Annotated in this window: 64 protein-coding genes (1 of these 64 only partly in view); 2 read left to right on the forward strand and 62 right to left on the reverse strand. The window is 43.2% G+C overall.

All coding sequences use genetic code 11. From position 1 onward, the window contains the following. From asnS to ACZ07B_RS02235, 15 genes are all read right to left on the reverse strand, one after another. A protein-coding gene (gene asnS, locus ACZ07B_RS02165; RefSeq protein ID WP_004398777.1) for an asparagine--tRNA ligase crosses the window boundary here: on the reverse strand, positions 1-203 show its 5' end (the start). 1,090 nt of this gene lie to the left of the window's left edge; only the first 203 of its 1,293 coding nucleotides appear in the window; the start codon lies at positions 201-203; its stop codon lies off the left edge, out of view. Positions 204-346: 143 nt separating this feature from the next. Then, positions 347-1,528, reverse strand: coding sequence for an aspartate transaminase AspB (gene aspB / locus ACZ07B_RS02170; protein WP_003230667.1), 1,182 nt, complete (start codon positions 1,526-1,528; stop codon positions 347-349). Positions 1,529-1,550: 22 nt separating this feature from the next. Continuing rightward, positions 1,551-2,036 carry a cell wall elongation/penicillin-binding protein regulator TseB gene (gene tseB, locus ACZ07B_RS02175; protein WP_014477164.1) on the reverse strand — a complete coding sequence of 162 codons (486 nt, stop codon included), beginning with the start codon at positions 2,034-2,036 and terminating at the stop codon, positions 1,551-1,553. Positions 2,037-2,044: 8 nt separating this feature from the next. Further along, a complete protein-coding gene (locus tag ACZ07B_RS02180) occupies positions 2,045-2,215 on the reverse strand; it encodes a YpmA family protein (RefSeq protein ID WP_003225588.1) in 171 nt (56 codons plus the stop codon). A gap of 142 nt (positions 2,216-2,357) precedes the next feature. Continuing rightward, entirely contained in the window at positions 2,358-5,153 is a 2,796-nt protein-coding gene (dinG, locus tag ACZ07B_RS02185) for an ATP-dependent DNA helicase DinG (protein WP_464876853.1), read from the reverse strand. Positions 5,154-5,278: 125 nt separating this feature from the next. Further along, on the reverse strand, positions 5,279-5,662 hold the full coding sequence (gene panD / locus ACZ07B_RS02190) for an aspartate 1-decarboxylase (RefSeq protein ID WP_464876854.1): 384 nt from the start codon (positions 5,660-5,662) through the stop codon (positions 5,279-5,281). Position 5,663: 1 nt separating this feature from the next. After that, on the reverse strand, positions 5,664-6,524 hold the full coding sequence (gene panC / locus ACZ07B_RS02195) for a pantoate--beta-alanine ligase (RefSeq protein ID WP_024571841.1): 861 nt from the start codon (positions 6,522-6,524) through the stop codon (positions 5,664-5,666). 1 nt (position 6,525) lies between these two features. Continuing rightward, positions 6,526-7,359: a 3-methyl-2-oxobutanoate hydroxymethyltransferase gene (gene panB / locus ACZ07B_RS02200; protein WP_003230652.1), complete on the reverse strand. Its 834-nt coding sequence runs from the start codon at positions 7,357-7,359 to the stop codon at positions 6,526-6,528. Between the two features lie 245 nt (positions 7,360-7,604). Then, complete coding sequence (locus ACZ07B_RS02205; RefSeq protein WP_464876855.1) at positions 7,605-8,582, reverse strand: biotin--[acetyl-CoA-carboxylase] ligase; 978 nt, start codon at positions 8,580-8,582, stop codon at positions 7,605-7,607. Then, a complete protein-coding gene (locus ACZ07B_RS02210) occupies positions 8,567-9,760 on the reverse strand; it encodes a CCA tRNA nucleotidyltransferase (RefSeq protein WP_464876856.1) in 1,194 nt (397 codons plus the stop codon). The genes ACZ07B_RS02205 and ACZ07B_RS02210 overlap by 16 nt, the downstream gene beginning before the upstream one ends. A gap of 4 nt (positions 9,761-9,764) precedes the next feature. Continuing rightward, a complete protein-coding gene (bshA, locus tag ACZ07B_RS02215; protein WP_042976368.1) occupies positions 9,765-10,898 on the reverse strand; it encodes an N-acetyl-alpha-D-glucosaminyl L-malate synthase BshA in 1,134 nt (377 codons plus the stop codon). Next, positions 10,895-11,605, reverse strand: coding sequence for a bacillithiol biosynthesis deacetylase BshB1 (gene bshB1, locus ACZ07B_RS02220; protein WP_024573474.1), 711 nt, complete (start codon positions 11,603-11,605; stop codon positions 10,895-10,897). Before bshB1 ends, bshA begins: the two co-directional genes overlap by 4 nt. Then, positions 11,598-12,011 carry a methylglyoxal synthase gene (gene mgsA, locus ACZ07B_RS02225; RefSeq protein WP_014477171.1) on the reverse strand — a complete coding sequence of 138 codons (414 nt, stop codon included), beginning with the start codon at positions 12,009-12,011 and terminating at the stop codon, positions 11,598-11,600. The genes bshB1 and mgsA overlap by 8 nt, the downstream gene beginning before the upstream one ends. 15 nt (positions 12,012-12,026) lie before the next feature. Then, entirely contained in the window at positions 12,027-12,830 is an 804-nt protein-coding gene (dapB, locus tag ACZ07B_RS02230; protein WP_024573475.1) for a 4-hydroxy-tetrahydrodipicolinate reductase, read from the reverse strand. Positions 12,831-12,841: 11 nt separating this feature from the next. Then, complete coding sequence (locus ACZ07B_RS02235) at positions 12,842-13,177, reverse strand: nucleotide pyrophosphohydrolase (RefSeq protein ID WP_004398044.1); 336 nt, start codon at positions 13,175-13,177, stop codon at positions 12,842-12,844. Positions 13,178-13,316: 139 nt separating this feature from the next. Here ACZ07B_RS02235 and ACZ07B_RS02240 point away from each other — a divergent pair, with 139 nt between their 5' ends. Next, positions 13,317-14,189, forward strand: coding sequence for a YitT family protein (locus tag ACZ07B_RS02240; RefSeq protein WP_003230635.1), 873 nt, complete (start codon positions 13,317-13,319; stop codon positions 14,187-14,189). A 41-nt stretch (positions 14,190-14,230) separates the two neighbouring features. On the opposite strand, the gene ypjB is transcribed toward ACZ07B_RS02240, so the two are convergent. The 36 genes from ypjB to ACZ07B_RS02420 all read right to left on the reverse strand — a co-directional run bounded on the left by ypjB (position 14,231) and on the right by ACZ07B_RS02420 (position 46,040). After that, positions 14,231-15,025 (reverse strand): sporulation protein YpjB, encoded by a 795-nt coding sequence (ypjB, locus tag ACZ07B_RS02245; RefSeq protein WP_124048164.1) that lies wholly within the window; start codon positions 15,023-15,025, stop codon positions 14,231-14,233. A gap of 68 nt (positions 15,026-15,093) precedes the next feature. Beyond that, positions 15,094-15,687 carry a lipoprotein heptaprenylglyceryl N-acetyltransferase LhaT gene (gene lhaT / locus ACZ07B_RS02250; protein ID WP_166668906.1) on the reverse strand — a complete coding sequence of 198 codons (594 nt, stop codon included), beginning with the start codon at positions 15,685-15,687 and terminating at the stop codon, positions 15,094-15,096. Positions 15,688-15,797: 110 nt separating this feature from the next. After that, positions 15,798-16,565 (reverse strand): menaquinol-cytochrome c reductase cytochrome b/c subunit, encoded by a 768-nt coding sequence (locus ACZ07B_RS02255; protein ID WP_134157208.1) that lies wholly within the window; start codon positions 16,563-16,565, stop codon positions 15,798-15,800. Between the two features lie 34 nt (positions 16,566-16,599). Further along, complete coding sequence (qcrB, locus tag ACZ07B_RS02260) at positions 16,600-17,274, reverse strand: menaquinol-cytochrome c reductase cytochrome b subunit (RefSeq protein ID WP_003225560.1); 675 nt, start codon at positions 17,272-17,274, stop codon at positions 16,600-16,602. 1 nt (position 17,275) lies between these two features. After that, entirely contained in the window at positions 17,276-17,779 is a 504-nt protein-coding gene (locus ACZ07B_RS02265) for a ubiquinol-cytochrome c reductase iron-sulfur subunit (protein ID WP_003230627.1), read from the reverse strand. A gap of 142 nt (positions 17,780-17,921) precedes the next feature. After that, on the reverse strand, positions 17,922-18,368 hold the full coding sequence (locus ACZ07B_RS02270; RefSeq protein WP_041337728.1) for a YpiF family protein: 447 nt from the start codon (positions 18,366-18,368) through the stop codon (positions 17,922-17,924). Between the two features lie 54 nt (positions 18,369-18,422). After that, complete coding sequence (locus ACZ07B_RS02275) at positions 18,423-18,962, reverse strand: ReoY family proteolytic degradation factor (RefSeq protein WP_015251820.1); 540 nt, start codon at positions 18,960-18,962, stop codon at positions 18,423-18,425. A gap of 71 nt (positions 18,963-19,033) precedes the next feature. Next, positions 19,034-20,305, reverse strand: coding sequence for a tetratricopeptide repeat protein (locus ACZ07B_RS02280; RefSeq protein WP_464876857.1), 1,272 nt, complete (start codon positions 20,303-20,305; stop codon positions 19,034-19,036). A 334-nt stretch (positions 20,306-20,639) separates the two neighbouring features. Next, the gene (gene aroA / locus ACZ07B_RS02285) at positions 20,640-21,926 is read right to left on the reverse strand and encodes a 3-phosphoshikimate 1-carboxyvinyltransferase (RefSeq protein WP_015251819.1); all 1,287 of its coding nucleotides are present in this window, start codon (positions 21,924-21,926) and stop codon (positions 20,640-20,642) included. Between the two features lie 10 nt (positions 21,927-21,936). Continuing rightward, a complete protein-coding gene (locus ACZ07B_RS02290) occupies positions 21,937-23,052 on the reverse strand; it encodes a prephenate dehydrogenase (RefSeq protein WP_014480118.1) in 1,116 nt (371 codons plus the stop codon). Positions 23,053-23,100: 48 nt separating this feature from the next. Beyond that, the gene (gene hisC, locus ACZ07B_RS02295; RefSeq protein ID WP_464876858.1) at positions 23,101-24,183 is read right to left on the reverse strand and encodes a histidinol-phosphate transaminase; all 1,083 of its coding nucleotides are present in this window, start codon (positions 24,181-24,183) and stop codon (positions 23,101-23,103) included. Positions 24,184-24,193: 10 nt separating this feature from the next. After that, on the reverse strand, positions 24,194-24,997 hold the full coding sequence (gene trpA / locus ACZ07B_RS02300; protein WP_129092500.1) for a tryptophan synthase subunit alpha: 804 nt from the start codon (positions 24,995-24,997) through the stop codon (positions 24,194-24,196). Beyond that, positions 24,990-26,192, reverse strand: coding sequence for a tryptophan synthase subunit beta (trpB, locus tag ACZ07B_RS02305; protein ID WP_024573432.1), 1,203 nt, complete (start codon positions 26,190-26,192; stop codon positions 24,990-24,992). The genes trpA and trpB overlap by 8 nt, the downstream gene beginning before the upstream one ends. After that, a complete protein-coding gene (locus ACZ07B_RS02310) occupies positions 26,173-26,820 on the reverse strand; it encodes a phosphoribosylanthranilate isomerase (RefSeq protein WP_024573431.1) in 648 nt (215 codons plus the stop codon). Before ACZ07B_RS02310 ends, trpB begins: the two co-directional genes overlap by 20 nt. 4 nt (positions 26,821-26,824) lie before the next feature. After that, on the reverse strand, positions 26,825-27,577 hold the full coding sequence (gene trpC / locus ACZ07B_RS02315; protein ID WP_464876859.1) for an indole-3-glycerol phosphate synthase TrpC: 753 nt from the start codon (positions 27,575-27,577) through the stop codon (positions 26,825-26,827). After that, positions 27,570-28,586, reverse strand: coding sequence for an anthranilate phosphoribosyltransferase (gene trpD, locus ACZ07B_RS02320; RefSeq protein ID WP_014480124.1), 1,017 nt, complete (start codon positions 28,584-28,586; stop codon positions 27,570-27,572). Before trpD ends, trpC begins: the two co-directional genes overlap by 8 nt. Continuing rightward, complete coding sequence (gene trpE / locus ACZ07B_RS02325; protein WP_464876860.1) at positions 28,558-30,105, reverse strand: anthranilate synthase component I; 1,548 nt, start codon at positions 30,103-30,105, stop codon at positions 28,558-28,560. Before trpE ends, trpD begins: the two co-directional genes overlap by 29 nt. Positions 30,106-30,321: 216 nt before the next feature. After that, entirely contained in the window at positions 30,322-30,705 is a 384-nt protein-coding gene (aroH, locus tag ACZ07B_RS02330) for a chorismate mutase (protein WP_004398675.1), read from the reverse strand. Then, the gene (gene aroB / locus ACZ07B_RS02335) at positions 30,702-31,790 is read right to left on the reverse strand and encodes a 3-dehydroquinate synthase (RefSeq protein ID WP_086344017.1); all 1,089 of its coding nucleotides are present in this window, start codon (positions 31,788-31,790) and stop codon (positions 30,702-30,704) included. The genes aroH and aroB overlap by 4 nt, the downstream gene beginning before the upstream one ends. Continuing rightward, on the reverse strand, positions 31,790-32,962 hold the full coding sequence (aroC, locus tag ACZ07B_RS02340) for a chorismate synthase (RefSeq protein WP_004398727.1): 1,173 nt from the start codon (positions 32,960-32,962) through the stop codon (positions 31,790-31,792). Before aroC ends, aroB begins: the two co-directional genes overlap by 1 nt. A 74-nt stretch (positions 32,963-33,036) precedes the next feature. Further along, on the reverse strand, positions 33,037-33,807 hold the full coding sequence (gene cheR, locus ACZ07B_RS02345) for a protein-glutamate O-methyltransferase CheR (RefSeq protein WP_464876861.1): 771 nt from the start codon (positions 33,805-33,807) through the stop codon (positions 33,037-33,039). Between the two features lie 236 nt (positions 33,808-34,043). Further along, positions 34,044-34,493, reverse strand: a complete 450-nt coding sequence (ndk, locus tag ACZ07B_RS02350; RefSeq protein ID WP_010886554.1) for a nucleoside-diphosphate kinase — start codon at positions 34,491-34,493, stop codon at positions 34,044-34,046. Between the two features lie 115 nt (positions 34,494-34,608). Continuing rightward, entirely contained in the window at positions 34,609-35,571 is a 963-nt protein-coding gene (gene hepT / locus ACZ07B_RS02355; protein ID WP_003246013.1) for a heptaprenyl diphosphate synthase component II, read from the reverse strand. A gap of 25 nt (positions 35,572-35,596) precedes the next feature. Then, entirely contained in the window at positions 35,597-36,298 is a 702-nt protein-coding gene (gene menG, locus ACZ07B_RS02360; protein ID WP_003230580.1) for a demethylmenaquinone methyltransferase, read from the reverse strand. 6 nt (positions 36,299-36,304) lie between these two features. Beyond that, positions 36,305-37,060 carry a heptaprenyl diphosphate synthase component 1 gene (hepS, locus tag ACZ07B_RS02365; RefSeq protein WP_134157224.1) on the reverse strand — a complete coding sequence of 252 codons (756 nt, stop codon included), beginning with the start codon at positions 37,058-37,060 and terminating at the stop codon, positions 36,305-36,307. 163 nt (positions 37,061-37,223) lie between these two features. Continuing rightward, positions 37,224-37,451: a trp RNA-binding attenuation protein MtrB gene (mtrB, locus tag ACZ07B_RS02370; protein ID WP_003230576.1), complete on the reverse strand. Its 228-nt coding sequence runs from the start codon at positions 37,449-37,451 to the stop codon at positions 37,224-37,226. Positions 37,452-37,472: 21 nt separating this feature from the next. Beyond that, entirely contained in the window at positions 37,473-38,045 is a 573-nt protein-coding gene (folE, locus tag ACZ07B_RS02375; protein ID WP_003225516.1) for a GTP cyclohydrolase I FolE, read from the reverse strand. A 187-nt stretch (positions 38,046-38,232) separates the two neighbouring features. Beyond that, positions 38,233-38,511: a non-specific DNA-binding protein Hbs gene (gene hbs, locus ACZ07B_RS02380; RefSeq protein WP_003153447.1), complete on the reverse strand. Its 279-nt coding sequence runs from the start codon at positions 38,509-38,511 to the stop codon at positions 38,233-38,235. 372 nt (positions 38,512-38,883) lie between these two features. After that, positions 38,884-40,362 carry a stage IV sporulation protein A gene (gene spoIVA, locus ACZ07B_RS02385; RefSeq protein ID WP_003230572.1) on the reverse strand — a complete coding sequence of 493 codons (1,479 nt, stop codon included), beginning with the start codon at positions 40,360-40,362 and terminating at the stop codon, positions 38,884-38,886. Between the two features lie 180 nt (positions 40,363-40,542). Further along, positions 40,543-41,277, reverse strand: coding sequence for a hypothetical protein (locus ACZ07B_RS02390; protein ID WP_464876862.1), 735 nt, complete (start codon positions 41,275-41,277; stop codon positions 40,543-40,545). Between the two features lie 21 nt (positions 41,278-41,298). Then, on the reverse strand, positions 41,299-41,502 hold the full coding sequence (locus ACZ07B_RS02395; RefSeq protein WP_024572571.1) for a DUF2768 domain-containing protein: 204 nt from the start codon (positions 41,500-41,502) through the stop codon (positions 41,299-41,301). A gap of 338 nt (positions 41,503-41,840) precedes the next feature. Continuing rightward, on the reverse strand, positions 41,841-42,878 hold the full coding sequence (locus ACZ07B_RS02400; protein ID WP_144483039.1) for an NAD(P)H-dependent glycerol-3-phosphate dehydrogenase: 1,038 nt from the start codon (positions 42,876-42,878) through the stop codon (positions 41,841-41,843). A gap of 17 nt (positions 42,879-42,895) precedes the next feature. Beyond that, on the reverse strand, positions 42,896-44,206 hold the full coding sequence (gene der / locus ACZ07B_RS02405) for a ribosome biogenesis GTPase Der (RefSeq protein ID WP_464876863.1): 1,311 nt from the start codon (positions 44,204-44,206) through the stop codon (positions 42,896-42,898). Positions 44,207-44,359: 153 nt separating this feature from the next. Continuing rightward, a complete protein-coding gene (locus ACZ07B_RS02410; protein ID WP_003230563.1) occupies positions 44,360-44,554 on the reverse strand; it encodes a capping complex subunit for YIEGIA in 195 nt (64 codons plus the stop codon). Further along, a complete protein-coding gene (locus tag ACZ07B_RS02415) occupies positions 44,551-45,444 on the reverse strand; it encodes a YIEGIA family protein (RefSeq protein WP_029946258.1) in 894 nt (297 codons plus the stop codon). The genes ACZ07B_RS02410 and ACZ07B_RS02415 overlap by 4 nt, the downstream gene beginning before the upstream one ends. Beyond that, positions 45,441-46,040: a YphA family membrane protein gene (locus ACZ07B_RS02420; RefSeq protein WP_106073519.1), complete on the reverse strand. Its 600-nt coding sequence runs from the start codon at positions 46,038-46,040 to the stop codon at positions 45,441-45,443. Before ACZ07B_RS02420 ends, ACZ07B_RS02415 begins: the two co-directional genes overlap by 4 nt. A 77-nt stretch (positions 46,041-46,117) precedes the next feature. Here ACZ07B_RS02420 and ACZ07B_RS02425 point away from each other — a divergent pair, with 77 nt between their 5' ends. After that, positions 46,118-46,249 (forward strand): YpzI family protein, encoded by a 132-nt coding sequence (locus ACZ07B_RS02425; protein WP_003225499.1) that lies wholly within the window; start codon positions 46,118-46,120, stop codon positions 46,247-46,249. Positions 46,250-46,291: 42 nt separating this feature from the next. On the opposite strand, the gene fni is transcribed toward ACZ07B_RS02425, so the two are convergent. From fni to ACZ07B_RS02480, 11 genes are all read right to left on the reverse strand, one after another. Beyond that, complete coding sequence (fni, locus tag ACZ07B_RS02430; RefSeq protein WP_464876864.1) at positions 46,292-47,341, reverse strand: type 2 isopentenyl-diphosphate Delta-isomerase; 1,050 nt, start codon at positions 47,339-47,341, stop codon at positions 46,292-46,294. Between the two features lie 12 nt (positions 47,342-47,353). Continuing rightward, positions 47,354-48,502: a 30S ribosomal protein S1 gene (gene rpsA / locus ACZ07B_RS02435; protein WP_014477197.1), complete on the reverse strand. Its 1,149-nt coding sequence runs from the start codon at positions 48,500-48,502 to the stop codon at positions 47,354-47,356. Between the two features lie 232 nt (positions 48,503-48,734). Next, a complete protein-coding gene (gene cmk, locus ACZ07B_RS02440) occupies positions 48,735-49,409 on the reverse strand; it encodes a (d)CMP kinase (protein WP_024572170.1) in 675 nt (224 codons plus the stop codon). Positions 49,410-49,487: 78 nt separating this feature from the next. Then, complete coding sequence (locus tag ACZ07B_RS02445) at positions 49,488-49,664, reverse strand: YpfB family protein (protein ID WP_464876865.1); 177 nt, start codon at positions 49,662-49,664, stop codon at positions 49,488-49,490. Positions 49,665-49,708: 44 nt separating this feature from the next. Continuing rightward, a complete protein-coding gene (gene dgrA / locus ACZ07B_RS02450; RefSeq protein WP_029317976.1) occupies positions 49,709-50,362 on the reverse strand; it encodes a cyclic di-GMP receptor DgrA in 654 nt (217 codons plus the stop codon). 92 nt (positions 50,363-50,454) lie between these two features. Beyond that, positions 50,455-51,807, reverse strand: coding sequence for a germination protein YpeB (gene ypeB / locus ACZ07B_RS02455; RefSeq protein ID WP_003230547.1), 1,353 nt, complete (start codon positions 51,805-51,807; stop codon positions 50,455-50,457). A 34-nt stretch (positions 51,808-51,841) separates the two neighbouring features. Then, positions 51,842-52,759 carry a spore cortex-lytic enzyme gene (gene sleB, locus ACZ07B_RS02460; protein ID WP_015714181.1) on the reverse strand — a complete coding sequence of 306 codons (918 nt, stop codon included), beginning with the start codon at positions 52,757-52,759 and terminating at the stop codon, positions 51,842-51,844. A gap of 138 nt (positions 52,760-52,897) precedes the next feature. After that, the gene (gene prsW, locus ACZ07B_RS02465) at positions 52,898-53,554 is read right to left on the reverse strand and encodes a glutamic-type intramembrane protease PrsW (protein WP_014480144.1); all 657 of its coding nucleotides are present in this window, start codon (positions 53,552-53,554) and stop codon (positions 52,898-52,900) included. 119 nt (positions 53,555-53,673) lie between these two features. After that, on the reverse strand, positions 53,674-54,648 hold the full coding sequence (locus ACZ07B_RS02470; RefSeq protein ID WP_326383009.1) for a YpdA family putative bacillithiol disulfide reductase: 975 nt from the start codon (positions 54,646-54,648) through the stop codon (positions 53,674-53,676). 107 nt (positions 54,649-54,755) lie between these two features. Next, positions 54,756-56,030, reverse strand: coding sequence for an NAD-specific glutamate dehydrogenase (gene gudB / locus ACZ07B_RS02475; RefSeq protein ID WP_003230536.1), 1,275 nt, complete (start codon positions 56,028-56,030; stop codon positions 54,756-54,758). A gap of 155 nt (positions 56,031-56,185) precedes the next feature. Then, positions 56,186-56,770, reverse strand: a complete 585-nt coding sequence (locus ACZ07B_RS02480) for a genetic competence negative regulator (protein ID WP_003230533.1) — start codon at positions 56,768-56,770, stop codon at positions 56,186-56,188. Positions 56,771-56,870: the final 100 nt, after the last annotated feature.

A 56,870-nucleotide genomic window follows, 5' to 3' on the forward strand; every position in this document is an offset into this window, starting at 1 on the left:
GACGTTTCCTGCGTCACTGATTTAGCTGTTTGGAAAATGCTTTCTTCCACTTCCGCTTTTACTACGACACCCTGAATAAAACCGGTACCGTCCCGAAGCTGTAAAAACGCAATTTTCCCGCTTGAACGCTTATTAGCGACCCAAGCTCCGATCGTTACTTCCTCACCTACGTGCTTGTACACTTGGTTGATTGTTGTTTTCAACATATTTCCCTCCAAAACAAGAAAGACATTCGGAAGCTCATTGCCCCGCGAACTCTTTTATCATCACTTTATTATACCCGCTCTTAACTAACCGGGTCAATGCAGATAAAAAGCGGCTTTTCTGTCAGCCGCTTTTTGATCTGTTAGCTATGTTTTTCTACAAAACGCTTGATTCTTTCAATGGCTTTTTCAAGAAGATCTAACGATGTTGCATAAGAAAGACGGACATTCTCAGGAGAGCCAAATCCGGATCCTGGAACAATCGCAACTTTTTCCTCCTCGAGAAGTGCTTTAACAAATTCATCTACATCTTTGAAACCGCAAGATTGAGCTGCCTCTTTTGCATTCGGGAACAAGTAAAAAGCACCTTCCGGCTTCACACAGCTGAACCCTGGGATTTCTATAAGCTTTGCATAGATCGTATTTAATCTATGTTCAAATGCTTCTCTCATTTCTTCCAATGGCTCAGAAGGCCCGTTATAAGCAGCAATCGCTCCGTACTGTGCGATTGATGTCGGGTTTGACGTACTGTGGCTTGCAAGGTTCGTCATCGCTTTAATAATGTCTTCAGAGCCTGCCGCATAACCGATTCTCCAGCCTGTCATGCTGTGGGACTTCGATACGCCGTTTATAATGACCGTTTGTTCTTTCAGTCTGTCTGACAGCTGTGCAATGGAAACATGTTTCTTTCCGCCGTATGTAAGTTTTTCATAAATTTCATCTGACACAATCAAGATATCATGTTCAAGGCACACTTCACCGAGTGCAGATAGTTCTTCTTCCGTATACATGACACCAGTCGGGTTGCTTGGAGAGTTAATAACGATTGCTTTTGTTTTTTCCGTAATTGCATTTTTCAGCTGCTCAGGCGAAATTTTGAAGTGATTTTCCTCAAGCCCTTCTACATAAACAGGCTTTCCGCCAGCGAGTTTCACCTGCTCCGGATAGCTTACCCAGTAAGGCGTTGGAATAATAACTTCATCTTCTTCATCCAAAATCACTTGGAAAAGGGTATACAGAGCATGTTTGGCACCAGTGCAGACAATAATTTGAGACGGTTTGTATTCAATATTCTGGTCGCGTTTAAATTTCTCTGCAATGCTGTTTTTCAGTTCAGCCAAACCACCGGAAGGCGTGTATTTCGTATGGCCCTCGTTCATCGAACGCACAGCGGCATCAATAATATGCTGCGGTGTATTGAAGTCAGGTTCGCCTGCTCCTAAGCCGATGACATCATGGCCTGCGGCTTTCAGTTCTTTCGCTTTCGCTGTGATTGCCAGAGTGGTTGATGGTGTTAATGCGGATACTCTTTTTGCCAGTTTCAACTTGAACTCCCCCTAATTCGTCTTAAGGCGTGATATTTTTGAGAATCTTTCCAGTTGTAAAGTCCACATAACTTAAACTGTATTGCCCTTCTTTGTCTAAGTACGTCACTTCCCAAAGCAGGACGTTTCCTTCTCTTGCCAGATGAACCTCTTTTTGCTTTGAAACCAGCCCTTCATCCTTTATGATTTTCGCCGCTTTGTCTTCAGAGATTCCCTCTTTCGCTTCTTTTGAGAGAATTTTTGCTTTTTTATCAGCAGGAACCCAGACATATAATGCAGTGCCTTTTTTATCCGTTCCCTTTACAACATAATATTTTTCTTTTCCGACAAATGTTTCGACTTGATCAACATTGGCGAGATCGGTTTCTTTTTTAGCTTCAGCAGCTGCTGCTTCGTGCCCCTCTTCCTTTTGTGCCATGGCTGATTTATAAATGCTTGCCGAGACAAGAAGTACTGCTAAAAAAATAATACCAAAAATGACGGTAAATATTAATGCTTTTTTTCTCATCTTCTCACCTACGTACGATAAATGGTAAAAACGGCTTGGTTTTTGTTTTCTTCATCCAGCGCAAGGCCGAACATCAGATTGTCTCTTTTCAGTGTACGATTCAATGTGTCCACAATTTTATACAGATCATCAGAATGCTCTACATTAATTGTTGAAAGAATTTCGATTTTACTTTCCATTTTTTCATCCTCCAGTTTGAACAAATATTGTTAGTCATACTCCATTTCAGGACACGCCATACTAGTATCACAGAGCGGGAAATCCGCTTTTAAATAAAACACCATCCTACTCCCACACCGCAAAAGCCGCTTTATGCGGCTTTTATTCTTTTTCCCCTGCAACATAAGCTTCAAGCTCGCTGTCAGTCATTTCGGATACTGAGGTTGTCGGCAAGGCATCAAGAAACAGCCGGCCGTAACCAGCGGTTTTAATCCGTCTGTCCAATATAATAATCGTTCCCTTGTCTCCCGCAGAACGCAGCAAGCGTCCGATTCCTTGCCTGAAGGTCAGCACAGCTTCCGGTAATGACACTGTTTGAAACGGATTCTTTCCTTTTTTGCGGGCAAGCTCACATTTTGCAGCATGAAGCGGGTGATCAGGGGACCGGAATGGGAGCCTCACGATCATTACTGTCGTCAGCTCATCACCAGGGAAATCAACGCCTTCCCAAAAATGATTTGTTCCGAGCAGGATCGCCTGATTGGATGTTTTAAAAGTCTTCATGAGTTTGCCGGGACTTCCGCCTGTAATCCCTTGTGCCAAGAGCTGAATGCCGGAAGCACTCATGTTATGCTTAAGCTCCTGGTGAACCTTTTTCAGCATATCATGGGATGTAAACAGCACAAGGATTTTAGGCTGTTTTTCCTTTGCCATCAGTTCGATATAACGGGCTGTATCCTGTATAAATTCAGGCTGCCCTGTATCCTGAATTGATTTCATTTCCTTTGGAATCATCACCTGCATACGCTCATCGTAAGAAAAGGGTGACTCAATTCTCATTGTCCGCGGGAAAAAGTCACTCAGTCCCAGTCGTTCAATCATAAATTGAAAAGAACCTTCGACTGTAAGAGTTGCAGATGTTAGCACCACACTATTTTTGCGCGCGAAAAACTGATCAGCCAGAAGTTCACCAGGTTCAAGAGGCTGTGCGTAAATGGCCACTGCATTTTTCGCACCCTTTGCATCTATTTCAATCCAAACCGCTTCATCGTCATCAGATCCAAAGAAGAGCTTCTGCAACGTCTGACAGTAATGCTGCAAGCCTTTCATGCTTCTTTGGTATTCATCGGCTAAAAAGACGTTTTTGCTCTTCATGCCCTTCAAATGTTTTTCCATCAGGGATGACTGCGCCTCAAAAAGCTGCTGCAAATGTGTCAGCATGGAACAAAGCCTCTCCGCACCATCCGTTAAGATCGACCAGCTTTTATCCTGGCTTTCTTTGTTCACCTTAAACACTAGACGGTTTAAGTCTTCTTTAGGTTTTCTTCGTTTGACAAAAGAATGTACAGAGCTAAAGAAAGCATCACTTTCTGCTTGAACGTGCTGAAGCCACTCTTCCAATTCGAAAAATGAATCAACCGGCAGGCTGTTTCGCTGGAATAGCTGTCTCATCTTTTTTAGAAGTCCCTGCTCCTTCAGAGTGCCGATTCTGCTCAATTTCGTATGCAATTCTATGTACGTGGCTCTTTTCCCTAAATGTTCGCTTGCCGCACGTTCAAAATGGTGTGCTTCATCAATAATAAATGTGCCGCTTTCGGGAAGCCTTTTTTTCTGGCTGCCTTCATCGGTCAGCAAAAGGGAATGATTGGTGATCACCAAATCGGAGCGCATAGCAATCTGTTTGGCCCGCTCGTAAAACCCGATCACATGCTCACTGCGACTTCTTTTATAGGAGTCATCGTCATATGCCAATCTGTCCCACAGCAATTTTCCGCCTGAAGGCAAATTCAGTTCCGCTACATCTCCTGTATCTGTCTCTGTCAGCCAAACGAGAAGCTGTGCCTTCGTCAGTACGGCATCATAATTATCATCTTCTTCATGAAGCACCTGCTCAAATTTATACAGGCATAAATAATGCGATTGCCCTTTTAAAATCGCCGCTGTTACCGGAAATGGAAACAGATCTTGGACAATCGGCAAATCCTTTGTGAGAATCTGCTGCTGTAAAAGCGTCGAATACGTGCTGATTATGACCGGCTTTTTTGATTTCTTGGCAAAAAGCGCAGCCGGAATAAGATAGCCAATCGTTTTTCCGATTCCCGGAGGAGCTTCAATCAGCGCATGCTCACGATTGGCAAATGCATCAGCCACCTCTCTCATCATCATCATTTGGCCGTCTCTTTTTTCATACCCAGGCATTAACTCTGACAGCGCTTTTTCATTTCCCGCTTCCCAGCTTTCGATCTCAAATGAGAAGTTCTCGTCCTCATTTATACGAGCATCGATAGCTTCAGGTTCTCTGACAGAAAACGAAGAAAAGCGCGTATAGCCCGGTATCTCGGTATGTCTGTTTTCATTAATGAACATATCCAACAAATGCGTCAGATCACTGATGAAATGCTGCGAAAGCCTTCTTAACTGCTTTAAAGTCGGATAAGGAAGCTGCCGCAGCTTTTCAAGGATTTCCAAAAAAATAAGCCCTGTCACTTCAGCATCGCTGTCAGCCCGGTGCGGCTGATCATGCCGCAGCTGAAGCTCCTCGCTTAATTCCGTCAGCTTATACCCTTCAAATCCCGGAAAAACAATGCGTGAGAGCTCGACAGTATCAAGCACTTCACAATCTGGGAGCTGAAAGCCCGCCTTATGCAGCTCATACTTGACAAATCCAAGGTCAAAATGGATATTGTGGGCGACAAAATAAGCGCCATCAAGCAATTGGAATACTTCTTCAGCAACTGCTTCAAATTGCTGTTCATTTTCTACCATTTGATTAGAGATTCCAGTAAGCTGCTCAATAAAAGCAGGGATTGATTTATTTGGATTAATGTATTTTGAAAACCGCTCAGTAATTTGTCCATTTTCGATTACAACCGCTGCGATTTGTATGATTTTATCGCCTTTCTTCGGCGAATTCCCTGTTGTCTCTACATCTATAACAACGAACCGTTGCTTATTCATTAAAATGGACACCTCAATTCTTGCATACGACAAAAGTGTAACACGTTTTGTACGGAAATGGAGCGGCAAAACCGTTTTACTCTCAAAATCTTAAAAGAAAACCCCCGATAAAGGGGGCTTTTCTTCTACAAAATTGTACGGGCTGGTTCGTTTCCCAGCATTTGTTCAATTTTGTTTTGATCATTCAGAACAGCCACTTTCGGCTCGTGGCTTACCGCTTCTTGATCAGACATCATTTTGTAGGAAATAATAATGACCTTATCTCCTTCCTGCACAAGGCGTGCGGCTGCACCGTTTAAGCATATGACGCCGCTTCCCCGTTTACCAGGAATAATATACGTTTCAAGACGTGCTCCATTATTATTATTCACAATTTGTACTTTTTCATTAGGAAGCATTCCCACAGCATCAATGAGATCTTCATCAATTGTAATGCTTCCCACATAGTTCAGGTTTGCTTCCGTAACAGTTGCCCTGTGAAGCTTGCCGCTCATCATTGTTCGATACATATTATATTCTCTCCATTTCTCGAATATCAATAATGATATTATCTATTAAACGCGCTTTTGAAAAAGCAACTGCAACAGCGAGAATCATCTTTCCAGCAATTTCATTCACAGGCTCGAGTTCCGGATAGGAATAAAGCTCCACATAGTCTATGGTTCCGCTTGTCGTTTCAATGATTTCTTTTGCAGCTTTTATCACCGCTTCAGGATCTCTTTCACCGGCTTGGATCAGCTCCGCACTTGTTTGAAGGGCCCGATACAGCTTAGGCGCTTCTTTTCTTTCCTCAGCTGTTAAGTATACATTGCGAGAGCTTTTGGCTAAGCCGTCTTCCTCTCTGACCGTATCGACAGGAACCAATTCAATATCCATGAAGAAGTCACTGATTAACCCATCAACAACAGCTACCTGCTGCGCATCTTTTAAACCGAAATAGGCACGAGTCGGCTTGACTAGGTTGAAAAGCTTCGTCAGTACGATCGCGACCCCGTCAAAATGTCCTTCTCTTGAGCGCCCGCATAACACGTCTGTGCGTCTTTCTACATGAATCGTGACATTCTTTTCACCGGGATACATATCATGAGCATCTGGCGTAAATAAAATATCGACTCCGGCGTTTTCTGCAAGAGCTGCATCCCGCTCAATATCGCGCGGATATGCTTCAAAATCTTCATTAGGGCCGAATTGTGCAGGATTCACAAAAATACTCATAATAACGGCGTCGTTTTCTTGTCTTGCTTTGTCTGCTAAGGTTAGATGGCCCTCATGCAGAAACCCCATCGTCGGAACAAATCCAATTGACTTGCCCTCAGAATGGTATTGTTTTATGGCTTCTTTCAGCTGTGAAATATCAGTAATCTGTCTCATCTTATTTTCCCCCGTACAAGCCGTCAAGCACTGTCTGGTTCATTTGAAAGGAATGCTTTTGTTCAGGGAAAGCACGATGTCTTACATCCTGAACATATCCGCTGATTGCTGTTTCGATGGTTTCATCAATGCGCGTATATTGCTTTACAAATTTAGGTGTTCTCTCAACACCGTGGCCGATAATATCATGATAAACGAGAACTTGTCCGTCCGCTTTCACACCAGCCCCGATTCCAATGACCGGTATGCTTAGCGTCTCGGCAATTTTGGCTGTGAGTTCTGCCGGCACACATTCCAGCACAAGCATCATAGCTCCTGCTTCTTCGCATTTTATACTGTCTTCTATTAATTTTTTGGCGCTTTGTTCGTCTTTGCCCTGTACTTTATAGCCGCCCAGTACGCCGACTGACTGCGGTGTCAAACCTAAGTGACTGACTACTGGAATGCCTCCAAGCGTCAATGCGCGAATGGATTCAAACACGCCTTCTCCGCCCTCAAGCTTCAGTGCGTCAGCTCCGCTTTCCTGAACGATAGCCGCTGCATTTTTCAGCGTATCTTCCTTAGACAGGTGATAAGACATAAACGGCATATCTGTCACAATAAAGGTATTCGGCGCACCCCTTTTAACGGCTTTTGTATGATGGATCATGTCCGCAACTGTCACACCGACAGTTGAATCAAGGCCGAGGACGACCATTCCAAGTGAATCACCGACTAAAATCATGTCAACTCCCGCTTGTTCAGCAAGTTTAGCTGCCGGATAATCATAAGCGGTCAGCATGACAATCGGTTCTTCAGACTCCTTCATTTTTAGAAAATCCAGTTTTGTTTTCATGTTTTCTCCTCCTCATGTTTAGAGGAGATGATCTGCCGTTTTCTTCTGCAAGCCAAAAAACCTTCCGTTACAACGAGAAGGATTCTTCACTTTCTAAAGTTCGGCGAGTTTCATCCCTCTGTCCCAGTCCTTTTTTGGATCAAGGCAGACTGCTGCAATGTCTATCTATTTTAATAATAGGTGCAGTTCGCAGGCGATACTGCCCAATGGAAGTATACCAAAATCAACGGGCTTGTACCAACACATTAGCCCAATTCGATATCGGCAGAATAGATTTTTTTAATGCCTTCGTTCGTTTCTAAAAGCAGAACGCCTTCATCATCTATACCTAACGCCTTACCGTAAAAGGTTCCGTTTAACGTACTGGCTCTCATATTAGTGCCAATACCGAGCGCATAGCTTTCCCATAAAAGCTTAATCGGCGTAAATCCGTGCGTCATATAATCCCGGTACCGTTTCTCAAAGCATAGTAAAATATGCTGGATGACGCCGGCCCGATCAATTTTTTCCCCAGCAGCTTGGCTGAGGCTTATCGCGATGTCCTTCAATTCATCTGGAAAATCATTAGGCTGCTGGTTAACGTTAATGCCGATCCCAATGATCACTGAACGTACGCGGTCTTCTTCAGCCTGCATTTCCGTTAGGATACCGACTGTTTTTTTTCCGTTAATCAAAATATCATTTGGCCATTTAATATCCGTTTGGATGCCTGCTGCCTCTTCTATTCCCTGCACAACAGCTACTGCAGCAAGCAGAGTCAGCTGCGGTGTTTTTTGGAGCGGAATGTCAGGCCGCAAAATCAGGCTCATCCAAACACCGTTTCCTTCTTGAGAATGCCATACCCTAGACATTCGGCCCCTTCCGGCTGTTTGTTTGTCAGCCACCACGAGGGTGCCTTCCGGTGCGTTATTATTCGCGAGCTCATGAGCCGTTTTTTGCGTGCTTGAAAGAACGTCATGGTAAATAAGATGCTGGCCCATCACTTCCGTTTTTAATCCAAAACGAATTTCGCTTTCACTGAGTTTTCCGGGTTTTTTGATGAGCCGATATCCTTTTCTTCTAACGGCTTCTACTTCATAACCCTCTTTCCGAAGCTCTTCAATATGCTTCCACACAGCAGTTCTTGAACAGCCGAGAGCATCACTGATTTTTTGGCCGGAAATAAATTCGTTGCCGGCCTGAGAAAATAATTCAATAAGGTCTTTTCTTAATGTTGACCGCATTTCTTCAGCCACTCCTCTATGTGTTTCTTTTGATTGGAGAGCTTCCCTGTCACAACAGCCTGCTCGATCCGCTGTAATTCTTCCGACACCCATTTTCCAGCCGGCCGGTTTCGAAGCGCAAGTAAGTCCTTACCCGTGATATCAAGATCCTTAAGGCTTTTGATCGGCAGGTTTTGATAAGCGTATTGAATATCCTTCAGTTTCTTTTCATCCAGTTTTTCGTTTTGCCGAAGCTGCGATATTTTGGCCGCTGAGAGCAGTGCTTTTTCCCCAGCTCTGTACATTGTCATTGCGTCAAGGCTCTGGCCAAACGTATCGGCAATGTGAATGGCTTCCTTGATCACTTTTCCCGGGAGCTTCCAGGCTTTCAGGAAAAGGGGCGCGTCTTTCAAGACTATGCCAAGGTTAATTAAAAGAGCAGCCCAAAGCTCCTCACGGGATGTTAAAGAGAAGAATGGAAACTCACTCGTTGAAATCAGGTTTTTTCGTTTATGATAAAAACCAGGAAGCTCTTCATACAATCTCGTTTGAATGAGTGTTTGAAGCGCCTGGCGAGAAGCTCTTCCCTGCAGCAATTTCTCGAACTCTATAGTTTTTCGTTCGACTGAAACATGGGAGAGGAGTGATTTTTCTTTCGCAATGGCTTCTTCTGTTTCCGGTGAAAGCGTAAAGCCAAGCTGGCTCATAAAGCGTACGGCTCTCAGCATACGAAGCGCATCCTCTTGAAATCTATCTTCAGGCTTTCCAACGGTTCGAATCACTTTCTGATCAATATCTTTCTTGCCGCCAAAATAATCAAGCACCTTCCCGTCCGCTGTCATGGCCATCGCATTGATCGTTAAATCTCTTCGTTTTAGATCCTCTTCTAATGATGAGATAAATTGCACTTCTGACGGTCTTCTGAAATCAACATAATCAGATTCAGTCCGGAATGTCGTGACTTCATAGGTTTCATCCTCCCAGAGCACAATAATGGTCCCGTGCTCTTTGCCTACATCAACAGTTCGCTGAAACAGCCGTTCTACTTGATCAGGTGCCGCATCTGTCGCGATATCGACATCTCCGATCGTTCGTTTCATATAGCTGTCACGAACTGCGCCCCCGACAAAATAAGCCTGATGGCCCGCTTCGATTAAGATGCGGAGCACGGGAAGTGCTTTGATAAAAACTTTTTCCATGTGATCACTCCGGTTCTGCTAAATCTGCATAAATCTGTTCATACTGGCTGACAATTTTTTGGGAAGAAAATTCATTTTCAAGCATCTCTATTGCCGCCTTTGTAAAACGATTGCTTAGCTGTTCATCTTCTAAAATGCTCATCGCGCGGGCTGTTGCGGCCGCAACATCACCGACATCCACCAAAAATCCGCTCACATTGTTTTTAATAACCTCAGGGATACCGCCAATGTTTGTTCCGATACAAGGCACTCCGCAAGCCATCGCTTCAAGCAGGACAAGACCGAAGCTTTCTTTTTCAGATAGCAGCAGCTTCAAATCGCTAATAGAATAAAGCTCTTCAACACGGTCTTGATTTCCAAGCATTAAGACTTGGTCTTCCAAGCCATATTTTCTGATAAGCTCGCAGGCTGTCGATTTCTCCGGACCGTCTCCGACTAAAAGCAGCTTCGCTTTCGTTTTGCCAGCGATATTGCGGAACACACGGATGACATCCTGCACGCGTTTAACCTTTCTAAAGTTGGACACATGGATGACGACTTTTTCATCTGGTAAAATTCCATGTTTCTCTTTAATCACCGCTGTGTTTTTCTTCAGATACACGCGCTCGTCTATAAAGTTATAAATCGTTTCAATTTTTTTCTCCGGTTTAATTAAATCGTACGTTTCAGCCGCAAGCGCTGAGGAGACTGCAGTCACCCTGTCTGATGACTCAATAGCAAAACGGATCAGATCTTTTAGAGACGGATCATAACCTAACACCGTGATATCCGTGCCATGCAAAGTTGTAACAATGCCGATATTGCGTTTCAGCATTTGTTTTGCAAGATAGGCGCATACGGCATGCGGAAGAGCATAGTGAGCATGGATAATGTCTAAATTCTCCCGTTCCGCCACCTCTGCGATTTTGCTTGCCAATGTCAAATCATACGGAGGATACTTAAAAACAGCATATTGATTAACCTCAACTTCATGAAAATGAATATTGGGATGATATGTATTCAGTCTAAACGGAATGCTTGATGTGATGAAATGGATTTCATGTCCCTTTTCAGCAAGCTGCTTCCCCAGTTCTGTCGCAATGATACCCGAGCCTCCAACGCTCGGATAGCATGTGATTCCTATTTTTAGTTTTCTCATTGTTCGCCCCCAAGCACATCATGATCAAGCATCAGCATCCGTTTGGAAAAGAAACCTTCGGCATACTCCACGCCCGCTTCTTTACCGTAAAGCTTTTCTCTCGCTTCAACGATCTCGATATAACCATTCGTCAGAGGAGTAGAAACTGAATCCTTTGACGGGATAAACTGGCTTTTGTAGGCGTTGAGGCTTTGTTCCTTTGCCTCTATTGTATCCGAGATATCAATGACAAAATCCGGCTGATGAAAACCATTTATCATATAATAGTAAACCTTGCTGACTTTATGCGCCGGAAGGCTTTTTTCATCTTTATATTTATGGATTCCGGCGGAAAAGATCGCTTCTTCCACCAGTGCAGCCGCATTGCCGTGATCCGGATGGCGATCCTTTTTATACGGCATAAAAACCGCTTTTGGGCGGCAGGTTCTGATGACAGTGACAATCGACCGAATTGCCTGATCACTCATTATTAGGCCGCGGTCTGGAAGCGTCAGCTGAATTCTTTTATCTGCGCCTAATATGCGGGCTGCTTCAGCTGCTTCTTCTTTACGTAAACTGACCGTACCGTTAGAAGAGAGTTCCGCTTCTGTCAAGTCGCATATCATTACTTTTTTTCCCTGTTTGACAAACTTCGCTATTGTGCCGCCCATTCCGATCTCGACATCATCACTGTGGGCGCCAAAAGCAAGAACGTCAGCATTATACATTCGGCTCTTCTCCTCGAAGAAGGTCACGGAATTCGAAAACACCTTCATCAAGTGTGCGGACGAGAATTTCCGCAGTACCCATATTTGTGGCGAGCGGAATGGAATACACATCACATAACCGGATTAATGCCGAGACATCCGGTTCATGCGGCTGCGCGGTCAGCGGGTCGCGCAAAAAAATGACAAGATCGAGTGCATTGGCAGCGATCAATGCACCGATTTGCTGGTCTCCCCCTAAAGGGCCGGATTGAAAACGTTCAATTTGAAGACCTGTCGCCTCTTGAATTTTCAACCCTGTGGTTCCGGTTGCGTATAAATCATGATTCTTTAAAATATCCCGATAGGCAGTCGTAAATTGAACCATGTCCTGTTTTTTCTTGTCATGCGCGATCAAAGCAATTTTCATTGTTTATCCCCCCGTCTAATCAATGATATTTTCTAAACCGTACACAAGCTGATCAATCTTCATGACTTGTTCGACTGACAGTTTAACGCCTGACATGAAAGAAGCACGGTTATAAGAATCATGGCGTATCTGAAGCGTTTGGCCATCCATGCCGAACATGACCTCCTGATGCGCGATCAGTCCCGGAAGACGGACGCTGTGCAAGCGAATGCCGTTTTGCTCCGCTCCTCTTGCTCCTGGGAGAATTTCTTTTTCATCCGGATGTCCTTGCTGCTTTTCTTTACGGACTTCTGAAATCATTTCCGCTGTTTTAAGCGCAGTTCCGCTTGGTGCGTCAAGCTTCTGGTCATGATGAAGCTCAATAATCTCAACATCCTCAAAATAGTTGGCAGCCATTTTTGAAAATTTCATCATCAGTATCGCACCGAGCGCAAAATTTGGCGCGATGATGGCTCCGATCCCTTTTTCTTCTGTTAAAGACGTGAGCTCTTTTAAATCAGCTTCTGAGAAACCGGTTGTTCCGACAACTGGACGGACTCCGTGCTCTAATGCAATTTTTGTATGTACTTTTCCGATTTCGGGCGTTGTTAAATCAATCAAGACATCCGGTTGTGTTTCTGTAAAGCAGGCATGGATATCTGTGTAAATTAAAGCATCTGACTCAACAGGCATCACATCAGATAATTTTTGCTGATCGTATGTATGGTCTATGGCCCCGACAAGGTCAAAATGAGGTGTTCGTTCTGCCAATTTAACAGCTTCCTGCCCCATTCTTCCACGCGGTCCCGCAATGACTACTTTAATTGTTTCGTTTGACATCTTGATCTCCTCTACTTTCCTTCTTCTTTTCTGGTCCAGCGATCTTTATCTCTTGTATTAAATTTATGCATGACTCGGTCGTGAGCTTCCTCTAAAGAGATATCAAGAGAGTTGGCTAAACAAACCAATACAAATAGCACATCGCCCATTTCCTCTTCCATGCTTTTATCATCTTCAGTCGCTTTTTTTGGTTTTTCTCCATAACGGTGATTCACTTCTCTGGCAAGCTCGCCCAGTTCTTCAGTCAGCCTCGCCATCATGGCCAGCGGGCTAAAATATCCTTCTTTAAATTGGCCGATGTAACGGTCTACTTCAGCCTGTATGTCTTTCATTGTTTTATCACTCACTGAACGAAACCTCCTATCATCCTCTTACATGTTAGCTAATTCAGATACGTTTGACAAATGTTTAAGCACGTTTGCTGTTTTCTTTTTCATCCACTATAATATAAACGCTATCTAATGGAAGGAAAAGGGGTTTTGTGTGATGCTTGGAGAAATTAGATTAAAAAACATATTTTTTATTTTAATCGGAGCGGCAATTTTTTCATTTGGCTTGGTTCATTTCAATATGCAGAACAATCTGGCTGAGGGCGGTTTTACAGGTATTACACTTTTGCTTTATGCCCTTTTCCACATCAGCCCCTCTATCTCGAACCTGGTGTTGAACATTCCGATTTTTTTTATTGGCTGGCGTTTGCTCGGCAGGACAATGTTTGTTTATACCCTTGTCGGCACTGTAGCCTTGTCTTTGTTCCTCAGCATCTTTCAGCGATATGAAATACATATGCCCCTTCAGCACGACTTAGCGCTCGCCGCTTTATTTGCCGGCGTATTCATCGGAGCCGGACTGGGTATTATTTTTAAGTTCGGCGGTACGACAGGCGGTGTTGATATCATCGCACGTTTAGTGAATAAGTATTTTGGGATCCCGATGGGCAGAACGATGTTTGCTTTCGATGCCTGCGTCATCATTTTGTCTTTGCTTACTTATCTCTCCTATAAAGAAGCGATGTATACGCTGGTAGCTGTATTTGTAGCGGCAAGATTAATCGATTTTATTCAGGAAGGCGGATACGCTGCTAAAGGCGCTACGATCATCTCCTCGAAAAACGACCTGATTCAGAAAAAGATTCTTGAAGAAATGGAACGCGGCGTCACCATTTTGAAAGGACAAGGTTCCTACACAAAAGAGGATATAGATGTACTTTATTGTGTGGTGCCGAAAAACGAATTGGTGATGCTAAAAAGCGTGATTAACTCCATTGATCCCCATGCCTTTGTAGCGGTAAGCGATGTTCACGATGTGCTCGGAGAAGGATTTACGCTTGATGAAAATAAAAATCCGCTTCCGCGCTGACATGTAATAGAAAAAAGGCGGCTGACCGCCGCCCCTCATCCTTATTTAGGGTAGTCCCTTTTTTTCAGCTTGTTTTTTTCCGCCTTGTACTTTCTGTAACCGACATAGGTGAGAGCAGTAATGATGATACTGCCGGTTGTAATCATCACCCAGAGTAAAGACGGATCGGCATCATCCTCCTCCACCCTGTCAAACACATTTTTCAGGTCATGCTGAAGAAGGGAAAGCCGTTCAAGCTTCGTGCTCTCTGTCATTTGCTGAAATTCCTCTTGCTCAATAACATCTATATGTTTTCCGACTGTTTCAAGCTGATCCTCTGATACATCGATTGTAAGACTGGGGTAAATCAAGTCATATAAACTGATAAATTCATTCCACTTTTCATGAAAGCTTGTGCTTCCATTCTTTTGGACATCTCGCTTCAGCTCAGTAAAAGCTTCCATAATCGGTTTTTCCAGTGATCCCCAAAGCGGGTCAGACCGATTGTCAACCGCATCCATCAGCATTCTGAACTGCGCGGCTGCTCTGAGTTTTTGTGTGTCTGATGTATCAGCTTGCTTTAAACTCCGAATCATATCATTATAGCCCAATGTGATTTGACGAATTTGGGCTCCCGTTAGCATGGGGTCTTGCTGTTTTTTCTCAGCGGATTTTAATGTTTTTTCAAAATACTCCAAGACTTGAAGCGCCTCTTCATATTTCGCCTGTCGGGTCATTTGAAAGACTGTATCGGATAAATCATTCAATTCCTCGAGGCTTCCCCGCTCTGCAGCCTTGGCATTTCCATTATAAAAAATAAGTGCAATCAACAAACAGATCGTCAGCTTTCGTTTCATGCAGGTCCCTCCCACTCTCTCTCCTTACAGAATATGAAGAAAGGGACAAGGATAGACCAACATTGTCTTTACATCAGCTCAAGCTTCGTTTGCTTTTTCGAGACCACAAGAAAGTAAGCAAGCCCGATTGAAAAGATGCTTAGCCAAAATGTTCCGTATCCTATTTCAGTCATATAATCAGAAAGCATAGAGTATTGCGGCATCATATCAAACAAGTAGTCAATGACATCGTTATGCAGTGTCCAGACTGCAGCAATTGCAAGATGCCAAAATGAAAAACGAAAATACGGACTGTATAATACGCCTTGAACTGCCATTGCAAAATGCGAAGCAATTAGCATGTAGCCCTCCCACGGCAAGTCACCAGTTACTGCAAGCACAAGAAAATTCATAGCCACCGCCCATAGGCCATACTTTACGAGGGTAACTAGCGCAAGCGCCTCTAAAAGCGGAGCATTCCGTTTCATGAGAAAGGCAAGCAGCACAAACAGAAAGAAAAACGTTGCTGTCGGACTGTCCGGAACAAAAATCAGGAAACGGGCCGGTGTCTCCAAAAGCTGCGGCAAGTACCAATAGTAGCCGTAAACCGTTCCCAGAAAATTAATGGCTAAGACAAGAATAAGCATCGGCCGCTGCCCTAATACATATTGAAACCATTTCACATCGAATCAACTCTCAGTCTGTAAAAATAATATGTCCATATAAAAAAGCTGACGCCGGGTCAGCTTTTGATAATAAAAGTATATCCTTCCATTTGACAATTCACAATACGTTATTTTGCGGTTGTTTCAGAAATAAATTTTGCAAGTTCTTCGAGCTGCTTATCATTTCCTTTGAACACACCCGCCGGCATTTTGCCTTTCCCTTCTACAGCGATTTTTTTGATTTCTTCCGGTTTCAACCCGGTGTCAACCAATGAAGGCCCAGCCGCTCCTCCCTGAAGGTTATCCCCATGACAAGAAATACAGCCCTGTTCCTTAAAGACCTTATATCCTTCTGCATTGGTGTCAATGTCGGCTTCTTTTGTGATTTTCCCCTGTTCTTCTGCCTTGGCCCAGTCATGAGTAGCAACTGACTGCCACGTCAAAAATACAGCAGCGGAAATGGCCAGAAGCATCATACCGACAGCGACCGGACGCTTCCACGGCCTTCTTTCTGTCCCTCTGTCTAGGAATGGAGCCAAAAGCAGGGCCCCAAAAGCGAGACCTGGCATAATCATGGCGCCGACCACTGTAAAGCTTCCGGCGGCGTATTCATACTTCAACAGCTGGTATAAGAATAGAAAATACCAATCCGGCAGCGGAATATAACCAGTATCAGTCGGGTCCGCCATCCGCTCCAAAGGCGGCTGATGCACAATCGTCAAAACGAGAAAACCGATGAGAAAGACAGCTCCAACCATCCATTCCTTTAACAAGAAATTTGGCCAGAAAGCCTCTGTTTTACCGGGATACTCCGAATAATCCTTCGGTATATTCGGCTTTTTTTCAGCCGGTATCCTTGAGTCGCCTACAAATTTCATCCCTTTGCCCCGGTGCATGTCATCCCCTCCCTTTTATTCGCAGATCAAGAGTTTAAAGCGGTCCTGAAATCCCCTGCTTCCGGATCATAATAAAATGTGCAGCCATCAGCCCGAACAATGCGGCAGGAAGAAAAAATACATGGATCGCAAAAAACCTAGTCAGCGTTTGGGCGCCTACAATATCCGGATGCCCTGCAAGGAGCGTTTTAACTTGCGTTCCGATCAAAGGCGTGGCTTCGGCGATCTGCAGCCCGACTTTTGTTGCAAACAGAGCCTTCATATCCCAAGGAAGCAAGTAGCCTGTAAAGCCAAGACCGAGCATAACAAAAAAGATCAGCACACCGACAATCCAGTTCAGCTCGCGCGGTTTTTTATACGCGCCTTGGAAAAAGACCCTCAGCGTATGTAAAAACATCATCACAATGACCAGGCTCGCACCCCAGTGGTGCATCCCCCTGACAATCTGGCCGAATGCCACTTCATTTTGCAAATAATATACCGATTCCCAGGCATTTTTGATATCAGGCACATAATACATCGTTAAAAACATTCCAGATAATACTTGGATAACGGTTACAAAAAACGTCAGTCCCCCAAAGCAATACACAAACGCAGAGAAATGATGGGCGGGATTCACATGTTCCGGTACTTCGTGATCGGCAATATCCCTCCACATCGGTGTAATATCAAGCCGCTCGTCTACCCAGTCATAAATTTTGTTCAGCATGTCACCCTTCCCCCTTAGGCTTTGCTTTTCCAAGATACAGGAAGCCGTCTTTTACTTCTTGCTCATAATGATCAAGAGGCGCAAGCGGCGGCGTGCCAGGGACATTGGTGCCGTCCTTTTCATAGAGTCCGTAATGGCATGGACAAAAGAATTTATTCGGGTTTTTAGGATCACTATTCCAGTTCACCGTACACCCTAAATGTTTACAAATTGGCGAAAGTGCTACAATTTCATCCCCGTTTTTGAAGACCCAGGCTGATCTTGACTCTTCTGACTCATACCAGGCATCGACTTGATTAATTTTAAAATCAAAGCGCTGCGGCTCTTTTGTCAACTCATCAACGCTGACAACCTGAACCATATCCTGCTTCCCTGTCGATTTTAATACCGGGTCGAGTGCGAAGCGAACCATAGGCATGAGCATACTAGCCGCCATAAAACCTCCTACACCTGTGAGCGTGTAATTCAAAAATTGACGTCTGGATATATCATGTTTTCCGCCCATCTCTTCTCCCCCCTCTAGGTCACCCCTGCAAACTGACTAAAATAGAAAATATTGCAATAACTCTAGACACCCTCATAATATATGAATCTCTCAGCAAGGTCAATATAGCCAAAATATTGTTTATAAGGAAATGTAAGTGTTTTTATGAAGTGCTCCATAACTGTAACAAAACGTTCAAAATTTCAGCAGTGCGTTCATCCAATATTTTTCTTATTAAAGAGTCATTTAAATGCTCTAATGGAACAGACGGTGTAACAATGATTTTGCCTAACGCATCCTCAGCTCTCCAACTTTCGTCAGATGTGAGCAGGACAACATGCGGAAATTCCGTTATCAGCTCTTCCCGCAAATCCTTAAGCCCTTGAACGGTTATTTCATTTCTATCAACATATGTATAAGGTGGAAGTAAATATACCCGTCCCTTTAACTGCCTTTCAAGTTCTTCTGAGAGAAGCTGCGTAAACTCGCCTTTCTCCGCCGCCATTTTAAAATGGTTATTAACCCTTATGTTAATTAATGGTATGACAGCGGTATCAATGTAATCCTTAGCTTGTAAATAGTCCTTGGCATCAGTGATTCTCCACCTCATCGTTCTCCCCCTTTACGGCAACAAGCCTTGCAATTCACTGCAAGGCTGGTCATATTATGTGAGCTGATTTAATTGGCGCGATAATTGTTCAAATGCCTCTTTATCATGACGATCTAACGCCTCGTCAATGTCTTTTAATAATTTTTCTCTTTGGAATGTGGAAATAGCGTGCTCTAAAATCTGTTCCGCCAATCCCTGATCTTTTTTATTCTCAAAAAGGTTTTTCGGAATATGCGGGTTGGACTCCAGCACCGCCGCATATTCAGGTGAGCTGTAAGCCGAACGGAAATTAAGCTGGATAAACAAATCCTGCTGTTTATTTAATCTAATATCATGAAAAGATTTTTCCGCGTCGGTAGTCATGACATTCTCTTTATAGAACCGGAACGGAACTTCTTCAACACAATGTGTTGACATTATAATGCCTCTCGGGCAAAATTCAGCCTGCTCCACAAAATGAACCTTCTCCATGAGAGAATCATGGCTCATTAAGTAGTTCAAGATCCAAACGCACTCTCGGCGCTTTAACTGATAATGGTTTAAAAACCAACGGATAAAATCTTTTTTCTCATTGACAGAAACAGGGGTCTGCATGTAATTCCCTCCTCTATCGTTCGTATAATCTATATACTTATATGTTCCACATGAATGGTTAATATTCCTGCTTATCTAGAAAATTCATCCTTGATTCGCAAAATCGTTTCTTCCAGCTCTTCATTGGCTCCGTCCATTTCAAGAACCTTTTTCAAAAGCGGCAGCGCTTCTTTTTGAAGGCCTTCTTCTAATAGGAAGCTTGCGTATTCATATAAGAAATCTCTATCCTCCCGGTAATGAAGATAGGCAGCCTCAAAGGATTGTTTTGCTTCCTCGTATTGCTCTAATTCAGTATATGCGCTTGCAAGATACCAATTGTATTTCGGATCTTCTTCACCGTAGCTTCGAACCTCTTGAATAAGATCAATGATCTGATCATAATCCTCTTCTTTGTGATACACGGCAAGAAGTGTATGAAGCGCCTCGACAAAGCCCGGATCAAGCGCAAGCGCCTCCTGAAGCAGCTTTTTCCCCTCTTCTGACTTCCCGATTTTCAAGGCCATTTTGGCGGCATAAAGGAAAAGTTCTTTGTTATATTCATCATATCTGATACCCTCTTTTGCCGTTTTTAATGCCTCTTCATACATTCCTTCAGCTTCATAGCTTTTCGAGAGCGGCATATAAAGTGAAGTATAAGATGGATCAAGCTCCTTTAAATCAGACAGCTGCTTAATAGCTGTTTTCACAAGCCCCGCCTGTAAGGCTGTAAAACCATAGCCGAAAATCGTATTAGGATCAGGATTCTCATCGACAGCTTTCTCGTACCATGGAATGGCATCCTCAAATTCACCTGAGGCACTTAACGATTCTGCCAGTCTTTGATGGACATTAACGCCTCCGATCTCCCCCTGCTCCTCAGCCGTTGTTTTAAAATATTGAACCGCTTTTGCATAGGCTCCCTGAGCAAAGTAAAGTTCTCCCAGTGCAAAATCAATAACAGGTTCATTGTCCAGAATGGACTTTGCTTGTAAAAGCTTTTGTTCACTGACTTCGAATAACCCCTGCATCTGATAAAGATCCGCCATAAGCAGCAAACTTTCTGGATATGATGGATCTGTTTCCGGAATAGTCTCCAGCACAGCGAGGGCTTTTTCTTCTTCGTCAATATCTATTAAAAGTTCAGCGTAGAAATTCGTCAGTTCTGTTTCATTTGGATATAAATCATGTAGATCACTAATCAGTGAAATTGCTTTTTCTACATCGCCCCACTCGTAATAAAGCTGGGCTGCAATGGCTTTATCTTCATCATGCAGCTGTTTTTCAGCCTTCGAGAGCGTGTTGAGGCCTTTTTCTGTTTCACCTGCTTCAACTAATTTTATGGCTTCTTGAATCAATGTATTCAAATCGGACCGGTCCTTTCTTTTCCTATACAACATCAACCATACAAAAAAGCTTTATTTGTTCGGGTTAATCTTATCATAATTCAGACGAATGCCCCCGGCAAATAAGATGCTTCTGTACGGAAGGGAATTATTGAGTCTTATTAGTTTACCAAAAGATCTTGAGATAGAAAATGAAAAAAGGAAGATCGCCCTCTGTACAGTAAAGCAGCTCTTTGACCTGCCGGCTTGTAAGTAAAGCACATCCCCCCTTTTCGTTTTTCTATCCCCTCTATAAGACAAGCTATGTTTTTTTGCCTCAAATTATGATCTGCATAAAAAATCCTGAAGTAAAACTTCAGGATTTTTTCGAAAGCTTATTTAAATGCTCGAAGAAGGTTGGATAAGAAACGTGAATGGCATCCGTGTGCTCGATTTCAATCGGCTCCTCCGTTATACAGGAAGCAATACCAAGCATCATTCCGATTCGATGATCTCCGTGGCTGGACACTGCAGCGCCGCCTTTCAACGTTTGTTTGCCATAAACCTTCATTCCATCTGCTGTCGGTTCAATTTCAGCACCCAGCTTGCGAAGCTCAGAAACAACAGTATCAATACGGTTTGTTTCTTTCACTTTTAGCTCTGCCGCGTCCTTAATAACGGTAGTTCCTTCCGCCTGAGTCGCAAGAAGCGCGATGATAGGGATCTCATCAATTAAACGCGGAATGATATCTCCTCCGATTTCAACTGCTTTTAGAGATGACGTTTCTATAATCAAATCTCCATAAGGCTCTGCACCGCTATCAGCAGATGGTTTGATTTCAAGTTTTGCCCCCATGTTTTGAAGGACATCAATAATACCTGTCCGAGTCGGATTTAAACCTACGTTTTTCAATACAATTCTGCTGTTTGGAACCATCGCGCCAGCAGCAAGGAAAAACGCGGCTGAAGAAATGTCTCCAGGAACAAAAATATCAGCAGCTGTCAGTTTCTGGCCACCAGCAATGGAAACACTCGTTTGATCTTCAGAAAGCTTAACGCCAAAAGCAGAAAGCATCCGCTCAGTGTGGTCCCGAGATTTATGTGGCTCTGTGACAGTTGTTGTGCCCTCAGCCTGTAATCCGGCCAGCAAAACAGCAGATTTAATTTGCGCGCTTGCAACAGGTGATACATATTCAATGCCTTTTAATGAAGCGCCGCTCACCGACAGCGGTGTAAATTCTCCACCGGCTCTGCCGTCGATTTTAGCCCCCATTTTTTTCAAAGGCTCAGTCACACGCTTCATTGGGCGCTTCGCAATGCTCTCATCTCCGGCTACCGCGCTGTAAAAAGGTCGGCCCGCCAATATTCCGAGCATCAGGCGAATGGTTGTACCTGAATTTCCGACATCTAAAAGGCTTTCTGGCTCTTTCAGGGCATCGATTCCTTTTCCGTGAATCACGACATCGCTGCCGCTTTGCTCAATGTGAACACCCATTTTTCTAAAGCAATCAATCGTGCTCAGACAATCTGCTCCCGGCAGAAAGTTTTTAACTGTTGTTGTGCCTGCCGCTAGCGCGCCAAACATAACAGAGCGGTGAGAAATGGATTTATCACCGGGAATATGTATTTCTCCATGTAAGGTCTGCACCTTTTCTCGTTTCATTTTTTCCACCTCAATCAGCATAAAAAGTTTCATATTCCGCCCGGGCTTCAATGCATTGTTCTGCCCTTTTGCGGTCGTCATCAGACTGAAAACTGATCCTTAAAATCCCGTTAATATCTTCTCGTGTTTCGATAATGCGGATATTCGTGATACTGATGCGTTCCGCAGCTAAAATCGCTGTTATCTCGGATATCACACCCGGATGATCGGGTACATCCACATATAAATCATAAAATGCAGGTATCGCTCCCTTCTGCCGAAGCGGCAGCCCGTCGCGATAATCCTTGGCGGTTTTAAAATAACGAAATAGATTTTCCGCATCTTCTTGTTCTACATATGTACGGATCTTGTCAATTTCACGAATCCACTCATCAAAACGGTCTAAGATTTTATCTTTATTATGTAATAAAATATCCCGCCACATTGCCGGGCTGCTTGATGCAATCCTTGTAATATCTCTGAACCCGCCGGCAGCAAAACGTTTAACAAGCGGATACAGGTTTTCCGAATGATGGGTTTGGTGAACAAGACTAGCTGCTACAATATGCGGAAAATGACTGATTACGCTTGTAACGCCATCATGCTCCTCCGGCGACATTTCCACAAAATGGGCATTCGTCCCCTTCAGCAGGTTTTTTAACTGTTCCACAGCTTGTTTGTCCGTTTTCTGGCCTGGCGTTAAAATATAAAATGCATTTTCAAACAGGAACTCCTTCGCAGCGGCCACTCCTGATTTATGTGAACCCGCCATCGGATGCCCTCCGACAAATTGATAGCGGCTAGGCAGCACTTGATCAGCGTAATCAACCACTTTTTGCTTTGTGCTTCCTACATCCGTAATCAAAAGCTCATGTTCAATTCCTGAATGAGCCAGCTCTTCAAGCATAACCAGTGTTTGTTCGACAGGTGTCGCAATGATTACTGTAGCTGCCTCTTTCGCACCGCTAATAAACGAATCAGCACGATCGTCTATCACACCTAATTTTAATGCCGCTACCGCCTGTTCATCAGAGATGTCGATTCCGATAATCCGTTTGCCGGGATGATTTTTTTTGATCGCTAGGGCAATCGAACCGCCTATCAATCCGAGACCGGCGAGCAATATTGTATCTTTCATTTGATTCATACGTCATCACCTGGTTTATAGACTAAAGAGGTGATATTTGATCACCTCTTATAAAATTTCAGCTAAAATTGCAAGTATTTCTTCATTTTGCTCTTTTGTTCCGATCGTAATCCGGAGTGATGTCGGGAAACCTAATGCATTTCCTGACCGGACGATATAGCCTTTTTCCAGCAGAGCCTGAAACAGTTCATCAGCAGGACGTTTAAAGTCAATTAACACAAAATTTGTCTGTGAAGGGTAGCACTTTAAACCATGAGTTTTCGCAAAATCATAATACTGCTGAAGGCCTGCATTATTTTGCTCGATACAGGAAGCAATAAACGCTTGATCATCAAGAGCGGCAATCGCCGCAGCCTGGCCCAGACGGCTCGTATTAAACGGCTCTCTCGCCGGCTCAATCTGGCGAATCAGGTTCTCGTCAGCAATTCCGTATCCGACTCTGAGCGCTGCCAGACCGTATGCCTTTGAAAATGTGCGCAAAATCATCAAATTGGAATACTTGCTTAAGAGCGGCACGGTTTCCGGGTAATCCTCTGCTGTTACATATTCATAATATGCTTCGTCAAGAACAACAAGGACACGTGAAGGAACGCGCTCCAGAAATGCGAGTAATTCTCCTTCAGATGTATAAGTGCCAGTCGGATTATTCGGGCTGCATATCCAAACGACTTGTGTCTGTTCGTCTATGGCTTCTAACATGGCGTCTAAATCATGTAAGCCGTCGGGACGAAGTGCAATTTCACGTACTTCAGCACCTTCAATGACCGCATTATGTTTATATTGCGGAAAAGTCGGGGCAGCAGTAACCGTGTTTGTTTTATCGTTTAAAAATGCCCGGCAGATGATCTGTATGATTTCATCAGAACCGTTGCCGAAAATAAGTGATGTTTCGCTGACATTGAGGTGCTTACTGAGCCTTGTCCGCAAAGCGGCGCTATACCCGTCCGGGTAAAGGGCAAGCTGTTGAATCTCATGATGAAGCGCCTCTTTTGCAGCCTCTGAACAGCCGTAAGGATTCTCGTTTGAAGCAAGCTTCACCACTTTATCCAAGCCATATTCTGATTTCACTGCTTCAATCGGCTTTCCAGGCTGATAAGGCTTCAGCTGTTTTAAATGTTCTTTGATACGCAAATCAGTCACCTCATTTTAAACTGTACAAGCCGCTAAACGCCATTGCATAATCCTCAAACTCCTGCAGCGCCTGATTTCTCGTTTCAGCGCTGATGAGCCGGTCCTTTAATTCTTCTATTTTTCTGACGAGCGCACTTCCCACTACGACACCGTCACTAATTTCATTCATCTTTATGACCTGTTCACGGTTTGATATACCGAACCCTACAGCAACCGGAACAGTGCTGAGATTCTTCACAGTCCGAATGAACGGGTACACGGATGAATTGAACTCATTGCGGACACCGGTCACACCCAGAGAAGATACACAGTAGACGAACCCCTCGGCTTGTTCAATAATGGTTTTCAAACGGCTTTCGCTTGTCGGCGCAACCAAAGAAATATACGTCACCTCATGGCTTTTACATTCCTCTTGAAGGCTGTTGCTTTCTTCTAATGGCAGATCCGGAACAAGCAGACCGTCAATATGATTTTCCCGCAGTAAAGCGAAAAAGTATTCTTTGTTCAATTGTAACACAGGATTATAATACGTAAAGAGGATAATCGGAATATTCACTCCGTTTTTTTTCATTTCTCCGCCTAATTCGATTGCCTTTACGATATTCATTCCTTGATCAAGTGCCCGCTTTGAAGCCCGCTGGATCACCGGACCGTCTGCAAGCGGGTCAGAGTATGCAACACCAAGCTCCAATGCTGTGGCGCCTGCTTTTTGGAGTGACTTCGCCAGTTCAATCGAAACATCAGGAACTGGATCGCCCGCCGTAATAAACGGGATAAACAATTTTTCTGATGGTTGAAGATTCAATTTAAACATGGGCTTTCACCTCTTTTTCCAATACATTCATTAATGTGTTGACATCCTTGTCTCCCCGTCCTGATAAACAGACGAGAATGAGTTGACCGCGATCCATTCCTTTGGCGAGTTTGAATGCTTTCGCTAACGCATGGGCAGATTCGATTGCCGGCAAAATCCCCTCTTTTTCTGACAAAAGCTTTAATGCATCCACCGCTTCTTCATCAGTGATACTGTCATAAGTGACACGGCCGCTCTTATGCAAGTATGCGTGCTCCGGACCGATTCCAGGATAGTCGAGACCGGCTGAAATAGAGTAGGGCTCAATAATTTGCCCGAACTCATCCTGAATGAGATAAGTCAATGAACCGTGAATAACCCCTACGGTTCCTTTCGAAATAGTGGCGGCATGAAGAGGCGTATCAATTCCTTTTCCTGCTGCTTCAGCGCCGATCAGTTCAACATCTTCATTTAAAAATGCCTGAAACATCCCCATCGCATTGCTTCCTCCGCCTACACATGCCACTACTTTATCAGGCAGAGTGCCTTCAATACGTTTCAACTGATCCTTCGCTTCCTCTCCGATCATTTTTTGAAATTCACGGACCACTTGCGGATAAGGATGCGGGCCGACAACTGATCCAATCATATAAAAGTGATCCTCACAATGCTGAACCCAGTACCGGATCGCCTCATTTGTGGCATCCTTCAATGTTCCGTTTCCACTTGTTACAGGCACTACCTCCGCTCCAAGAAGCTTCATGCGGAAAACGTTCAGAGACTGGCGGGCAACATCCTCTTCACCCATAAACACTGTACAGGAAAAGCCGAATTTGGCTGCAACTGTTGCAGCGGCTACGCCATGCTGGCCGGCACCGGTTTCAGCAATGATTTTCGTTTTGCCCATTTTTTTAGCAAGCAGCGCTTGACCTAGCGCATTATTGATTTTATGAGAACCTGTATGGTTTAAATCTTCTCGTTTCAAATAGATTTTCGCGCCGCCTAAGTATTCAGTGACTCGATCAGCGTATGTTAATGCAGTCGGCCGTCCGGAATAGTCCTTTAACAGCTTATAATACTCTTCACGAAAAGCGGGATCATCCTTGATTTGTTTAAATACTGTTTCTATTTCATCTAACGGCTGCATGAGTGTTTCCGGAACAAACTTTCCTCCAAAATCACCGTATCTGCCTATTTCATTCGGATATGGATACATATCGATTCATCCTTTCTTCTAAAAGCCTCATCAGATTCTGATCTTTTTGTCCGTTTTTTTCAATTCCGCTGGCAAGGTCAATTCCTTCTGGCTGCCATTTCAATAGGCCTGTGATGCTATCCGGATTCACGCCGCCAGCGATAAAGCAGCGTTTACCAATAGCCGCCTGCTGATATTCCGGCACACATTCCCAAGAAAATGCAACACCAGTTCCGCCTCTAGACCCTTTTACAGATGAATCAATCACAAAGCCGTCAACATTATCTTTAAAGCGGGCTATTTCTTGAGTTGTGTTATCCTGATGGTGAAGCGCCTTCCATATTTCACAGCCAGTCAGCTTGCGAAGAGCATCAGCATCCGTCGGTTTTTCATCACCGTGAAGCTGAATGACGTCGAGCTTCAAGCTCTTGGCAATACGTGACATCGTCTCTATTGATTCATTAACAAAAACACCTGCAACCTGTTTTTCGACACGAACTTGGTTCAGCCATTTTTTCACATTTTCCGGAGATACTTTTCGTTTGCTTTCAGCAAAAATAAATCCTAGGTAATCAGCCTGTGATTCCGCCGCAAGCTGCAAATCCTTTAGTGACCGAATACCGCAATATTTTAATGCCGGTTTCTTCACAACCTCACTCCCTAAACAAAGCATGGATTGCTTTACGCTGAGAAGTTTGTCTCATCAATGATTCACCGATAAGTACAGCTCGCGCCCCATGTTCATTGACAAATGTTAAATGTTCTAAAGAACCGATTCCGCTTTCGCTGACAAGCAAGGATTCTTTCGGAACGAGAGATGCGATTTGTTCTGTCTGCTTTACAGATGTTTCAAACGTTTTTAGGTTTCGATTATTTACGCCGAGAATGTCGGGTGTGAACACTTTCAATATTTGTTCTAGCGTTGATGCATCATGAACCTCCACTAACACGTCCATCCCCTTTTCACCTGCTTCAAGATATAATTCATGAAGGTGTAAGGGATCAAGCACCTCGCCGATTAACAATATGGCATCCGCTCCGATTCTTCTTGATTCCTCTACTTGAAGAGAATCAATAATAAAATCTTTTCTAAGTACAGGAATCGAAACAGCACGCTTTACGTCTGATAAATAGCTGTTTTCCCCTTGAAAAAACGGGGTGTCTGTTAAAACGGAAATCGCATCTGCCTTCGCAGCTTCATAGTCTTTTGCAATCTGAACAGGCACAAAATCCTCTTTAATAAGCCCTTTTGACGGCGATGCTTTCTTCACTTCGGCAATCAACCCGATAAACCGATTCGGGCTTGCCAGCGCCTCCTTAAATGAACGTTTCTCGAAAGGCTGCTCTACCGGCAAAACCAGTATTTTCACTTCTTCTTTCTTTTGTTTGATGATTTTTTCAAGCATAGATCTCTTCCTCTTTCTGCTTTAGTCGTTCAAGCTGCGCGGCAGCGCCTCCGCTTGTAATCGTCTCTAACGCCAGCTCCGTTCCTTCCTTCAGTGAGGCGGTAATTCCCGCCGTGTAAATCGCAGCTCCCGCATTAAAAGCCGTAATAGATAAAGCGGAACTGCTGCTTTTATTTTCAAAAATATTCTGAATGAGATAGGCGCTCTCTTTCGGTGACTGCACCTGTAAATCTTCAAGTCTGCCATTTGTGAAACCGAAATCTTCGGGTGAAACGGTATATTCCCGGCGCTCTCCGTCCTTTAATTCAATCACGTCGGTCGGTGCTGTAATTGAAAGCTCATCTAAACCGTCACGGCTTGATACAAACATAACGTGCTTCGGCTGAAACGTCTCCAGTGCGCTTGCCATCAGTCCAGCTTTTTCAACAGAATAGACCCCAATCACCTGACGCTTCGCCTGTAAAGGATTGCTGAGCGGCCCAAGCAGATTAAATACCGTTCTGAAACCTAGCTCTTTTCTAGTACCTGCTACATGTTTCATAGACGAATAGTAAAGCGGCGCAAAAAGAAATCCCATGTTGTTTGTTTCAATGCTGCTTTTGACCTTTTCGGGAGTGGTTTGAATAGAAACCTCTAGCTCCTCTAAAACATCAGCGCTTCCGCTTTTAGAAGAGACAGAGCGATTGCCATGCTTAGCGATTTTCGCGCCAGCTGCCGAGGCAACAATTGCCGAGGCCGTTGAGATATTAAAAGTGGAAATACCGTCTCCCCCTGTTCCGCATGTATCAACAATATCAGGAAGTCCATCGACTGTAAGAGCGTGTGCCCGCATTGCCTTCACAAAACCCGCAAGCTCTTCTGGCGTCTCCCCCCGATGAGCAAGAATTGACAATATACCACCCATTTCAGAAGGAGTCATTTCCGCTGCCATCATCATATTCATCAGCGTTTCAGCCTCACCGGCAGTAAGGGTTTTTCCGTCAACGCACAATTGTAGAAATCTGTTCATCAGCTTTATCCTCCTTGCTATGAAACATGTCTTCTGCAATATGAATCGTTTTCAGCAGCGCACCGGCTTTATTACAGCTTTCTTCGTATTCGGCTTCCGGAACAGAATCAGCAACAATGCCAGCACCTGCCTGTATCGATGCAACGCCGTTCTTTACACTCATCGTGCGAATCGTAATACAAGAGTCGATATTCCCGTCAAACCCAATGTAGGCAATACATCCTCCGTATGTCTCTCTCGGTGTTGGCTCGAGCTCTTGCAAAAGCTGCATGGCACGGATTTTGGGTGCGCCTGTTAAAGTCCCCGCCGGGAAAGCAGACATCAGTGCATCGACAGGATGAACCCCTTTTTTCAATCGGCCTGTAACCACCGAGATAATGTGCATGACATGTGAAAAGGAAACAATTTTTGTGAACTCCGGCACAGAAACTGAACCATACTCTGCTACTCTGCCGATATCGTTTCGGGCAAGATCAACGAGCATGTAATGCTCCGCTTTTTCTTTTTCATCATTCATGAGCTCAACCTTCAGTCTCTCATCTTCAGCTTTGTCTGCACCGCGTTTTCTCGTACCGGCAATCGGATGGATTTCTAAGTGCCCGTCTTGAACGTGTATTAACCGTTCCGGAGAGCTGCCGACTATTTCTCTGTCTAGCAGTTTCATATAATACATATACGGCGAAGGATTGACGATCCTAAGCACTCGGTATAACTCAAAAGCATCTGCTTTTATCGGCACCTCAAATTTTTGTGATAAAACACCCTGGAAGATATCGCCTGCTTTTATATAGCTTTTGATTTTTTCTACATCAGCCATAAAAGCCGATTTTTCATAATTAGAAGATACCGTCTCAAAGCTGGGTGTCTTGTATGAATCAGCAGAGAGAAACAGCTCTTTTATGTTTTTTTGGTCCATCATTTTTTCGATGAGATTTTGGAGCTCCAGATGATTTTGATGGAATACATCCATTTTTTCGTTTTCTGTTTCCTCTCCAGTGAGCCTTGCATATTGGATAAAGTGGACGTTTTTGGTTTCATGATCATACGCAATTAATGTCCGGCAAACAAACAGCATGCACTTTTCCATGTCTGTTTCTTTTCTATGCGAAGGAACAGAAGGCTCAATCAGCGGGATCATATCATAGCTTAAGTACCCGACAGCTCCGCCGACAAAAGGAATGCCAAGCTGAGGTGTTTTGATTTTGTATGTGGTATTCATCCAGTTCAGCACTTCTTTTAGTTCATTTCCTGTGTAAAGAGAGTTGCTGTCCTGATCAGCGGCCGAAAAACGGCCCTGCTCTTCTTTAATTGTGAGAAATGGATTCAGGCCGATAAACGAATATCTTGACCAAGTGGATGTATCGTCCTTGCTTTCAAGAAGATACGTAATCTCCCTGTCAAGCTTCTCTATCATTTGAATGGGTGTCAGTGTATCGACTGTGAAGGTCTCCACAATCGGTATCGTGTGGTGGGACAAGCTGTCCTCTAAAAATGCGGAAATGTTTGATTGGAAATTCATTGCTCTCACTCCTTATGGCAAGGAGAATGAGAAGATGGCATGAGAGGATAAAATACTATATAACAAATAAACCCAAAAGAAAGACTTCTTTTGGGTAGAATAAACATACATGTCTCAGCTCAACTAAACTCATTCTCTGCTACCCTATTCTCTAACTCAACTCATTCTAATCGCTTTATACACACTCTTGTGTATTTCTAAGCTATTCTTATCGTATTACAATTCAGTATTTTTTGTCAATGATAAATCGGGCCTCAATACGACGGCTTTTTCTAAATATACATGTCTGATCTGATCCTGAGGGACATCTGTCTGGACCGTCATCATGACTCTTATGCACTTTTTCAGACCGCCCGTTACGTCCATTTCCTGCATACATGTTACCGGTACATACTGCCATCCTGAAAGCTCGCGAACAGCTTTTGCCGGGAAAACAGCGTGCAAGTCAGGTGTAGCCGAAAGAAGCATTTGAACAACATCTTCCGGTTTTGTATGATTTTCTTCTATGATTTTCTCTAACAGCTGTTTTGTTTTTTGTAAAATTTCTTCTTCAGTATCCCGTTCAACTGTAGTTGCTCCGCGAATTCCGCGAATCATCATGATGTCTCCTCCAATCGCCATTTGTTCAGCCAGCTCTCAAGTTCATTTCTGGAAAATGTATGATCAGCAACTTTCCCTAATTCGTTGAGCACAATAAACTGAATCTTCCCGCCACGGGTTTTCTTATCATTCATCATACGGTCCAAGAGAACCGAAGTTTCCGTCTCTTTTCTGATTTGACTTGGATAACCCAGGCTTTTTAGCCAGCTGACCAAACGTTTTCTGTCCATTTCACAGCCTACAGTCTTTTCGCTTATATATAAAGCAAACTGCATTCCGAGGGCTACGGCATCACCGTGAGTGATCTGCCCGTATCCATATTCCGCCTCAACGGCATGACCGAGCGTATGCCCAAAGTTTAAGTAAGCTCTTATCCCCTCTTCTTTTTCATCCTGCTGAACGACAGACGCTTTAATTGAAATGCCTTTAAAAATCATGTCATTCAGCTGATCATTAGTGATATCACGCAGTGAGTGGATATTCAGCAGCTCCTCCAGAAACGCTCTGTCATAGATAAAAGCGTGTTTAATCACTTCTGCCATTCCGGACCTAAGCTCTTTTTCAGGCAGAGAACGCAGGAAATCTGTATCATAGAGCACGGCTTTCGGCTGATAAAACGCACCGATTAGATTTTTTCCAAGCGGATGGTTCACGGCTACTTTTCCTCCGACTGCGCTGTCATGTGCCAAAAGCGTTGTAGGCATTTGAATGAAATCAATGCCGCGCATAAAAGTGGCTGCCACAAAACCGGCAAGATCTCCTACAACACCGCCACCGAATGCGATGATGCATGAGGAGCGATCCAAATGAAAACGAATCGCTTCACTCTGCAATTTTGTGTACATGTCCATGGATTTTGCCTGCTCTCCACTCGGTACCGTCACTTTTTTCACAGGCCATTTATCTTGCAGCAAATGAAGTATTTCATCACCATACAGGCGGTCTACTTCTTCATCCGTGACAAGCATAATCCTTGTTAAAGGCCTGTTTAAAGAGGTTAATAGTTCGCAAGCCTTTTTTCTGATACCTTGTCCGATAAAAACAGGATATGACGAGGAAGCAGTTTGAACATGCAGTGTCTTCATTAAAATTCCCTCGACAGTTTTCTCATATTCTCCACATTTTCTCTAATGCGGTCAATTTGATCTAATCCGAATTGTTCAACGACTGCGTTCGCAATTTCCCAAGCGACAGCCGCTTCAGCGACTACACTTGCCGCAGGAACAGCACAGCTGTCTGAACGTTCTATGCTGGCGGAAAACGGTTCTTTCGTTTCAATATCGACACTTTTCAGCGGTTTATACAAAGTCGGAATCGGCTTCATGACTCCGCGGACAACGATTGGCATTCCTGTCGTCATGCCGCCTTCCAGTCCTCCAAGTCTGTTAGTAGCACGGGTGTATCCTTTTTCCTCGTCCCAAATGATCTCGTCATGGACTTCGCTTCCATTTCGCCCTGCTGCCTCAAATCCGATGCCGAATTCCACACCTTTAAATGCGTTAATTGACAGAACAGCCGCAGCAAGCTTGCTATCCAGCTTGCGGTCATAATGGACATAGCTGCCCACGCCTACCGGCATTCCCTCGACAATGACTTCTACTATTCCGCCGATGGAATCTCCGTTTGCCTTTGCTTCATCAATGGCAGCCATCATTTTTTTGCCTGCCTCTTCATCGTAGCATCTGACAGGAGACTCTTCCGTTACGCGCTGCAGGTCTTCAATTGACGTATATTCTGTTTTTTCAGCTTTAACAGCGCCAATTTGCAACACGTGGCCCGCCACCTTAATGCCAAGCTCAGAAAGAATCTTTTTAGCTACAGCCCCTGCCGCCACTCTGACAGTTGTTTCCCTTGCTGAAGAACGCTCAAGCACATTTCTCATATCACGATGATTATATTTAATTGCACCGTTTAAGTCAGCGTGCCCAGGTCTAGGTCTTGAAATCTGGCGCTTCATTTCCTTTTCTTCATCTTCTGTAATTGGAGCGGCGCCCATGATTTTTGTCCAATGCTTCCAATCGTTATTTTCAACTACGAGAGCAATTGGTGAACCGAGTGTACGTGCATGGCGCACCCCGCTCATAATTTTGGCCTGGTCTTTTTCGATCTGCATGCGGCGGCCGCGGCCGTGTCCTTTTTGGCGTCTGGCAAGCTCAAAATTGATATCTTCCTCCGTTATGTAAAGCCCGGCAGGTACACCCTCAATAATGGTTGTCAGTTGGGGGCCGTGTGATTCTCCGGCTGTTAAATATCTCATGACTTCTTCTCCCTTCATCGCATTAACGCTTTTAAGTAAGACTACTATAACATATTTTTCAGCAAAAAGTCAGTCTATCTTTTTTGATAAAAGAATGTATCGGCTGGGACTAGGCCAAATTTCTCGGGGTTGAAGATTTGCTCGGTGCTGCCGACAAAAAGAACTCCATTCTTCTTCAAGCTATGTGCCATTTTTAAATACAGTTCTTCCTTCGCGCTTTCTGTAAAATAAATAAATACATTGCGGCACACGATTAAGTCAAAGTCTTGTTCATAACGATCCGCCAGCAAATTGTGCTTTTTGAATGTAATATTCTTTTTGATTTCCGGTTTTACTTCATAACTTCTATTTGCGTTTTGCGTAAAATAACGATCTTTCACAGATAGCGGCACTTCCTGTAAAGACCGCTCCTGATAAACGCCTTTTTTCGCTTTTTCCAATGCTTTTTCATCAATATCCGTCGCCAAAATCTGATAGCCCGGAAGACCTTTTTGCTGGTCCAAAAGCATGGCAAGCGTGTATGGCTCCTCCCCCGTTGAGCAGGCGGCACTCCAAATCTTTAAAGGCCTAGAGGTCTTGATTAACGGCAGAATTGCAGTCTCAAGAACTTCCCACCTTTTATAATTACGATAAAATTCTGAAACATTGATCGTCATTCTGTCCAATGTTTCATTTAAGAGAGCTTGATCCTTTTCCAATGCCGTCGCAAAGTCCTTAAAGCTTTGGAACCCCTTTTTCTCATAAAGTGACGTTAGCCTTCTCTTCATTTGTGCTTCTTTATATAGTGTCAAATCGACTCCGGTTAATTGTTTCCATTTCGTTGTAAATACGCTGTATGTATCCATCTCTACTCTCCCAGTCTCGCTGTCTTTTTGTCCTAGTATAGCTTGTTTTATCAGGAAATTGTATTGTTTCAATAAAAAAATCAGCTTTTCAGCTGATTTTAGATCGTTGGGAAAGGCAGAGGTCTGATGCACACTGCCATTCAACCCTTTATTCACTTTAATGTAAACCTTTACAAAACAGATCAAAAACCGGCGGCGTTATATGATGCCGGCTCTGTTACTTATTTTCACAATGATTAATAGATCCAGCCTGCCATAAGCTGCTGATATGATACTAATTCTTCATTCTTAAAGAAAATGTTAATCTCGCGTTCTGCACTTTCGAGAGAATCAGAGCCGTGGATGATGTTTTTTCCGACAAACATGCCATAATCCCCACGAATCGTACCAGGTAAAGCTTCTTTAGGGTTTGTTTTCCCGATCAGCTGTCTCGTCACTTCAATGACATTTTCGCCTTCCCACACCATTGCGAATACAGGTCCTGAAGTAATAAACTCAACGAGCTCTCCGAAGAAAGGCTTTCCTTGATGTTCGGCGTAGTGTTTCTCAGCCATTTGTTCAGTCACTCTCATTAACTTGGCGCCAGCTAATTGTAAGCCCTTACGTTCGAATCTAGATAAAATGTCCCCAATGAGCTGACGTTGGACACCGTCTGGTTTCACCATGATAAAAGTCTTTTCCATCATATTCTCCACCCCATCATTATGTATGTATAGGCTTTCACACTGCACACCGAAATCGTAACATCTTTCTGATAATTAATCAATCCGGGGCGGAGAAATTTCTTAATATCTACAAAAATTAAAATTTTCTTTTACCGATATATTTTGCGATGGCTGCAAGAGACGAGCGTGCGCGCCCTCGAGGAAGCGTGTTTAATTTCTGAAAAGCTTTCTGCAGATACATTTCGCTTACTGCCATAGATGCTTCAATTGCATCTGTTTTTTTGATTTCTTCAATGATTGGTTCAAGCTGTTCCTGCGTTGTCTCACTGTTAATCAATTTAAGCTGGTTTTTTAATGCAGGATTTTTCAGGGCATACAGCACTGGCAATGTGACGTTTCCTTGAAGCAAATCTCCTCCAACGGGTTTACCCAGTTCTTCTTCAGTTGAAGTAAAATCAAGAATATCATCAATAATCTGATAAGACATGCCGACGTAATACCCAAACCAGTACAATGCCTTATGAATCTTCTCATCAGCTCCAGACGCGATGGCACCAAGCTGGCAGCTGACCGCGATCAAGAGAGCCGTTTTTCTTTTGATACGCCGGAGATACGTTCTGAGATTTTGTTCCATGTTGTATTTGTCTTTGATCTGCTCAATTTCCCCTAGACAAACTTCAACGATCGTCTGTGACAAAATCCTATGGGCTTTCGGTTCGTTAATTCTCGTCATCATTTCAAGAGATCCCGCAAGCATATAATCGCCTGTGTACATCGCAATACGATTGTCCCACTTTGCTTTGATTGTCGGTTTTCCTCGGCGAAGCTCCGCATCATCAATGACATCATCATGAACCAAAGATGCCATGTGAATCATTTCCAGAGTGACGGCGACATATTTAATCTTATTAATATCGTAATCGCCAAACATGCCGGAAAGCAACACGAAAACAGGCCGAATACGTTTCCCTCCGGCCTGTAGCAGGTGAAGACCTGCCTCGCTTAAAAGCGGGTAATCGGAACGTACGGTTTGTTCAAGTTCTCTTTCGATTACATCAATATCGTCATTTAAAAAAGAGTAGGCCATTTTAAATTTCATATCATTCACCCAAACATCTGTGTTTTCATTTCCATCCGATATGCGTGGCAGCGACTCCGCCAGTAAACGAATGATATTTAACATTTTTCAGGCCCGCCTCTTCAAACAGGCCTGCCAGTTCCTTCATTCCAGGGAAATCTCTGGCTGATTCTTGAAGCCAAGAATATTCTTTATAGCTCTTCGCAAACAGTTTCCCGAAAAACGGCATAATATACTTAAAGTACATAAAGTAAGCCTGTCTAAATCCGAACATTTCCGGCTGGGACGTTTCCAGACATACCACCTGCCCGCCCGGCTTCACTACACGTCTCATCTCTTTCAGTACAGTCAAGTAATCAGGGACATTGCGGAGTCCGAAGCCAATGGTGACATAATCAAATGTATCATCATCAAAAGGAAGCTCCATCGCATTTCCGTGCAGCAGTTCAATTTGGCTGAATCCGCCGTCTTTTACTTTCTGCTCGCCGACACTCAGCATATTTTCACTGAAATCCAAGCCCTTGATCTCGCCGCTTTTGCCGGCCGCTTTTGCAAGAGCGATCGTCCAGTCAGCCGTTCCGCAGCAGACATCAAGTGCTTTTGCGCCTTCTTTTACATTCATGATGCGCATCGTTTTGTCGCGCCATTTTTTATGCTGCTGAAAACTGATGACAGAGTTCATTTGGTCATAGTTTTTATATATTTTTTCAAATACTCCGTGTACGCGCTGTTCTTTTGAGTCCTGCATAATGGTTTACCCTTCTTCCACTTTCTGATGATAGGTTTGATCTTGGCTGATTGTCTTCAGACGGTTTATTAAAATGTTCTGAATAGGTGAATTTAGAGGCAGAAGTGACTCAATACTGTTTTTCGCTTTTTTAAAACAATCTTCTAATATCTCTTCTTTTGTTTTTCCCAGCTGTATAAAACTGCCGATCACATCCAGAAATGCATCATTTCCGTTCATAAGCCGCTTAAATACAAAAAAATCAGCCGACAGCTTTTTCCAGCGCGGGAGGTTGAAGTGTTCCGCCACACGATGAAATAAAGCTGATTCAACGATGCCGACACTTTCGAAAAAATCGTTTTCGTCCTTGAAAGAACGGTCATATAGACGAATTTTATGTTCGTTGATTTCTTTAATGGCTGTAGCAAGCGTCCGAATCATGTAGATATCCTTCATTTCAGATAGTAAAGAGTAGTACAGCCCGCTGAAATAATCGCCCGCGAGAACAGTCAATTGGCGGTTTTTGTTTTCGTCTCGTTTTATGACTCTAGCTGTCGTCACTTCATCATGGGTATCAAGGGCGCTTTGTACAAGCATCGCTGTTACAATATAATTTTCTCTGTCGTTGTTTTTTATGTCAGCTTCTTCAAATAAAGCATGAAAAAGAAGAAGCTTATCCTCATCAATTTTCGGCGCAGAAATATGCTTCGCTAAATAAGGATGAGACAGCTTTTGTTTTAATTTCGTGTTCAGATTGGCTAAAGTTCCGTAGATGTCTTGCAAAAATATCACCCTTGTCCCCAAATTCACATTTATTTCTTAATCTATGTATGAGCTTTATCTTTTCATTCGCTTACGCAGGTATCATTATAGCATAAAAAAAAGAAATTGGCTGTATCCTCCCGCTGTTTGCGAGCATTTGCTTTTAACAGCGGGGACAGCCAGCTTATTTTTTTTCGCTTTTCATTTCTCCGTACGCGGTTTGAATCAGTGCCTCTCCTCTGACTTTAATGGCAGAAGTATGCTCTGTAAACTGAGCGATGATCACTTCTCCCTTGTCGAGTTTTTCGGAATGGTGAAACTTTGTGTCTGTTCCTCTTGTCAGGCCGATCACATTCACTCCGTCCTCAACGGCTTTAATGACGACAAAATCACTTGAATGCTTTTGGTTCATTTATAGCACCCTCTATCTTTATTAGTCCTGGCGTTTAATATGTTCCAATACTTCTGCACGGGCAGCGGCATCATCTTTAAAAACGCCTCTGACTGCTGAAGTCACAGTTTTCGCACCCGGTTTTCTTACACCGCGCATCGTCATGCACATATGTTCCGCTTCAACCACTACCATTACGCCATGCGGATCAAGCGTTTCTACGATGCTTTCTGCAATTGTAGAAGTGATGCGTTCCTGAAGCTGCGGGCGCTTTGCAACGGCTTCAACGGCACGTGCCAGTTTGCTGAGTCCTGTGACCTTTCCGCCTCGCGGGATATATGCAACATGTGCTTTTCCATAAAAGGGAACAAGGTGATGCTCACACATAGAATGAAACGCGATATCTTTTACAAGAACAAGCTCCTCATGGTTTTCACCGAAGATAGTCTGGAAATGTTCTTTTGGATCTTCATTCAAGCCGGAGAATACTTCGGCATACATCTTTGCGACTCTTTTCGGAGTATCAAGAAGCCCTTCTCTATTCGGGTCTTCTCCGATCGCTTCTAAAATTTGACGAACAGCTTGTTCGATTTGCTCTTTATTAACTTCTTTCATGTTCTATGTCCTCCACCAATGAATACATTTAATTTCGATTCTAGCACATATGCCCCGCTAAAAGCAAAGTGAATGCCCTGTCAGGAAGCCCATGCTCTTGAAATATGAAAAGCCCCTTAGAAAGGGGCTTTTCTGTGAAAAAATAAAGTGTATGTAAGCTAGATGCATACACGATCTATATTCACAATTATTTTCCGGCAACTGCGTCTTTAAGCGCTTTACCTGGTTTGAAAGCAGGTACTTTGCTTGCTGGAATTTCGATTTCTTCACCTGTTTGAGGGTTGCGTCCTTTACGTGCAGAACGTTCACGCACCTCGAAGTTACCAAAACCGATCAGTTGGATTTTATCACCGTTTTTAAGTGCATCTAAGATCGTATCAAAAACAGAGTCAACTGCTTTTGTAGCGTCTTTTTTAGACAATTCGCTTGCTTCTGCAACCGCATTGATAAGTTCTGTTTTGTTCATGCCTTTCACCTCCTCCCAAAAGGATACATTCAGTTCGTTTATTATCATTTCTTCACAGTTCAGTCTGATTCTAAACCTGTCTCAGAAAAAAATGAGAGCAAGTAAGAGAAAGACAATTAAACGGCTTTTAAGAAAAACTGCACTCTGAGGAATGTTTGTCCAACAAAGTGAAGAATTTCTGTATGTAGAGTAACACATATAAAAAGCCATATCAAGCATTTTAAAGCGTCAATCCCTTGCTCGTCAAGGATTTAAGGTGATTTACCGAACAAATATTCCTTTTTTTACTTTTTTCATCCTATTCCTTGATCCTTTTCCATTATTAAGAGCAAAGAAAAAAGACCTCCCATTCTATAAAGAGGTCTACCGGTATTACAGGATGATGGCGATTAAGCCGCCAGAGCCTTCGTTTATGATTCTTTCTAATGTTTCTTTTAATTTATACCGTGCGTTTTCAGGCATTAATGACAGCTTTGCCTGAATCCCTTCTCTCACAATTGAGCTCAGCGACCTTCCGAAGATATCGGAGTTCCAGATGGAGAGCGGATCATCCTCAAAGTCCTGCATTAAATAGCGTACAAGCTCTTCACTTTGTTTTTCCGTTCCGATAATCGGGGCGAATTCGCTTTCGACATCGACTTTGATCATATGGATCGACGGAGCGACAGCTTTCAGCCTCACACCGAATCGCGAGCCCTGCCTTATAATTTCCGGCTCATCGAGACTCATATCAGCTAAAGCAGGCGCTGCAATGCCGTATCCCGTCTGTTTGACCATTTTTAAGGCATCAGACACTTGATCATATTCTGTTTTCGCATGGGCAAAGTCTTGCATGAGCTCAAGCAGATGGTCTCTTCCTCTGATTTCGACGCCCACAACTTCTTTTAGGATTTGATCATATAGATGATCAGGCGCGTACAAATCAATTTCTGCCACCCCTTGGCCCAGCTCAATTCCGGCTAATCCGGCACTTTCAATGAATTCAAACTCGCTGAATTGGCCGACAACCCTGTCTACGTCCCGGAGCCGTTTAATATCCTTAACCGTTTCCTTCACGGACTCCTGATAGCTTTCACGCAGCCAATGGTTTTCTTTCAGCACCATTACCCAGCTTGGGAGATTGACATTCACTTCTAGCACCGGAAACTCGTAGAGGGCCTCTCTGAGCACACTCAGCACATCTGATTCCCGCATGCTCTCTACACTCATTGCCAATACCGGGATATCATATTTTTCGCTTAAATCCTGGCGCATGGCTTCCGTTTCCGGGTGATACGGCCTGACTGAGTTGATGACCATAATAAAAGGTTTGCCAACCTCTTTCAGCTCTTCAATGACTCTTTCTTCAGCCTCTATATAGTCACTTCTGGCGATATCTCCAATGGTGCCGTCTGTCGTAATGACAACTCCGATGGTCGAGTGTTCTTGAATGACTTTTCGAGTGCCGATTTCAGCAGCCTCATGAAATGGGATCGGTTCTTCGTACCAAGGCGTATTGATCATCCGCGGCCCGTTTTCATCTTCATATCCTTTAGCCCCGGGCACTGTGTAACCTACACAATCTACTAATCTTATATTCACATCGAGTCCGTCTGACACATGAACAGACATCGCCTGATTCGGAACAAATTTAGGCTCTGTAGTCATAATGGTTTTGCCGGCTGCGCTCTGCGGCAGTTCATCCTGCGCTCGGGCCCGGTCTGCTTCGTTACTGATATTCGGGAGCACCACAAGCTCCATAAATTTTTTAATGAACGTGGATTTTCCTGTACGGACAGCACCTACGACTCCTAAGTATATATCGCCTCCTGTTCGTTCAGCGATATCCTTGAAAATATCGACCTTTTCCAAGTGATCCCCTCCCGGACTTCCTATCCTTTTCAATTTTATTAAGCTCTTTCAATCAAACACAGGACACTATATGTGTATGACGTTGTCCTATTTGAATATGACATCTTTAGAAAATTTCTCATCCTCAATCTATTAATATAAAAAAACCTTTCTCCCTATTTGTATGCAAGGGAGAAAGGTTCATTCCTTTTTCATATCATTTTCTAAAAAAACAGGTTCCTGTTTGTCATTTACCGTATATTTTACAGAAAACGCGGGGACAAAGGGGGTTTCCTGCCAAATCATATCCTGGATTTCAGTCCCGGGTTTAAACGTTTTCTTGCTTTTTTTGAGGCAAGAAGCCAGCTCAGTCCGGTAATCAGCATATATTTCTCCGTCTCCGTCAATCATAAGCGGCAAGGAATTCCCTGAGATTGGGCTTGTCACTGTAAGAGAGCTTCCATCCCCAAGCTTCTTCTCATCGAGTGTAAATAAATCACGAGATAGCACATCTTTGTAAGGCGGATATTGATGCTCCTGACGATACATTTGGATGCGTAATTTCACATCGCGAATTTTTTCTGCCATCTTTAGATCAATTAATTTAACAGTCGGATCGTTCTCTACGTCAACAAGCACGTATTGATAGTCTCCCCCGCTTTCAAATGCCGTACTTGGAGGTTCAGCTATGTATATTGGCGCTAACCGGTTAAAGTCTATCGGATATTTTTGATATAACGGTGTCGACATATCTTTGGTTTGAATGGGAAGCAGCCCTCCATTTGCCTTTTGAAATTCATCAACAGCAGATTGAACCTGCTTTAGCTGGTCTTGATAAGGAATGGCATGCACACTGCTTTTCCGTTCATTTGGATATAAACATCCGGATAAAAACACGACTGCCGCAAAAATGATTGCGCACTTCAGTTTACCCATACAGCACTTCCTTTTACAGCTTTATTCATTGACAGGGCCGCTAAAAACCACGACAAACACAATAATTCCAGATATGAGCATACACATGTATGCGAATGATGAAATCGCAATCTTCAAAAAACGGTTTCGGCATTTAAAGCGGCTTAAATAGATGGAAGCTACAGCCAGAAACATCAGACCCATGGACCCTAGAGCAAACCACATTTTCATCAATGCCAGATTCAATGACGTGCGCCTCCCCGATATGTATGATGTAAGCGTTATATTATATTTTAATATACAGCGCCGGAAAAGATCAACCAGATTTTCCATCCTTTGATAGAACAAAAAAAACTGAAGCAAAGAGGGGGACCTTCGCTTCAGTCAACTTGACTATATTCACCTGCACGTTTAAGAAACACTCTCTTGGACTTCGATGCTATAGTATGCGACTTGACATACAGATGCATCCTCTATTGCCTAAATCGGCAAAATGTTTCAGGAGATCCCAAGACTTGGGTGTTCTTCTGTTTTTCGGGCTTTCGTTCAATTAAGATATGCGATCCATCATTTGATTGACACTTTTACTTCACTTGATTTTCAAACGTATTTACCAAATCCTCCATCTCGTGGGTTTTCCCTCTCGCCATTAAAGATTCAACAGCGGTTTCCACTTTTTGTCCGTTGAATAGGACCTGATGGAGAGCTTCTGTAATCGGCATTTTAACATCATATTTCTTCGAAAGCTGGTAAGCCGCTTTCGTCGTGCGGACGCCTTCGACTACCATTCCCATCTCTTCAAGAACATCTTCAAGCTTGTACCCTTTTCCGAGCAAATTGCCCGCACGCCAGTTTCTGGAATGAACACTTGTGCACGTCACAATCAGATCGCCTACTCCTGTCAATCCAGAGAACGTCAAGGGATTTCCGCCCATTTTCGTTCCGAGTCTCGCGATTTCGGCAAGTCCGCGTGTAATCAAAGCAGCTTTGGCATTGTCGCCGTACCCTAAACCATCTGTAATTCCTGCAGCAAGGGCAATAATATTTTTTAAAGCCCCTCCGATTTCAACTCCGATAATGTCAGGATTTGTGTACACCCGAAAATTGTGATTAATAAATAGATCCTGCACCTCTTCTGCTGCCCTCATGCTCTTTGAAGATGCAGTAACAGTTGTGGGGTGCCGCAGCCCTACTTCTTCCGCATGACTCGGGCCGGAAAGGACAACGATATCTTTTCTGACATCACTCGGGAGCTCAATTTCCATAATTTCAGAAATGCGCAGAAGTGAATCTGGCTCGATACCCTTGCTGACATGAACAAAGACTGCCTTTTTCGTTATAAAAGGGACAGCCTGTCTCAGCACTTCCCGAATTGCTTTTGTTGGAACAGCAACGATAATGAAATCCGCGTCTGAAACAGCTTCTTTCATATCCGTTGTTGCCTCTATAGATTCTGGAAGCTTGACGTTCGGCAAATAATCTTTATTTTCATGCTGATCATTGATTTGATGGATCAGATCTGCACGGTGCCCCCACATGGTTACATCGTGATGATTATCAGCTAACACTAAAGCCAGTGCTGTTCCCCAGCTCCCCGCTCCGAGCATTGTGACTTTTTTCATATTTGCTTCACACCTTTTTATTTTCTAGCTCTTGCAAATATTTTGATTGGTGTCCCCTCAAAACCGAACGCGTCTCTGATTCGGTTTTCTAAAAACCGTTCGTATGAAAAATGCATCAATTCCGGATCGTTTACAAACACAACGAAGCTTGGCGGCTTTACCGACACTTGAGTCGCATAGTAAATTTTCAAACGAGAACCGTTATGAGTCGGTGTCGGATTCATTGCCACAGCGTCCATGATGACATCATTTAAGACGTTTGTTTGAACTCGAAGTGAATGATTTTCACTAGCTTTGATAATCGCAGGCATCAGAGTATGGATCCGTTTTTTCGTTAAGGCAGACATAAATAGGATTGGCGCATAATCCAGAAATTGAAAATGATCGCGAATATTTTCTTCAAATTCTTTCATCGTGCTCTCATCTTTGTCAACAGCATCCCATTTGTTTACGACGATGACGACGGCCTTGCCCGCTTCGTGTGCATAGCCGGCGATGCGCTTATCCTGTTCAATAATGCCTTCTTCGCCATCCAGCACAACCGCCACGACTTCTGAGCGGTCAATCGCTTTCAGCGCCCGCAGTACACTATACTTCTCAGTCGTTTCATAGACTTTTCCTTTTTTTCGCATACCTGCAGTATCGACAATGACAAACTCCTGCTGGTTGTAAGTAAATGACGTATCAATAGCATCTCTTGTCGTTCCAGCCACGTTGCTGACAATAACGCGTTCTTCGCCGAGCATCGCATTCACAAGTGAGGACTTTCCGACATTTGGACGTCCGATCAGACAGAATTGAATAACTTCTTCATTGTATTTCGTTTCAGGAATGTTTTTAAAATGCTCTGCAACGGCATCCAGTAAATCACCCAGTCCGAGTCCGTGTGTTCCCGAAATTGGATACGGCTCGCCAAAGCCTAGCGAATAAAAATCATAAATATTCGCTCTCATTTCTGTGTTATCCAGTTTATTAACCGCTAAAACAACAGGCTTTTTTGTGCGGTACAAAATTTTCGCCACTTCTTCATCAGCAGCTGTCACACCTTCACGGCCGTTCACCATAAAAATAATCACGTCCGCTTCATCCATGGCGATTTCAGCCTGCTGGCGAATCTGCGCTAAGAACGGCTCATCACCGATATCAATACCGCCCGTATCAATCAAATTAAAATCATAATTCAGCCATTCAGCCGAGCTGTATATCCGATCCCTTGTCACGCCAGGGGTATCTTCTACTATTGAAATTCTTTCTCCCGCAATCCGGTTAAAGATTGTGGATTTTCCTACATTTGGTCTCCCGACAATGGCTACGACAGGTTTACCCATAGTACCCTTCCTTTCAATCCAGCCGCTTTCATTTTTACATAAATTTTCAACCGGTTATTAAAATCATTTCATTCACTTTTATGAAAAGAAACCCTTCAGAGGAAGGGCTTAACTCATTTATTATATCAGTTTTTACTGGGATCACAACTATTCTTAAAAATGTTTCACGATCAAATACACGTCATCTCCGATTCTGTGTGCTATTCCATCAAGGATCGCCTCAAGATTTTTAGCGAAAAGCTCCATCTCCTTTTGGTCATTGCAAAAAAAGACAGGTGCTCCCCCTGCAACCCGGTTTCGATTTGTCGTGATTACAGACAAAATCACTTTCGTAAGAGATTCACTCATCCTATCACCTTATCCTGATTCTTGATAAATTCAGTCGGCATTCTAATCGCATTTTCCAGGGTTGGAACATTGCTAATAATTTGAACAGCCGTTTCGGGATGGTGAATTTGCGGGAGAACAAATACTGCCACTCTCCCATCATTTAAATCCCGTTTTGCAATTGGTGTCAAAGATGGCTCTCCTGAATCCCGATAAACCCCGAGCACATTGGAAACATCAAATAAAATGGCCTGACGCTGCCCTAAATTTGCTATCGTCGCTGCTGAATTAAAGTTTTTTGGCGTTAAGATAAAGCCCATGCCATGCTTTAAAATCAGTTCCTGTTTCTCTGGAAGCCCGATATTCATCATATAAATATTATCAATAAACAGTCCCGGACCGTCAAAGCGCGGCTTTATGTACTCGATATCTACAATATCCTTCAACACACTGCCCGACATAAACTTCATGGCCAGTAAAAAACAAACGACAGCCGCTATGACTGCAGCCCAGATGGATAAAAACACATACGCAGAGGTTGTCAAAAGCGCTGTAAAGATCACAATATAATTTCTGCTTTCAAACGCAATGGCAATCCCCTCAATATATGTGCTTCCCCTTGAGACAAGTTCATACGAATCCATTTGCGTCAATGTGTTCCGCTCCATGTTTCGGACATCTCTAAATTGCGTCGCTGCCAAAGTTAAAAATGTGATGGCCGTAAATTCCTCCTGCAAAAGCGCCGGCATAATAATTGCACCTAAACCAGCCGCTATCAACCCCAGTGCGATGTGAATCACTTTCCCATGAACATAGGTGGGATACTGGCGGTAATCCGTTTTCAGCATATAAAGCCTTGTCGCAATTCCGGCAATGACCCCAGCAATAATTGGATAGATGTAATCACTCATGACATTTTGGTAGCTCCTTTGTTTGATCTTTTGCTTTTCTGACCAATCTGGTTTGCGAGGTGTTCGTATTTAGATATGCCAAACAGCAATATCATCCCCGCAGAACACGCATTCAGCCATTGAAAGCCGCCGACAGCCATAGCCCCGGCCAACTTCTGGATCACAAATGAATACACCAGTTCGCCTTGGCACATCCCTAGGACAAATAAGACAAGCTGCTTCTCAAAATTCCTTTCAACAGAAGCTGTTAAAAGCACTATTAATATAACAGCAGCCCACTCAGGTTTTATGATGAACCAAACCGGGTCATATAATGCAAAAAGATAAACAAACGCATACGCGGCAACAAGCGTCAGATAGACCATGATGTAACGAAAACGATACATTCCCAAATACCCGGCATAGACACATCCGCAAACGAAAAACATCAAATATGCAGCATTCAGGGAAAAATATAAAGCGATGTCATGTATGCTTAGAATAATATTAGTTAAAATAAAGACTGAGACGGCAATTCGTCTTTTCGTCTTTTCAAAAATAAATGTTGTCAGAACCCAAAGAAACCACATTGACCAATAGTAATAAAATTGTTCCACTTTACTTCCTCCATATTCCCAGTATGGAGTTCAAGCGCATTTTTTAAACAATCGATCTCACATTAAGGAGTATGATCATGGGAAAAGACAGACAAGAGAAAAAACTCAAAGCTTCAGGCAGAGTCGAATCAGACCGCGACCAGTCCATTCACTATGACGGAGCGACAAGCCTTGAACAAAACGGAAGATTCAAAAAGCGAAAATCATAATACAAAAAGCCCAAACCACATACGGTTTTGGGCTTTTATCATTTATCGCACACTATAGCTTGATGTATTGACCCCTCTCTCTGTGAGCCAATGATGGGTTTCACCTTTGATCACAAGGGGCGCCTTTTGTAAATCGGCAATCGTTCTGGCACCCAGCACGGTCATAATCATCTTTAATTCCTCAAGGATCAGCTGAATCTCCTCAAGCAATCCTTCCTCACCGCTGTCAGTCAGCGCTTTTAAAAAATGCCCTGCCATTCCGGTGCAAGAGGCCCCAAGCGCAATTGCCTTTGCCACGTCAAGTGCATCTTGCAGACCGCCAGAGGCGATCATGGTACTTGCAGGAAACTCAGAGCGGATTTCCGCCAAACTTGCAGCTGTCGAAATGCCCCACGAGTTAAAAAAGGAGATTTTCCGCTGTCTTCGGAGATTTTCGATTTTCGAGAAATTTGTCCCTCCGTAACCGCCAATGTCAACAGCTGCAGCACCAGCTTCATACAGCTTTCCTGCTGATTCTTTGCTCATACCGAATCCGACTTCTTTCACAATGACTGGTACACTGACATGACTGCAAATTTGTTCAATACGTTCCAGTGCGCCGCTAAAGCTTCTGTCTCCTTCAGGCATCACAATTTCCTGAATCACATTGAGGTGGATCTGCAGTGCGTTTGCTCCAATCATCTCAACGGCTTCCTTTGCCTGGGCAGCCGTTGCCTCGCTTCCCAGGTTGGCAAAAATCAGCCCGTTTGGGTTTTCCTTTCGAACAATTTCATAGGAAAGACGCTCTGATGGATCTTTTAATGCTGACATTTGCGATCCCACAGCAAGGGGAATTCCAGCCTGAGAAGCCGCTCGCGCAAGCGATTTATTAATCTCATATGTAAGTTTTCCGCCGCCGCCAGTCATTGCATTGATAAAAATCGGCGAACTGCTTGAAAGTTCGCCGATTTTTGTGGAAATATCTACTTGTTCTAATGCAAGATCGGGCAGACTGACGTGAACAAACGCAATATCATCAAGACCTGTTTCCCGCTTCTGGCCGGTGGACAAGGCATGATTGATGTGTTGTCTTTTTCGTTCTGCTCGAGTCACGTTTATCACCAATTATTTTAGTTTATTCAGCTTATCTCCGATCAGATCTCCAAGCTGGAAGCCAGTGCTTGTTTCTTCCTTCGCTTGATATTGACGGTAATCTTCCTGATCAGCTTTAGGCGTTTCTTCAAGTTCACGCATGCTTAATGAAATGCGCTCCTCATTTTCATTCACATCAAGAACCTTCACTTTTACAGTCTGTCCTTCTTCAAGGACTTCATGCGGCGTGCCGATGTGTTTATTGGAAATTTGAGAAATATGAACGAGACCTTCAACACCTGGAAGGATTTCAACAAAGGCACCGAAGCTTACAAGACGCTGTACAGTTCCTTCAAGCACATCGCCAGGCTTCACTTTTTCGCCGATTTGGCTCCAAGGTCCAGGCAGTGTATCTTTGATTGATAAAGAAATACGTTCATTATCACGGTCAACCGATAACACTTTCACTTTTACTTCTTGTCCCTCTTCAACAACGTCAGACGGCTTCTCTACATGAGAGTGGGAAAGCTGTGAAATGTGTACAAGTCCGTCGATGCCTCCAATATCAACAAACGCGCCAAAATCAGTCAGGCGCTGTACTTTGCCATCAAGTACACTTCCAACTTCAAGAGACTGAAGAAGTTCTTGTTTTTTATTCGCTTGTTCACTTTCAACAACAGCACGGTGTGAAAGGATCACGCGGTTTTTATCACGGTCAAGCTCTACAACGAGCAGTGACAGTGTTTTTCCTTTATAGTCAGTGAAGTCTTCAACGAAATGTGCTTCAACAAGTGATGCCGGAATAAAACCGCGAACGCCGATATCAACGACAAGGCCGCCTTTCACGACATCTTTCACTTCAGCTTCAAACACTTCTTTTGTTTCAAATTTTTTCTCAAGGTCTTCCCAAGCGCGGTCTGCATCAACAGCACGTTTAGATAAAATCAAAGCATCGTCTTCCACTTTTGTTACTTTCAGGTCAAGCTCGTCGTCTACTTTAACAACATCCGATGCTTTCTCTACATGAAGACTTGATAATTCACTGATTGGAATAATACCGGATTGTTTGACATTGATAATTTCTACATCTACATGTTTGTCTTCTACCTTTGTCACAATCCCTTTAACTACATCTCCAACCTCTGGCACTTGAACATCAATTTGATTCATTTCCTCTGTCATTTGAATAACCTCCTTGGTCCAAACCTACACAGCTTAATTAAAACGGTTTGAAAGCTGAACATATAACATGCCCGCTTTTAGCCGAATATGTATTAAAGAATCATCCAAAAAAGTTTTTTGAATGATCAATAAAAAGTTTTATTAGTATTAACTTCTAATAAAAGGACAGGTTTGTCAAGCAATAACATTCTATCTTCGTTGAAAAATTCAAAAAAAGTGGCATTTGCCATCCTCAGCGGGACTTTTGCTCCACAGCCTCGAGGATTTTATCAGCTACCTCTTGAATGGAAAGCGATGTCGTGTCGATTTCAAGAGCGTCTTCTGCTTTACGCAGCGGAGATACTTCGCGCTCTGAATCAAGCTTGTCTCTTCTTGCAATTTCCTCAATTAATGTTTCGAAGTTGACATCAAAGCCTTTTTTCACATTTTCTTCATAACGACGTTTCGCTCTCTCTTCAACAGATGCCAAAAGAAAGATTTTTACTTCTGCATTTGGCAGCACATGCGTCCCGATGTCACGACCATCCATGACGACGCCGCCTTTTTCCCCAAGCTGCTGCTGGCGTTTCACCATTTCTTCTCTGACACTTCTGTGCTTTGCCGCAATTGAAACTTGGTTGCTGACTTCATCTGTTCTGATCGCCTCAGTTACATCGGTGCCGTTTACAAGCACTTTTTGTCCATCTTTTGTTGTAATCAGCTCAATGTCTGTCCGCTTTAGCAGCTCAGCCAGTTTTTCTTCATCTGTCAGATCAACGTTTTCCTGTAAAGCCGCGTACGTAATCGCCCGATACATCGCTCCTGTATCAATATATATGTACGATTTTTTCTCAGCCACAATTTTGGCAACGGTGCTTTTCCCCGCAGCTGCCGGGCCGTCGATTGCAATCGATAATTTCTTTTCCATAATTCCTCTCCTTGCTCTTTTCTCCTCTATGGATTGTATCACGAACTTTATGAAAAAGGGTGAAAAATTGATGAATAATTAATGTTTGAAGGTTTCAATCCTATTGTTTTCCTCCATTTTATCCACCCCTTCATATTGAATCACTTTTGATACGTATGGTTCAATATGCTGATAGTGAAAAAGAAATTGGACACCAAGTAAAATGATGGCCTGCATGAACAATAATTTGATCAGCAGCCGTTCAAATGTTTTCATTGGAGCACCTCCATTACAAATAGTATGGAAGTGTTTGCCGATGTTTATTCCATTCGGGCCTTTCTTCTCTTATTTAACTGGCGCCGGATGCAGTATTGAAGCAAAGCCTGCTGGTCACCTGCTGCAATTTCTGAATATTCTAAAGTCATTTTTCGTTTTTCTGATTTGGGGTCATTAAAGATTCGTCTGACAACTGCTTCTGTTTCTATTTGACGTGTGTGCTCCTCTTCAGGAAGACGGATGATCAGGCGCAATGATTCCCCCGATTGAAAAGAAAGGCCATCAGCTAAAACCACGGCGATGCCGCCTGCACTGATGTTATAAGATAGTGTGCGGATCTCTTCTTCATTTCCCGGCTGAATTTGCACATCTAATACCGCATCAGTTCTTACATATTGGCGGCGCTGGATTCTTTTCATTTTTTCACGTGGAGGCACTTCAAGACAGATCATTTGAAGTTTGTCCTTCACTTTACCTTTTATACGGCTTATAAAGCGATAAGGAACTTCGTCTTTTCCCACAAACTCTACCGTTACTTCCATATCGTTATGTAAAATCACAGTTCGCCCTGTAACTACATCAACAGGATACGCGATCAAAAGTTCATTGTTTTCGATGCTGACCGCCTTGCTTTTTGCCTTTTTCAATTCATTTTCTTCTATATATTCTAAAAGTACAGTTTCTCCAATCTCTATCATTGACTTCACTCTTTCGCATTCAATATACTCACGTTTTTATTAAAGCACGTAATGAAAAAAAGGAAAAGACATTTAGTCCTTTCCTCCTGTTTTTATAGGTCTTTATATATAGGTTCTGCATTTTTTAGTTTTTCAACCTTTTCTTCCGATCCGTCTTTGGCATTGATATACATTCTGAATGTGTCATTTTCAATTGTTCCAAGCATTTCGTAGCATAACACTTCTTGACCTAGTTCATTTGTAATCAAAGCGAGCCTTGTTTCTCTCACTTGTACATTTTTATTTAATTTAGACTTTGCCTCTGCTTCAGTAATTGCAGGCTTAGGTATGGTTCTTTTTCTATGAGATGTGAGGAAGTCTCTTGCTGAAAAGCCGACAACCTCACCGTCATCCAAGGCCACTTTCATACGAATTGCCTCCGGGTACATCCGGACTTTATTTTCAACAGGAACATATGAAAATACACCGATTTTATCATATTGGGCACTTTCATCAATTTCCAAATCATCTGTTTCAAATCCGTTTTTCTTTAAAAATGCAAGCGCTCGGTTCGATCCGTCATTTAAACTGATTTTCTGATCTTTCACTTCTCTGTTTTGGATCAAGTATACCGGATGCCCGCCCTTCTTCGTAATATCCATATAAATCACTGCTTTATGGTCTGGGTCTTTCATGCTGATGCTATATACATCGCGATTTGTTTTTTTTCCGCTCTTTACCACTTTAATTGAATAATTGTCATCTGGGGCAAAGCGCTCAGCAATTTGTTTTGCTTCCTGTTCGGAAATTTGTTTTCCCTTCAGATGGCTGAAGCCTTTCTCTTCTTTTTTCGTGCTGGTGAAACTCGGGCCAAGATCAGTGCCAGTGGAGAATGCACCCACATTTTTTTCGACTGTTTTAAAGCTGTTGATAATCGTATTATCACTTTGTTTTTCGTCAGAAGCCAGGGCCATTTCTACGTCCATCCAGCGAAGGTTTTTGCTCATGACAAGGTGCTGAACATGACGCAATTCATTTTGTATATCTTCGGACTGCTGATATAGCTTATTTAGTGATGTATACTCGTTTTTATCAAGCGGCTTTTGGTCCAAATCTCTGACTGACGTTTTATAGCTGAAATCGCCGATCTTTGATAATAGCTCTTCAGTTTTATTAAACGGCATTAATGTAAGCGGCAGCTGACTGACGCTGTTATGAGCTTCTGATGTAATCCTCCACACATCGATCAATGCAGGCGACAGTGATTTTTGGCTGTTCATGGCAAGTGTTGTTCCGATTTTATCATGAAGCTGATCCACCTGATAGGTAAGCTCATGAAACGCCCGCTGATAGTTATTTTCAGCATGAAGAAGAACTGCGTCTTTTTCCTGGTGTTCTTTGTATCCCCAGTAGCCTGTACCGACTATTGCAATACCAAGCACGGCGATTAAAATTCCTCTGATCATTTATCACACCTCTTTTTATGCTTTCTCATATCTGCTACTCACAGAAAATGTGTTTACCGATTCTTTTAATCTGCGGACGCCCCCAAATCCACGGACTTGTAGCCGTATCCGGATTAAAGTAGTAAAGTGCTTCCTCTGATGGGTCCCAGCCATTGATGGCATCCAGCACTGCTTCTCGTGCCGTTTCATTCGGCTGCATGTAAATTTGTCCGTCGGCTACTGCTGTGAAGGCAAGCGGCTCAAAAATAACCCCCGCTACTGAATTTGGAAATAACGGGCTGTTCAAACGGTTTAAAATGACTGCTGCAATAGCAACCTGCCCCTCGTACGGCTCGCCCCGGGCTTCGCCATAAACCGCTTGAGCAAGCAGCCTGATATCGTTGTTGGAAAATCCACCAGGCATGTTCGCTGCTACCGCATCCTGTTTTCTTGCTTTTGCTGGTGTATTGTTTTGCTGTTTATTCGCATTCGCTTTAGGCTGCTGCGTTGTTTTTTCCGCAGGCTGTTTCTGCCGTGCCTCTGCTTGTTGTCTTGCCTTTTGTGTTGCTGCTTTTGATGGTTTCGTCTGATACTTTAGCGGAATTTTTCCGTAATGCGTGAATGTATTCCCTTTATTGAGCTGTTCCATGACATATTCACGATAGTATTTTGATTTACATATTAAGGTTTGCTTTGTTTTAGCTCCTACAAGGCCGTCAACCTCTTTTAACCCGAATTGATCCTGAAAATTTCGAACTGCCCAGTACGTCCCCCATCCATAAACCCCGTCAATTTTTCCGTTATAATATCCGTTGTATTGAAGACGCGCCTGAAGCTCGACCACATCATCCCCTGTTGCCCCTCTTTGAATGACCTGATTCGAAAAGGCAGAGATCGTTTCAGTATTAATAAACGTCGTTATTGTAAAGGAAAAAAGGATGAGACATGCCATAATCGATCCTTTGGACTTCATCTTTTCAAGCCTCCTACTGCAAATTTTTAAGTGTAATCGTATTTTCTGTAACGAGGTTATTTTTATACACTCTTTCCTTGTTATCCCTCAGAACATAAAAACTGCACACAAAAAAGCCGCACGGTTGCTGTGCGGCTTCTATACTTGCATCATATTAACGGAACGGGCTTTTTTCGCTTTACGCAAACCAAACCACCATAAAAATACCATAAATGGAAGCATATAATAAATCCAATTGCTAAGCGCTGTTAGGATAAAATCATATGATCCATGCAAAAGGGATGGGACAACTAAAGAAAGAGTAAGCCACTTTACACGCGCCTTATCAGCGGAAAAACGGGCTTTTCCAAGGTAAAATCCCATTATAACGCCAATCAAGGCATGGCATGAAACAGGCAGCAGCGCCCTGACAAACGCATGCTCCACGCCGTGGCCAATTAAATAAAGAATATTTTCGAGGGTTGCAAAACCGAGTGATACACTTGTACCGTACACAATCCCGTCATAATGCTCATCAAAGTGGGCGTGCGGGTAAACACTGATCATCAGTATAAACCATTTTAATGATTCCTCCAAAAACCCCGAAGATAAAAAAGAAACGAAAAAGCTTCCGCCTCCTACATTCTCTTTTTCAAGTACATACTGGATAAACATTATGGGAAATACAAGAACAACCCCGAGAAAAAACGACCGTAGCACCATATGTACAGGTTCATTATCATACTGATCTTTTAAATAAAAATAACTTAATAACGCGATGCCGGGGGCAATTCCTGCAGAGATGATTGCAAACATCAGGCAACCTCTTTCCTTTATATTCCTACGTCTATCCTACCATGTTGTTTAAAATTTTACATCTGTCTGCACTTAAAAAAACAAAAAGAGCATACGAATGCATCATATGCTCCTCATCTTTAATGGTTTTCTCTTTTGGCGATTTCCGCTGCGATATGCCCCCCGTGAAACCTGCCGTTTTCAATAAATATTTCATTTGCATTGTTTCCCGCAGCAATAACACCGGCAATAAAGACACCTTCAACGTTCGTTTCCATCGTTTCTTCGTTGAAAAATGGACGCCCTGTTTCTTTATCAATTTCAACACCGATTTTTTCAAGAAATTGATGATCGGGATGATAGCCTGTCATGGCAAATACAAAATCATTTTTAATGGCAATGAGTTCTTTCTCTCCGGAGCGAAACACAACTTCATTCTCGGTGATTTTTTCGACACAAGCGCCAAATTCCATACGGATTGTACCGTTTCTGACGAGAGCTTCAAATTCCGGCAGAATCCACGGCTTAATGCTCGGAGAATACTCATTGCCCCTATATAAAACTGTGACACGCGCCCCAGATTTCACGAGTTCAAGGGCGGCGTCCACGCTTGAATTTTTCCCGCCGATGACAACAACATCTTTATCAAAATACGGGTGGCCTTCTTTAAAATAATGAAATACTTTCGGCAAATCCTCACCGGGTACGCCCATATAGTTTGGATGATCATAATAGCCTGTGGCGATGATACAATATGGCGTCTTGTAGGTCTCTTTTGACGTCTCAATAACAAATGTATTATTTTCCGTTTTCGTCACTTTATGCACCATTTCAAATGCGTTAACACGGATGTTTTTCCGTTTGACGACTTCCCGGTAATACGATAAAGCCTGAATTCTGACAGGCTTCCTGTTTTCCGTAATAAATGCCACATCTCCGATTTCGAGCTTTTCACTTGAGCTGAAAAAGGTTTGATGCGTCGGATAATTGTAAATACTGTTAACGACATTGCCTTTTTCGATGACGAGGGCATCAATGCCAATTTGTTTTAGGTGAATGGCAGCAGATAGTCCGCAAGGCCCTCCGCCTATAATAATTGCTTTTTCTTGAATCATTTCTGTCAACTCCTGCATTGGCATTTCACTTCATATTTTCTATTTCCGAATAAAAAAATCTCCTATTTTATCATAGGAGATTTTTTATTTTTATGCAAATCATCAACTTATATCCAGCCTCTAAAACGCGAAGCTTCAGCCATTTTGCGAACGCCGACCATATATGCAGCGAGCCTCATGTCAATTCTTCGGTTGTTAGCCATTTCGTAAATATTGTTAAATGATTTGACCATCATTTTTTCTAATTTTTCTTCTACCTCTTCTTCACTCCAGTAGAAGCCTTGGTTATTCTGAACCCATTCAAAATAAGAAACTGTTACGCCACCGGCACTTGCCAGCACGTCTGGTACAAGCAGAATGTCCCGGTCTGAAAGAATTTTTGTTCCTTCAAGCGTTGTTGGCCCATTCGCTGCTTCAACGACAATTTTAGCCCGGATATTATGGGCATTTTCTTCTGTAATTTGATTTTCAATCGCAGCAGGAACGAGAATATCACAATCCAGCTCCAGCAGCTCTTGGTTGGTAATGGTATCGTTGAAAAGCTTTGTTACAGTACCGAAGCTGTCGCGTCGGTCGAGTAAATAATCGATATCAAGGCCTTCCGGATCATAAAGTCCGCCATACGCATCTGAGATGCCGACAACTTTTGCCCCCGCATCATGCATAAATTTTGCCAAATAGCTTCCCGCGTTTCCGAAGCCTTGGACAACGACACGCGCACCTTTAATATCGATGCCTCTCTTCTTAGCCGCTTCTTTAATACAGATGGTAACTCCTTTTGCTGTCGCAGATTCTCTCCCGTGAGATCCGCCAAGCACAAGCGGTTTGCCTGTAATAAATCCAGGCGAATTAAATTCATCAATTCTTGAATACTCATCCATCATCCAAGCCATGATTTGTGAGTTTGTAAATACATCCGGTGCCGGCACGTCTTTTGTCGGGCCGACAATTTGGCTGATCGCTCTGACATACCCTCTGCTCAGACGCTCCAGCTCTCTAAACGACATATCCCTTGGATCACAAACAATTCCGCCTTTACCACCGCCATATGGAAGATCAATTATGCCGCATTTTAAACTCATCCAAATTGAAAGCGCCTTCACCTCTTTTTCTGTTACGTTCGGGTGAAAACGTATCCCGCCTTTCGTTGGACCGACAGAGTCATTGTGCTGCGCACGATATCCTGTGAAAATCTTTACTGAACCGTCGTCCATACGAACAGGTATTTTTACCGTTAATAATCTCATCGGCTCTTTTAACAATTCGTATACCTCTTCAGGATATCCCAATTTTTCCAGAGCCTTATGTATTACGGTTTGGGTTGATTTTAATACATCAAGTTTGTCCTCTTCTGTATGACCGGTGTTTCGATCGGCTGCCATTTGAGTTAACCTCCTAGAATCTTCTGTTTCTCACATGCTCCCTTTCAGAGAATAGTATACACCTTCATATGATCTGTGCATAGAATAAACGTTATGTTTTTCCATGTTTTTTAACGAAAAAAAACTGCTGAAATCAGCAGTTTTCCGTTGCATTCTTATGAAAAATGAGTTTGTATCGTCTCTACGGCATTACCGTCCATAATGAGCTTACCATACTCTTGCAGGCGATAAATCGTTAAAGTTGTCGGATTGCCGTATTCAGCCAGAACCGCCACAACCCCTTCAGCCGTATGTGACCCTAGATCTTCAAGGCTTAAAAAGTACTGCCCGTCATAGTGGTAGACAGTTCCCCCTGTGATACCGATTCGCTGTAAGCTTTCTGAAAGCTGAATGATATCTTCAAAGGAATGGAATTGATATATGATGTCCGCGCTTTCATCAAGCTTGACTTGCATTTCGATGTAATCATCATCATACTCATCGTCTTCTGAATCGGCATCTTGGTTCTTTGTTACAATCACGACCATCCCTTGTGCTTGGAGAGAATACACTTCCACTGCAATCGGTCCATTCGCTTCAAAGCCGAGCTCTGTATTTGCTTCATTCATCATATCTTTAAATAACTGGTGGACTTTGAATGAGTCCTTCCAGAGGTCTTCTTTTGTCAATCCCCGGTCTGTTAAATCATCGAGGGTTAAAAAGATTTTGATCTTATTATAATTCAGACGCTCAAGCCGCATAACGTTCCCTCCTGCCTCTACTTGCACACAAATCATATAACACATTATATGAGATGATGAGTCATAGGTTCTTAATTGTTATCAGTTTACACTGAGTTCA

The organism is Bacillus sp. 9.4 (genome assembly GCF_055486415.1).

What these genes read in the sequence shown, in the direction of transcription:
- panC (WP_024571841.1), bottom strand. Translation starts at nt 6,524, where the DNA reads ATGAGACAGATTACTGATATTTCACAGCTGAAAGAAGCCATAAAACAA.
- bshA (WP_042976368.1), bottom strand. Translation starts at nt 10,898, where the DNA reads ATGAGAAAACTAAAAATAGGAATCACATGCTATCCGAGCGTTGGAGGC.
- panB (WP_003230652.1), bottom strand. Translation starts at nt 7,359, where the DNA reads ATGAAAACAAAACTGGATTTTCTAAAAATGAAGGAGTCTGAAGAACCG.
- ACZ07B_RS02290 (WP_014480118.1), bottom strand. Translation starts at nt 23,052, where the DNA reads ATGAATCAAATGAAAGATACAATATTGCTCGCCGGTCTCGGATTGATA.
- mtrB (WP_003230576.1), bottom strand. Translation starts at nt 37,451, where the DNA reads ATGAACCAAAAGCATTCAAGTGATTTTGTCGTCATTAAAGCCGTTGAG.
- ACZ07B_RS02270 (WP_041337728.1), bottom strand. Translation starts at nt 18,368, where the DNA reads ATGAGGTGGAGAATCACTGATGCCAAGGACTATTTACAAGCTAAGGAT.
- trpB (WP_024573432.1), bottom strand. Translation starts at nt 26,192, where the DNA reads ATGTATCCATATCCGAATGAAATAGGCAGATACGGTGATTTTGGAGGA.
- der (WP_464876863.1), bottom strand. Translation starts at nt 44,206, where the DNA reads ATGGGTAAACCTGTCGTAGCCATTGTCGGGAGACCAAATGTAGGAAAA.
- folE (WP_003225516.1), bottom strand. Translation starts at nt 38,045, where the DNA reads ATGAAAGAAGTTAATAAAGAGCAAATCGAACAAGCTGTTCGTCAAATT.
- dgrA (WP_029317976.1), bottom strand. Translation starts at nt 50,362, where the DNA reads ATGATAGAGATTGGAGAAACTGTACTTTTAGAATATATAGAAGAAAAT.
- trpE (WP_464876860.1), bottom strand. Translation starts at nt 30,105, where the DNA reads ATGAATTTCCAATCAAACATTTCCGCATTTTTAGAGGACAGCTTGTCC.
- menG (WP_003230580.1), bottom strand. Translation starts at nt 36,298, where the DNA reads ATGCAGGACTCAAAAGAACAGCGCGTACACGGAGTATTTGAAAAAATA.
- ACZ07B_RS02265 (WP_003230627.1), bottom strand. Translation starts at nt 17,779, where the DNA reads ATGGGCGGAAAACATGATATATCCAGACGTCAATTTTTGAATTACACG.
- ACZ07B_RS02210 (WP_464876856.1), bottom strand. Translation starts at nt 9,760, where the DNA reads ATGGAAAAAGTTTTTATCAAAGCACTTCCCGTGCTCCGCATCTTAATC.
- ACZ07B_RS02445 (WP_464876865.1), bottom strand. Translation starts at nt 49,664, where the DNA reads ATGAAAACATTTGAACGGCTGCTGATCAAATTATTGTTCATGCAGGCC.
- cheR (WP_464876861.1), bottom strand. Translation starts at nt 33,807, where the DNA reads ATGGATACATACAGCGTATTTACAACGAAATGGAAACAATTAACCGGA.
- ACZ07B_RS02425 (WP_003225499.1), top strand. Translation starts at nt 46,118, where the DNA reads ATGGGAAAAGACAGACAAGAGAAAAAACTCAAAGCTTCAGGCAGAGTC.
- ACZ07B_RS02255 (WP_134157208.1), bottom strand. Translation starts at nt 16,565, where the DNA reads ATGCACCGGGGCAAAGGGATGAAATTTGTAGGCGACTCAAGGATACCG.
- ACZ07B_RS02180 (WP_003225588.1), bottom strand. Translation starts at nt 2,215, where the DNA reads ATGGAAAGTAAAATCGAAATTCTTTCAACAATTAATGTAGAGCATTCT.
- sleB (WP_015714181.1), bottom strand. Translation starts at nt 52,759, where the DNA reads ATGAAGTCCAAAGGATCGATTATGGCATGTCTCATCCTTTTTTCCTTT.
- hbs (WP_003153447.1), bottom strand. Translation starts at nt 38,511, where the DNA reads ATGAACAAAACAGAACTTATCAATGCGGTTGCAGAAGCAAGCGAATTG.
- cmk (WP_024572170.1), bottom strand. Translation starts at nt 49,409, where the DNA reads ATGGAAAAGAAATTATCGATTGCAATCGACGGCCCGGCAGCTGCGGGG.
- dapB (WP_024573475.1), bottom strand. Translation starts at nt 12,830, where the DNA reads ATGTCAAACGAAACAATTAAAGTAGTCATTGCGGGACCGCGTGGAAGA.
- aroC (WP_004398727.1), bottom strand. Translation starts at nt 32,962, where the DNA reads ATGAGATATTTAACAGCCGGAGAATCACACGGCCCCCAACTGACAACC.
- aroB (WP_086344017.1), bottom strand. Translation starts at nt 31,790, where the DNA reads ATGAAGACACTGCATGTTCAAACTGCTTCCTCGTCATATCCTGTTTTT.
- trpC (WP_464876859.1), bottom strand. Translation starts at nt 27,577, where the DNA reads ATGCTTGAAAAAATCATCAAACAAAAGAAAGAAGAAGTGAAAATACTG.
- tseB (WP_014477164.1), bottom strand. Translation starts at nt 2,036, where the DNA reads ATGAGAAAAAAAGCATTAATATTTACCGTCATTTTTGGTATTATTTTT.
- ypjB (WP_124048164.1), bottom strand. Translation starts at nt 15,025, where the DNA reads ATGAAACGAAAGCTGACGATCTGTTTGTTGATTGCACTTATTTTTTAT.
- ndk (WP_010886554.1), bottom strand. Translation starts at nt 34,493, where the DNA reads ATGATGGAAAAGACTTTTATCATGGTGAAACCAGACGGTGTCCAACGT.
- dinG (WP_464876853.1), bottom strand. Translation starts at nt 5,153, where the DNA reads ATGAATAAGCAACGGTTCGTTGTTATAGATGTAGAGACAACAGGGAAT.
- ACZ07B_RS02390 (WP_464876862.1), bottom strand. Translation starts at nt 41,277, where the DNA reads ATGGGTAAACTGAAGTGCGCAATCATTTTTGCGGCAGTCGTGTTTTTA.
- ACZ07B_RS02275 (WP_015251820.1), bottom strand. Translation starts at nt 18,962, where the DNA reads ATGCAGACCCCTGTTTCTGTCAATGAGAAAAAAGATTTTATCCGTTGG.
- qcrB (WP_003225560.1), bottom strand. Translation starts at nt 17,274, where the DNA reads ATGCTGAACAAAATTTATGACTGGGTAGACGAGCGGCTTGATATTACA.
- aroH (WP_004398675.1), bottom strand. Translation starts at nt 30,705, where the DNA reads ATGATGATTCGCGGAATTCGCGGAGCAACTACAGTTGAACGGGATACT.
- mgsA (WP_014477171.1), bottom strand. Translation starts at nt 12,011, where the DNA reads ATGAAAATTGCTTTGATCGCGCATGACAAGAAAAAACAGGACATGGTT.
- gudB (WP_003230536.1), bottom strand. Translation starts at nt 56,030, where the DNA reads ATGGCAGCCGATCGAAACACCGGTCATACAGAAGAGGACAAACTTGAT.
- trpD (WP_014480124.1), bottom strand. Translation starts at nt 28,586, where the DNA reads ATGAACAGATTTCTACAATTGTGCGTTGACGGAAAAACCCTTACTGCC.
- panD (WP_464876854.1), bottom strand. Translation starts at nt 5,662, where the DNA reads ATGTATCGAACAATGATGAGCGGCAAGCTTCACAGGGCAACTGTTACG.
- ACZ07B_RS02480 (WP_003230533.1), bottom strand. Translation starts at nt 56,770, where the DNA reads ATGCGGCTTGAGCGTCTGAATTATAATAAGATCAAAATCTTTTTAACC.
- ACZ07B_RS02240 (WP_003230635.1), top strand. Translation starts at nt 13,317, where the DNA reads ATGCTTGGAGAAATTAGATTAAAAAACATATTTTTTATTTTAATCGGA.
- ACZ07B_RS02400 (WP_144483039.1), bottom strand. Translation starts at nt 42,878, where the DNA reads ATGAAAAAAGTCACAATGCTCGGAGCGGGGAGCTGGGGAACAGCACTG.
- hepT (WP_003246013.1), bottom strand. Translation starts at nt 35,571, where the DNA reads ATGAAATTTAAAATGGCCTACTCTTTTTTAAATGACGATATTGATGTA.
- aroA (WP_015251819.1), bottom strand. Translation starts at nt 21,926, where the DNA reads ATGAAACGAGAAAAGGTGCAGACCTTACATGGAGAAATACATATTCCC.
- ypeB (WP_003230547.1), bottom strand. Translation starts at nt 51,807, where the DNA reads ATGATCAGAGGAATTTTAATCGCCGTGCTTGGTATTGCAATAGTCGGT.
- prsW (WP_014480144.1), bottom strand. Translation starts at nt 53,554, where the DNA reads ATGTTTGCAATCATCTCTGCAGGAATTGCCCCCGGCATCGCGTTATTA.
- ACZ07B_RS02410 (WP_003230563.1), bottom strand. Translation starts at nt 44,554, where the DNA reads ATGAGTGAATCTCTTACGAAAGTGATTTTGTCTGTAATCACGACAAAT.
- ACZ07B_RS02415 (WP_029946258.1), bottom strand. Translation starts at nt 45,444, where the DNA reads ATGAGTGATTACATCTATCCAATTATTGCTGGGGTCATTGCCGGAATT.
- trpA (WP_129092500.1), bottom strand. Translation starts at nt 24,997, where the DNA reads ATGTTTAAATTGAATCTTCAACCATCAGAAAAATTGTTTATCCCGTTT.
- ACZ07B_RS02205 (WP_464876855.1), bottom strand. Translation starts at nt 8,582, where the DNA reads ATGCGGTCAACATTAAGAAAAGACCTTATTGAATTATTTTCTCAGGCC.
- ACZ07B_RS02470 (WP_326383009.1), bottom strand. Translation starts at nt 54,648, where the DNA reads ATGATTCAAGAAAAAGCAATTATTATAGGCGGAGGGCCTTGCGGACTA.
- rpsA (WP_014477197.1), bottom strand. Translation starts at nt 48,502, where the DNA reads ATGACAGAGGAAATGAATCAAATTGATGTTCAAGTGCCAGAGGTTGGA.
- bshB1 (WP_024573474.1), bottom strand. Translation starts at nt 11,605, where the DNA reads ATGTATAATGCTGACGTTCTTGCTTTTGGCGCCCACAGTGATGATGTC.